This window comes from Halomonas sp. A020 (assembly GCF_027943625.1).
Taxonomy (GTDB): domain Bacteria; phylum Pseudomonadota; class Gammaproteobacteria; order Pseudomonadales; family Halomonadaceae; genus Vreelandella; species Vreelandella piezotolerans.
In genome coordinates this window covers 2696019-2752709 of record NZ_AP022850.1, presented here as the reverse complement: position 1 = coordinate 2752709, position 56691 = coordinate 2696019, and the positions used below count along the sequence as shown (strand labels likewise).

At 56.8% G+C, this 56691-nt stretch carries 57 protein-coding genes (2 of these 57 running past the window's edge); 22 read left to right on the top strand and 35 right to left on the bottom strand.

From position 1 onward, the window contains the following. The 4 genes in view from FRH_RS12840 to coxB are tightly spaced (at most 4 nt apart) and all read right to left on the bottom strand, a layout consistent with a single transcriptional unit that may run on beyond the window. A protein-coding gene (locus tag FRH_RS12840) for a cation-translocating P-type ATPase (RefSeq protein ID WP_348773451.1) crosses the window boundary here: on the bottom strand, window positions 1-1118 show its beginning. The gene continues 1189 nt to the left of window position 1, outside the view; the window shows 1118 of its 2307 coding nt (coding positions 1-1118); its start codon is at window positions 1116-1118; its stop codon lies beyond the left edge, outside the window. After that, window positions 1109-1453 carry a hypothetical protein gene (locus FRH_RS12835; protein ID WP_139528466.1) on the bottom strand — a complete coding sequence of 115 codons (345 nt, stop codon included), beginning with the start codon at window positions 1451-1453 and terminating at the stop codon, window positions 1109-1111. Before FRH_RS12835 ends, FRH_RS12840 begins: the two co-directional genes overlap by 10 nt. A 4-nt stretch (window positions 1454-1457) precedes the next feature. Beyond that, the gene (ctaD, locus tag FRH_RS12830) at window positions 1458-3983 is read right to left on the bottom strand and encodes a cytochrome c oxidase subunit I (RefSeq protein WP_139528465.1); all 2526 of its coding nucleotides are present in this window, start codon (window positions 3981-3983) and stop codon (window positions 1458-1460) included. Then, a complete protein-coding gene (gene coxB / locus FRH_RS12825) occupies window positions 3980-5044 on the bottom strand; it encodes a cytochrome c oxidase subunit II (protein ID WP_139528464.1) in 1065 nt (354 codons plus the stop codon). The genes ctaD and coxB overlap by 4 nt, the downstream gene beginning before the upstream one ends. 68 nt (window positions 5045-5112) lie before the next feature. On the opposite strand from coxB, the gene FRH_RS12820 reads away from it, so the two are divergent. Next, a complete protein-coding gene (locus FRH_RS12820; protein ID WP_139528463.1) occupies window positions 5113-5574 on the top strand; it encodes a DUF2231 domain-containing protein in 462 nt (153 codons plus the stop codon). Window positions 5575-5614: 40 nt separating this feature from the next. Here FRH_RS12820 and FRH_RS12815 read toward each other — a convergent pair whose 3' ends face one another. The 8 genes from FRH_RS12815 to FRH_RS12780 all read right to left on the bottom strand — a co-directional run bounded on the left by FRH_RS12815 (window position 5615) and on the right by FRH_RS12780 (window position 11875). Beyond that, the gene (locus tag FRH_RS12815) at window positions 5615-6040 is read right to left on the bottom strand and encodes a CopD family protein (protein ID WP_139528462.1); all 426 of its coding nucleotides are present in this window, start codon (window positions 6038-6040) and stop codon (window positions 5615-5617) included. A 92-nt stretch (window positions 6041-6132) separates the two neighbouring features. Then, window positions 6133-6933, bottom strand: a complete 801-nt coding sequence (locus FRH_RS12810) for a DUF2797 domain-containing protein (protein ID WP_139528493.1) — start codon at window positions 6931-6933, stop codon at window positions 6133-6135. A gap of 46 nt (window positions 6934-6979) precedes the next feature. After that, on the bottom strand, window positions 6980-7264 hold the full coding sequence (locus FRH_RS12805; RefSeq protein ID WP_139528461.1) for a DUF1315 family protein: 285 nt from the start codon (window positions 7262-7264) through the stop codon (window positions 6980-6982). A gap of 41 nt (window positions 7265-7305) precedes the next feature. After that, complete coding sequence (locus FRH_RS12800; RefSeq protein WP_139528460.1) at window positions 7306-8157, bottom strand: rhomboid family intramembrane serine protease; 852 nt, start codon at window positions 8155-8157, stop codon at window positions 7306-7308. A 198-nt stretch (window positions 8158-8355) separates the two neighbouring features. Beyond that, entirely contained in the window at window positions 8356-9342 is a 987-nt protein-coding gene (locus FRH_RS12795; protein ID WP_139528459.1) for a metallophosphoesterase, read from the bottom strand. 1 nt (window position 9343) lies between these two features. After that, window positions 9344-10276 carry an NAD(+) kinase gene (locus tag FRH_RS12790; protein ID WP_139528458.1) on the bottom strand — a complete coding sequence of 311 codons (933 nt, stop codon included), beginning with the start codon at window positions 10274-10276 and terminating at the stop codon, window positions 9344-9346. Window positions 10277-10386: 110 nt separating this feature from the next. Beyond that, window positions 10387-11256, bottom strand: a complete 870-nt coding sequence (locus tag FRH_RS12785) for a carboxylate/amino acid/amine transporter (protein ID WP_139528457.1) — start codon at window positions 11254-11256, stop codon at window positions 10387-10389. A gap of 85 nt (window positions 11257-11341) precedes the next feature. Beyond that, window positions 11342-11875: a YqaE/Pmp3 family membrane protein gene (locus tag FRH_RS12780; RefSeq protein WP_139528456.1), complete on the bottom strand. Its 534-nt coding sequence runs from the start codon at window positions 11873-11875 to the stop codon at window positions 11342-11344. Between the two features lie 142 nt (window positions 11876-12017). Here FRH_RS12780 and FRH_RS12775 point away from each other — a divergent pair, with 142 nt between their 5' ends. From FRH_RS12775 to FRH_RS12750, 6 genes are all read left to right on the top strand, one after another. Beyond that, on the top strand, window positions 12018-12425 hold the full coding sequence (locus FRH_RS12775; protein ID WP_139528455.1) for a CBS domain-containing protein: 408 nt from the start codon (window positions 12018-12020) through the stop codon (window positions 12423-12425). A gap of 279 nt (window positions 12426-12704) precedes the next feature. Continuing rightward, entirely contained in the window at window positions 12705-13064 is a 360-nt protein-coding gene (locus FRH_RS12770; protein ID WP_139528454.1) for a hypothetical protein, read from the top strand. Between the two features lie 27 nt (window positions 13065-13091). Then, complete coding sequence (locus tag FRH_RS12765; protein WP_139528453.1) at window positions 13092-13958, top strand: AraC family transcriptional regulator; 867 nt, start codon at window positions 13092-13094, stop codon at window positions 13956-13958. 254 nt (window positions 13959-14212) lie between these two features. Then, the gene (gene putA / locus FRH_RS12760) at window positions 14213-17404 is read left to right on the top strand and encodes a bifunctional proline dehydrogenase/L-glutamate gamma-semialdehyde dehydrogenase PutA (protein ID WP_281996968.1); all 3192 of its coding nucleotides are present in this window, start codon (window positions 14213-14215) and stop codon (window positions 17402-17404) included. 343 nt (window positions 17405-17747) lie between these two features. Then, the gene (gene putP / locus FRH_RS12755; RefSeq protein WP_139528451.1) at window positions 17748-19247 is read left to right on the top strand and encodes a sodium/proline symporter PutP; all 1500 of its coding nucleotides are present in this window, start codon (window positions 17748-17750) and stop codon (window positions 19245-19247) included. A 197-nt stretch (window positions 19248-19444) separates the two neighbouring features. Next, entirely contained in the window at window positions 19445-20071 is a 627-nt protein-coding gene (locus FRH_RS12750; RefSeq protein WP_239286066.1) for an OmpW family outer membrane protein, read from the top strand. 70 nt (window positions 20072-20141) lie between these two features. Here FRH_RS12750 and FRH_RS12745 read toward each other — a convergent pair whose 3' ends face one another. Further along, window positions 20142-20474 carry a YqcC family protein gene (locus FRH_RS12745; RefSeq protein WP_153843965.1) on the bottom strand — a complete coding sequence of 111 codons (333 nt, stop codon included), beginning with the start codon at window positions 20472-20474 and terminating at the stop codon, window positions 20142-20144. Window positions 20475-20759: 285 nt separating this feature from the next. On the opposite strand from FRH_RS12745, the gene FRH_RS12740 reads away from it, so the two are divergent. The 4 genes from FRH_RS12740 to FRH_RS12725 all read left to right on the top strand — a co-directional run bounded on the left by FRH_RS12740 (window position 20760) and on the right by FRH_RS12725 (window position 23779). Next, the gene (locus FRH_RS12740; protein ID WP_239286068.1) at window positions 20760-21803 is read left to right on the top strand and encodes a DUF3549 family protein; all 1044 of its coding nucleotides are present in this window, start codon (window positions 20760-20762) and stop codon (window positions 21801-21803) included. A 52-nt stretch (window positions 21804-21855) separates the two neighbouring features. Then, window positions 21856-22296: a RimK/LysX family protein gene (locus FRH_RS12735; RefSeq protein ID WP_153843938.1), complete on the top strand. Its 441-nt coding sequence runs from the start codon at window positions 21856-21858 to the stop codon at window positions 22294-22296. 39 nt (window positions 22297-22335) lie between these two features. After that, a complete protein-coding gene (rimK, locus tag FRH_RS12730; protein ID WP_139528447.1) occupies window positions 22336-23244 on the top strand; it encodes a 30S ribosomal protein S6--L-glutamate ligase in 909 nt (302 codons plus the stop codon). An 88-nt stretch (window positions 23245-23332) separates the two neighbouring features. Further along, the gene (locus FRH_RS12725; RefSeq protein WP_139528446.1) at window positions 23333-23779 is read left to right on the top strand and encodes a hypothetical protein; all 447 of its coding nucleotides are present in this window, start codon (window positions 23333-23335) and stop codon (window positions 23777-23779) included. Here the strand turns inward: FRH_RS12725 and FRH_RS12720 are convergent. The 10 genes from FRH_RS12720 to FRH_RS12675 form a co-directional block, all read right to left on the bottom strand. After that, a complete protein-coding gene (locus FRH_RS12720; protein ID WP_139528445.1) occupies window positions 23776-24591 on the bottom strand; it encodes an ElyC/SanA/YdcF family protein in 816 nt (271 codons plus the stop codon). The two genes, FRH_RS12725 and FRH_RS12720, sit on opposite strands and share 4 nt — an antisense overlap. A gap of 18 nt (window positions 24592-24609) precedes the next feature. Then, the gene (gene sufT / locus FRH_RS12715) at window positions 24610-25179 is read right to left on the bottom strand and encodes a putative Fe-S cluster assembly protein SufT (protein ID WP_139528444.1); all 570 of its coding nucleotides are present in this window, start codon (window positions 25177-25179) and stop codon (window positions 24610-24612) included. A gap of 8 nt (window positions 25180-25187) precedes the next feature. Next, the gene (locus FRH_RS12710; protein ID WP_139528443.1) at window positions 25188-26453 is read right to left on the bottom strand and encodes a cysteine desulfurase; all 1266 of its coding nucleotides are present in this window, start codon (window positions 26451-26453) and stop codon (window positions 25188-25190) included. Window positions 26454-26467: 14 nt separating this feature from the next. Next, window positions 26468-27808: a Fe-S cluster assembly protein SufD gene (gene sufD, locus FRH_RS12705; protein WP_139528442.1), complete on the bottom strand. Its 1341-nt coding sequence runs from the start codon at window positions 27806-27808 to the stop codon at window positions 26468-26470. Then, complete coding sequence (sufC, locus tag FRH_RS12700) at window positions 27805-28554, bottom strand: Fe-S cluster assembly ATPase SufC (protein WP_139528441.1); 750 nt, start codon at window positions 28552-28554, stop codon at window positions 27805-27807. Before sufC ends, sufD begins: the two co-directional genes overlap by 4 nt. A gap of 70 nt (window positions 28555-28624) precedes the next feature. Beyond that, window positions 28625-30067, bottom strand: a complete 1443-nt coding sequence (sufB, locus tag FRH_RS12695) for a Fe-S cluster assembly protein SufB (RefSeq protein WP_139528440.1) — start codon at window positions 30065-30067, stop codon at window positions 28625-28627. 68 nt (window positions 30068-30135) lie between these two features. Then, on the bottom strand, window positions 30136-30600 hold the full coding sequence (locus FRH_RS12690) for an SUF system Fe-S cluster assembly regulator (RefSeq protein ID WP_139528439.1): 465 nt from the start codon (window positions 30598-30600) through the stop codon (window positions 30136-30138). A 239-nt stretch (window positions 30601-30839) separates the two neighbouring features. Beyond that, on the bottom strand, window positions 30840-31187 hold the full coding sequence (locus FRH_RS12685) for a zinc ribbon domain-containing protein YjdM (protein ID WP_139528438.1): 348 nt from the start codon (window positions 31185-31187) through the stop codon (window positions 30840-30842). Between the two features lie 91 nt (window positions 31188-31278). Next, window positions 31279-31755, bottom strand: coding sequence for a YbhB/YbcL family Raf kinase inhibitor-like protein (locus tag FRH_RS12680; RefSeq protein ID WP_139528437.1), 477 nt, complete (start codon window positions 31753-31755; stop codon window positions 31279-31281). Between the two features lie 52 nt (window positions 31756-31807). Next, window positions 31808-32374 (bottom strand): hypothetical protein, encoded by a 567-nt coding sequence (locus tag FRH_RS12675; protein ID WP_218013992.1) that lies wholly within the window; start codon window positions 32372-32374, stop codon window positions 31808-31810. Window positions 32375-32533: 159 nt separating this feature from the next. On the opposite strand from FRH_RS12675, the gene FRH_RS12670 reads away from it, so the two are divergent. After that, window positions 32534-32995 carry an NAD(P)H-dependent oxidoreductase gene (locus FRH_RS12670; protein WP_281996967.1) on the top strand — a complete coding sequence of 154 codons (462 nt, stop codon included), beginning with the start codon at window positions 32534-32536 and terminating at the stop codon, window positions 32993-32995. A 62-nt stretch (window positions 32996-33057) separates the two neighbouring features. Here the strand turns inward: FRH_RS12670 and fadA are convergent, their stop codons facing one another. Further along, window positions 33058-34236 (bottom strand): acetyl-CoA C-acyltransferase FadA, encoded by a 1179-nt coding sequence (gene fadA, locus FRH_RS12665; protein WP_139528435.1) that lies wholly within the window; start codon window positions 34234-34236, stop codon window positions 33058-33060. 24 nt (window positions 34237-34260) lie between these two features. Beyond that, window positions 34261-36447: a fatty acid oxidation complex subunit alpha FadB gene (gene fadB, locus FRH_RS12660; protein WP_153843933.1), complete on the bottom strand. Its 2187-nt coding sequence runs from the start codon at window positions 36445-36447 to the stop codon at window positions 34261-34263. Window positions 36448-36704: 257 nt separating this feature from the next. On the opposite strand from fadB, the gene FRH_RS12655 reads away from it, so the two are divergent. Beyond that, complete coding sequence (locus tag FRH_RS12655; RefSeq protein ID WP_281996966.1) at window positions 36705-37862, top strand: DUF5924 family protein; 1158 nt, start codon at window positions 36705-36707, stop codon at window positions 37860-37862. A gap of 71 nt (window positions 37863-37933) precedes the next feature. After that, a complete protein-coding gene (gene slyA, locus FRH_RS12650; protein ID WP_139528432.1) occupies window positions 37934-38386 on the top strand; it encodes a transcriptional regulator SlyA in 453 nt (150 codons plus the stop codon). Window positions 38387-38389: 3 nt separating this feature from the next. Here slyA and FRH_RS12645 read toward each other — a convergent pair whose 3' ends face one another. Next, complete coding sequence (locus tag FRH_RS12645; RefSeq protein ID WP_139528431.1) at window positions 38390-38932, bottom strand: preprotein translocase subunit YajC; 543 nt, start codon at window positions 38930-38932, stop codon at window positions 38390-38392. A 145-nt stretch (window positions 38933-39077) separates the two neighbouring features. Between FRH_RS12645 and FRH_RS12640 the strand changes: the two genes are divergently transcribed. Continuing rightward, a complete protein-coding gene (locus FRH_RS12640; protein WP_139528430.1) occupies window positions 39078-39530 on the top strand; it encodes a universal stress protein in 453 nt (150 codons plus the stop codon). Between the two features lie 52 nt (window positions 39531-39582). On the opposite strand, the gene FRH_RS12635 is transcribed toward FRH_RS12640, so the two are convergent. After that, window positions 39583-41502, bottom strand: coding sequence for an ATP-binding cassette domain-containing protein (locus FRH_RS12635; protein ID WP_139528429.1), 1920 nt, complete (start codon window positions 41500-41502; stop codon window positions 39583-39585). 153 nt (window positions 41503-41655) lie between these two features. On the opposite strand from FRH_RS12635, the gene FRH_RS12630 reads away from it, so the two are divergent. Further along, entirely contained in the window at window positions 41656-42660 is a 1005-nt protein-coding gene (locus FRH_RS12630; protein WP_281996965.1) for an AraC family transcriptional regulator, read from the top strand. Between the two features lie 11 nt (window positions 42661-42671). Here FRH_RS12630 and FRH_RS12625 read toward each other — a convergent pair whose 3' ends face one another. From FRH_RS12625 to FRH_RS12605, 5 genes are read right to left on the bottom strand one after another with little or no spacing between them, the layout of a single operon-like run. Beyond that, window positions 42672-44324 carry a fatty acid--CoA ligase gene (locus FRH_RS12625; protein WP_281996964.1) on the bottom strand — a complete coding sequence of 551 codons (1653 nt, stop codon included), beginning with the start codon at window positions 44322-44324 and terminating at the stop codon, window positions 42672-42674. 38 nt (window positions 44325-44362) lie between these two features. Then, window positions 44363-45547 carry a beta-ketothiolase BktB gene (gene bktB, locus FRH_RS12620; protein WP_139528426.1) on the bottom strand — a complete coding sequence of 395 codons (1185 nt, stop codon included), beginning with the start codon at window positions 45545-45547 and terminating at the stop codon, window positions 44363-44365. Window positions 45548-45587: 40 nt separating this feature from the next. After that, window positions 45588-46733: an acyl-CoA dehydrogenase family protein gene (locus FRH_RS12615; RefSeq protein WP_139528425.1), complete on the bottom strand. Its 1146-nt coding sequence runs from the start codon at window positions 46731-46733 to the stop codon at window positions 45588-45590. Next, window positions 46733-48280: a fatty acyl-CoA synthetase gene (locus FRH_RS12610; RefSeq protein WP_139528424.1), complete on the bottom strand. Its 1548-nt coding sequence runs from the start codon at window positions 48278-48280 to the stop codon at window positions 46733-46735. The genes FRH_RS12615 and FRH_RS12610 overlap by 1 nt, the downstream gene beginning before the upstream one ends. A gap of 43 nt (window positions 48281-48323) precedes the next feature. Continuing rightward, complete coding sequence (locus FRH_RS12605; RefSeq protein ID WP_218013991.1) at window positions 48324-49553, bottom strand: ABC transporter substrate-binding protein; 1230 nt, start codon at window positions 49551-49553, stop codon at window positions 48324-48326. Between the two features lie 222 nt (window positions 49554-49775). Here FRH_RS12605 and FRH_RS12600 point away from each other — a divergent pair, with 222 nt between their 5' ends. Both FRH_RS12600 and FRH_RS12595 read left to right on the top strand, forming a co-directional pair. Beyond that, complete coding sequence (locus tag FRH_RS12600; protein WP_239286072.1) at window positions 49776-50621, top strand: TatD family hydrolase; 846 nt, start codon at window positions 49776-49778, stop codon at window positions 50619-50621. A gap of 20 nt (window positions 50622-50641) precedes the next feature. Then, window positions 50642-51121, top strand: coding sequence for a hypothetical protein (locus tag FRH_RS12595; protein WP_139528422.1), 480 nt, complete (start codon window positions 50642-50644; stop codon window positions 51119-51121). Here the strand turns inward: FRH_RS12595 and FRH_RS12590 are convergent. Beyond that, entirely contained in the window at window positions 51118-51696 is a 579-nt protein-coding gene (locus FRH_RS12590) for an elongation factor P hydroxylase (protein WP_139528421.1), read from the bottom strand. The two genes, FRH_RS12595 and FRH_RS12590, sit on opposite strands and share 4 nt — an antisense overlap. Window positions 51697-51832: 136 nt before the next feature. Here FRH_RS12590 and FRH_RS12585 point away from each other — a divergent pair, with 136 nt between their 5' ends. The 3 genes from FRH_RS12585 (at window position 51833) to FRH_RS12575 (ending at window position 55064) form a co-directional block, all read left to right on the top strand. Further along, complete coding sequence (locus FRH_RS12585; protein ID WP_139528420.1) at window positions 51833-53251, top strand: MATE family efflux transporter; 1419 nt, start codon at window positions 51833-51835, stop codon at window positions 53249-53251. Between the two features lie 3 nt (window positions 53252-53254). Further along, a complete protein-coding gene (locus tag FRH_RS12580; protein ID WP_139528419.1) occupies window positions 53255-54247 on the top strand; it encodes a DUF3080 family protein in 993 nt (330 codons plus the stop codon). Window positions 54248-54359: 112 nt separating this feature from the next. Further along, window positions 54360-55064 (top strand): hypothetical protein, encoded by a 705-nt coding sequence (locus FRH_RS12575; protein ID WP_139528418.1) that lies wholly within the window; start codon window positions 54360-54362, stop codon window positions 55062-55064. A gap of 58 nt (window positions 55065-55122) precedes the next feature. Here FRH_RS12575 and tusA read toward each other — a convergent pair whose 3' ends face one another. Beyond that, window positions 55123-55374, bottom strand: a complete 252-nt coding sequence (gene tusA / locus FRH_RS12570) for a sulfurtransferase TusA (RefSeq protein WP_139528417.1) — start codon at window positions 55372-55374, stop codon at window positions 55123-55125. 27 nt (window positions 55375-55401) lie between these two features. On the opposite strand from tusA, the gene FRH_RS12565 reads away from it, so the two are divergent. Beyond that, window positions 55402-55689, top strand: a complete 288-nt coding sequence (locus tag FRH_RS12565; RefSeq protein ID WP_139528416.1) for an antibiotic biosynthesis monooxygenase family protein — start codon at window positions 55402-55404, stop codon at window positions 55687-55689. Between the two features lie 18 nt (window positions 55690-55707). Here the strand turns inward: FRH_RS12565 and rlmM are convergent, their stop codons facing one another. Continuing rightward, window positions 55708-56691, bottom strand: the 3' portion of a protein-coding gene (gene rlmM / locus FRH_RS12560) for a 23S rRNA (cytidine(2498)-2'-O)-methyltransferase RlmM (RefSeq protein WP_139528415.1). Its footprint extends 84 nt past the window's final position; the window shows 984 of its 1068 coding nt (coding positions 85-1068); its start codon lies beyond the right edge, outside the window — the gene reads right to left on this strand; the stop codon is at window positions 55708-55710.

Below are 56691 nucleotides of genomic sequence, written 5' to 3'. Positions count from 1 at the left end.
CCAAGGCCCATCAGCAGCCCGAGCGGAAGTGTCAGCACCGCCAGCAGCAGCGCTACGGGGCTTAGCCATGAGGCAAAGCGGTCGGCCAGCTTGTGCAATTCGCCCTTTTTTGCCTGGGCGCGGCGCATTTGCTCGCACAGTTTATCCATCCGCCGCTGGCCGACGGTAGCAGTCACAATCACCTTCAAAGGCGCAGCGTTTAGCCTCGCCGCATAGCGGCAGCCCGCATAGACGCGCTGCCCGGCATGCAGATAACGGGGCACGCTTTCCCCGGTTAGCGTGGCGGTATCCAGCCAGCCGGGCGTGTCCAGCAGGCCATCCAAGGGCACCTGCTCACCAGGGGGTACTTCAATCACGGCTCCTATGGCGACTTCCCCAACGGGCTGCGTGTCGCGCTGCCCGCCTTGGCAAACTACGACATCAGCCTCCGGCAGCCTTAGTGCATCAAAGGCTTTGAGCCCCCGCTGCCTGCACAGGGTTTCGACCAGCCGGCCCACCAGAAGTAGCACGATGAGCATCACTGCGGTATCGAAATAGACCTCGGAAGAGCCGCGTAGGAGCAGCCCTACCGAGACCACCATGGCACCAAGCACCCCCAGGCTTACCAATACATCCATGCCGGGGCGCTGGGCCAATAGCGTGCGCCACCCCGCTCGATAAAACGGCAGACCGGAATAGACCACTACTGGCAGCGAGAAGGCACCGGCCACCCACGCGACGACCAGCTCTATGGCGGCATTAGGCAGCGCGCCCGCATAAATCAATAGCGACGCTAGCATGGTCCACATGCCCAATACCGCGCCCACGATAAGTCGCAACGATAAATAGCGGCTCTCTTTGGCAAGGCGCTGTTGAGCATCGTGCACAGGCTCCAACTCGCTTAGCCGATAGCCTAGCCGCGTCACCACGGGAGCTAACGCCGCCAACTGCGTTGCAGCGGGAGTGCCGTTTACCCATACCGTTGCGGTCGGATAATGAACGCTGGCCTGCACGACGCCTGGAAGGCGAGCTAATGCGCCCTCCACCGCCAGCGCACAGCTGGTGCACCACATACCGTGAAGCGTATAGAGCGGCGCCTCTTGCTTGGTAGCAACGTGTTCGGCCTCGGTTACAGGCAAGGCGGCACACCTATGATCGGCAGCCCCGCAAACGCCACCCCAAAGGCCGAGAACAGGTAGAGCCAACCGGATACCACCGCATGGAAGCGCTGTCGCCCCTGGTGCTGTTTGGCCGTGCGACAGCTCCCCCAGCCCAAGAGCACAAGCCCGGCGGCACAGATTAGGGTAAAACCGCCCAAACCTACGTTGAGGAGCGTTAGCGCTCCCGCCTCGGGCGGAGGGGGGGTGACCGCGCACGCCACGGAAAGGCCGCTATACACGGCCACGAACCAAACGCTCCAAAGCGTTAGCCCCACCGCCAAATGGATAGGATGAGTAAAGTTGAGTCGTTCCATCGCCCTACCCTCCTAACACGCGGGGCAGCACCGCTAGCGCCGCTATTAATAGACCAAAGGTGACCACGTTATAGCGCCACAACAGTGTTACGACGCCAGGCTCAAAAGGCGCATGAGCGCCTACATAGCCATAGCCCACTCGCAGCCCTTGTAGCACGGTCAAGATGACGGCTAAACCGCCGTGGAACAGCGCATAGACAAGGCCGACCAGCATCACTGCGTCATGGGAGGTTTGCGTAGGAGCAAGCTCAGCTTGCCAAAGCGCCCAGCCCGTTAGTCCCACCTGAAGTCCGCCTAACGCAGCGGCTAGATAGAAGCCTGCGCCTAGACCAGCATCACGCTGCTGGCGCAGCCCACGCACGAGTTTTTCCATCACTGCGCTGCCGACTAAAACCGCCACGCCAGCCACCCCCATCAATAAAAGTGAGAGCGGCGGCGTCTCAGGCATGCGCCACTCGGGCGAAACGGTCCAGAGATAAAACCAACCAAACAGATAAGAGAGAAAGAACGAGCCATTGGCAATCAGGAAAATCCCCATCGCCCAGAGGCCGGGGCCATCCATGGTGCGCGAGTGAAGCGGTGGGTCGCCGGGTTTGACGCCTGCATCCGGTGCCGCCTTGGGGTGGGCACCGTTCTCCCAAGACCAGCGCAGCAAAAAGATACCGGCAATGATCACGAATACACCTGCCAGTAGGTACACACGGGTGAGAAGACTAAGACATACCACCGCCAGGGCCGACGCGGCAAACAGTGGCCACCAGGAGTTGCCAGGCAGATGAATGATTTCCCGCACGCTGCCGGAAATCGGATCGGTGCCCCACATCTCCCGCCTGCCGTGTGAAGCAACCGCCAGCGAGTGCTTACCTTCGGCCATGGTATGCGGTAGGTTGGGGTCATCCCACAGCGGGTGTCGGGTTTCCACGCGGGGTAGACTGACGAAATTATAAGCGCTGGGCGGCATGGTATTCGCCCACTCCAGCGTGTCGGCATTCCAGGGATTATGCTGGGCGGGCTTACCAAACCGGAAGTGTAGCGCGATATCCAGAAGCACCATGGCAATCCCCGCTGAAAGCACGAAACTACTCACCGACGAGAGCAAATTGAAAATTTCCCACCCAGTCCCCGCTTCATAGGTGTAAATCCGTCGGGGCATACCGAGCAGCCCGGTCCAGTGCATGATCAAAAACGTGCCATTAAAGCCTAGGAAGGTCAGCCAGAAGCCCCAACGCCCCAGGTTCTCGGAAGGCATTCGCCCGGAGAAGAGCGGCAACCAGTAGTACAGCCCAGCAATCAGCGGGAAGAACATGCCGCCTACCAGCACGTAGTGCATATGGGCCACCACGAAGTGAGTGTCGTGCACCTGCCAATTGAACGGCACCAGCGCCAGCATGACACCGGTAAGCCCACCACACACGAAGATGACCAAAAAGCCCATCACCCATAGCATGGGCAGCTTCATTTTGGGTTTGCCGAGCCAGAGCGTAGCCAACCAGACAAAGACTTGAATCGCCGTGGGCACGGCCACTAGCATGCTGGCCGCCGAGAAAAACGCCTGGGCCAGTTGAGGTATGCCGATGGTGAACATGTGGTGAACCCACAGCCCAAAACTGATAAAGCCCATGATGGTAATTGCCGCCACTACCCAGCCGTACCCCACGATGGGCCGTCCGGCAAACACGGGAATCAACGTCGAAATGATCCCGGCAGCAGGCAGAAAGATGATGTACACCTCTGGGTGGCCAAACAGCCAGAAAAGATGCTGCCATAACACTGGATCGCCGCCGCCCGCAATTTGGAAGAACGGCATGCCGACCGCGCGCTCGAGTTCTAACAACACGCTGCCCAAGATCAGCGGTGGGAAGCCCACCACGATCATTAGCGCCATGGCGAGGATGTACCACGCAAACAGCGGCATCTTATGCAGTGCCATGCCCTGGGTGCGGGTGCGTAAGATAGAGACGACCAGTTCCACCCCCGCCGAGAGCGCCGAGATCTCCACGAAGGTAATGCCTAGCAGCCAGAAGTCAGACCCAAGATCCGGTGCAAACTCCTTACTGCTCAGCGGCGTGTACATGAACCAGCCGCTGGACGGTGCCATCTCGATGATCAAACTCGACGTCAGAATGATCCCGCCAAACAGATAGCAGAAGTAACCCAGCGAAGTAAGGCGTGGGCATACGAGATCCCGGGCACCGATCATTTTCGGAATCAGATAAATCGCCAGCCCCTCCAGCATGGGGATCGCAAACAGGAACATCATCACCGTGCCATGCATGGTGGTCACCTGGTTGTAGATCTCCGGTGACATGAAGTTTTGGTCAGGCATCGCCAGCTGGGTGCGCACTAGCATGGCGAGAATGCCGCCAATCAAGAAAAATACCATTCCTGTGATCATAAAACGCAGGCCAAGCGTCGTATGGTTCACGATGGTGAGCGACTTCAAACCCTTTGGGTTGCCCCAAATATCGTGCAGGTCTTCGTGTAACTGCTGCGGGTCCTGCTCTATTGCTTCTTGATTCACGCTTTTCATGGGGTCAAGGTCTCCAGCCAAGCACCCAGGGCATCCAAGGTGTCCGTGTCGATGTCGTTATGGGTAGGCATTTTGTTACCTGGCTTCAACGCTTGGTGGCGTTGCAGCCACTGGCTCACCGCGCCCTCTTCCATAGCCATTGCGCCCGCGCCGAGCGTTGTTCGGCTTCCCACATCCGAGAGGTTTGGCCCGACACCGCCTTCACTAACGCCCGCCACGCGATGGCAACTCGCGCAGTGGGTCATAAAGGCGTCTCTAGCATCGTCATGAGTTGAATCTCGCGTTGCCAATTCGCTTAGCGTGGCTTCCTGCCGAGCCGCCAGCCAGGCCTCGAAGTCGTCACGGGGTACGGCTTCAACGTATAAATGCATATGCGCATGGCCTACTCCACAGAGCTCGGCACACTGGGCACCAAACACGGCGGGCTCATCGGCTTCCAGGCGAATTTTATTCACTCTTCCCGGCAGCATGTCGATTTTGCCGCCCAGGCGCGGCACCCAAAATGCATGTATCACATCCGCGCCGCTTACATGAAAATCCACAGGCTCTCCGGCGGGCATGACGAGCTGGTTAGCAGTGACTACCTCGCCCCCTTCGGCACCGGGATAGCGCACCTCCCACCACCACTGATGGCCAATGACTTCGATCACTTCAGGCGGTTCATCGAGCGGCAGCGGCAGCATGCGCTGCCCAGCGGGCACGCCAAACGTCAGCAGCGCCGTAATGCTGGCAATGGGCAAGACGAGGCCACCCCCAATGATCCAGCGCCGCGCGATACGGCGCTCTTGCGCGGGTGTGCGCTCGACGTTATGCGGTTTGAAAGCGTATAGCCAAACCACGGTGACCCCGACCAATACAACGGTGGCAAACACCAGCATCACCCACCAAATTAACCGAACGTCTCTTGCGGCAGGCCCTGCAGGGTCTAAGATAGAGCTGTCGCCGCTGCAACCCGCAACGCCGAACAGCAAGCCAAGCCCTAGCCAACAGGCCGCTTGACGGGTTCGCGGCACGGCGCGATACGACATGCTGGTGGACGTGGCGCTATTGCGTTCCCTCATGAGCGTTTTCCCTGACATGCAGTTGATCTATCAAACTGTTTTGATTTGTCTAACCACAGGAAGTGATCATGACACAGACGCCCCAACGCTCGATCAAAAGCCGCGCATCGCTGGCGGGCCATCCGCTTCATCCAGTGATGATTCACTTCCCAGTGGCGGCGCTGATGGCGTTGGTTGCCTGCGACTTGGCCTACTGGTACACCCAGGATACGTTCTGGCTGCGCGGCGGGCTTTGGCTGGCGGGCGTTGGCGCGTTTGGCGGCTGGGTTGCCTCGGTCGCGGGCATCATCGACTTGGTCACCGTCGCTCGCATCCGCCGACTGATTACCGGTTGGAGTCATGCCATCGTGGCCGTGGTGATGCTCTCTTTGGCATCCCTGAACTGGCTGCTGCGCTTCAACGAACCCAGCGCGGTGCTGCCCTGGGGCTTGGCGATATCGCTGGTCACGGCAAGCCTGATTGCACTGGCCGGATGGCTGGGCGGCCAACTGGTGTATGAACACGCGGTAGGCGTGGAAGTAGAATCGTAGCCGCTCGAAGCCAGCTATCATCTCTGGGGTTGCCATTGAGTTAGCTCCATTCCAGCGGTTTTGAGAGCACAAACCCAAGGACGCCAAAGATACCCAACACCGCCAGCAACAGCGCGCAAAGACTGGCCATCTTGACGCCCTTGAAAATGCCCATTTCCAAACGCAAGATGAGCCAGCCAAAGCAACCATGGGCGACCACCATCACCACCACGGCGCCCAGCTTGAGAATCAACCAGCCGCCCAGCAAGCCGTGTAAAAGAAACAACAGCGTGCCAGAGGCGATGGCAGCGAGCGCAGCAGGCGTGGCAATGGAATTATAAAAAAACCGCGGCATAGGCGGCGTGCCTTGGGCAAACCCAGCATCTTTACGCAGCTGAAGCGCTTGTAATAACAGCGCTGGCAGATAGAGAAGTGAGCCGCACCAAATAACCAGCGCGGCAATGTGCAGCAGTTTTAGCCATGGCATCGGGGCTTCCTTGCGTAACGAGGGCAGTGTCTGTAGTGACTTACTAACCCTAGTCAACCGATGCCACTCTGGCTAGGCAAAATGCCTAATTTTCAGCCGACCGAAATTTCGTAACCCGTGAATTTACGTAGATTAATCACTCCCGTATCAAGCATGAGGTACTGCCCTTTGATGCCCTGGAGTATGCCTTCGACCAGGGGCCGTTTATCAAAGTTATGCGATACGACTTTGCGCGGAAACGTCGCAACGGGATACTCAAACTGCAAAGGCGCTTCATCTAAGGTACGGATGGCGTCCTCGCCGTGTACACGGCGTAGCTGGTCTAACCCATCACCCAGGGTGCCCAGCAAGCGGTCGCGTTCGGCGCGGAGATCGAGTGGTTCGACCTCACCTTTGAGCATCGCACGCCAGTTGGTGCGGTCGGCCACCTGCTCTTTGAACAGCATTTCGACAAACCCGGACTGCTGGCGGGTATTCACTTCGAGAATCGGCAGCGCCTGAATAGCGCCTTGATCCAACCAGCGGGTGGGCATTTGGGTTTTGCGGGTAATTCCCACCTTCAGTCCGGACGAGTTGGCAAGATAGACGATATGAGGCTGAAAACAGTGCGCCTCGCCCCACTCCGGCTCACGGCAGGTGCCTTGGTAATAGTGGCAGGTCTCTGGCTTCATGATGCAGGTATCGCACTGCGCCAGTCGCTTGAAACAAGGGTAGCAGAAACCTTGGGCAAAACTTTTCTTGGTTGCTCGCCCACAGTGAGTGCAGGCAATGGCACCACTCCAAGAGAGGCGCAGCGGCGTACCAATACGCTCGTTCAACGCCACCCGATGCTCACCTGCGCGCAGGTGGTAAACCACCGGTTCGTCTTGGCGGCTAGGCAGCGCCGCCGCCATTTTCTGCAGACATCCTTTAACCGGAGAAATATCTGGAATCAACAGATCAGTCACGCGTGGCATCCCGGCCCAGGCCCGCCATTTCGGGACTCACACCGGCACCCGTCGCACCTGCACCGCAGGTGCGCCGTTCCAAGTACCCTACGCGGCTCTCTTCCGGGACGTTGTTTTCGACTTCGTAACGCATGACGGCTTCCAGACACAGCTCGGTTTGCTCGGTCGTCAGGCGGCGCCCATCGGGCCATTTACGTAGCGAGACTGCCTGTTTCAGACTTTCATAAATCGCTGGCGTCATTTGGTTGATCATTTTATCGAAGGTCATATCGCTCACGGTCAGCACCTCACGTCTTGGCTGCGTTCAAATTGGTGGTATCAAGCTTTGCGTCGTTGAGAAGAATAATACCAGCCTGAGGCGAGCCCCACGAGCAGACCACCCAGGTGAGCTTCGTTGGCCACGTTGCCAAAGCCGACGGTACTGGCGATATCGGTCATGGTGAACACCATCCAACCCAGCATAAAGACCACCAGCATTTGCGGCACGAAAAAGCCACTGTTTGGGACACGGCGGGACATGAGCCACACATGGCCCAATAGCGCATAGACCACGCCGGACATACCGCCAAACAGCACCGTTCCGGTGACGTATTGCGCCAAGTTGGCACCGATACCGGCGACGAGAAGCAGGAGCAGCATCGTTTTACTGCCTTGCAGCAGCTCGATTTGCCGTCCGAAGTACCACACCCACATCAGGTTGAATATCAGGTGCATCCAACCAAAATGCAGGAATGCGGGGGAGAGCAGACGCCATACCTGCCCTCCCAGCACGGTATCCGCTAACGAACCGTACACCAACTGGCCACCGGAAATACCCACTGGCACGATGGTCAGGGCCACCACCAGTAGATCGCCCAGCACACCACTCAAGGCGAATATCAGCAGGCTAACGCCGATCATGAGTGCCGTGATGGGTACTTGGCGCAGAACAACCGCCCAATGTTGGGTACTGCGGGGTCGACGGGGACGCTCCTGCTCCCGAATGAGCGGTTCGCCGCGCTCCCATCGCTCGACCACGGCCCGCAGCTCGTCATGCTGGCGAGGGTCGGCGACCCACAATAGCTGGCCCTCCGCTTCGTCGGTGATGCGATGACCAATGCGGTAGTGCCACAACGCTTTGCGCAGTGCTTGTGTATCTGCGCCCGGGGGTAAGAGCATGACGGGATGCATGGCATCTCCCTAGTATCCAAGTGGTCGTGCAGCTTGCGGCCCGTTGCCAACGGAGAAGCAAAAAAATCCGGCGGAGGGGGCCGCCGGATAAAAGCAAGGGATCATTCAAGGGAACACTTACTCTGATATCCAGCAAGAGGGTTAGTTCAGCCGTTTTGCAAAAATTATGTAACCTTATGTAACCATTCTGCTTGATACTCAATCAAAATCGATTTCCCAAGGCTTGGGCAGCGCCCGCTCCTCTCTAGGCACTTGAATCCAAACGAAATGGTCAGCATTCAACTGTGTTTCACCGCTCCAACGATACGCCACTAACCGGCCAAACTTGACGGCGCTATAATCCAAACAAGCGATATTGGAAGCAGGCAGTGCAGGAATACCCTCACACCAGTAATGACCGATGAAGAGCGGCGGCTGATCGGGGCCGTAATAACTAAGCCGCTGCCGTTCGCTTTCGCTGAGTGGCTGCGTCTCTAAATCACCGGGAAGGTTATCAGGCTGAAACACCACATCGCCCCACTGCTGTGGATTGGCTGACCAAAAATGCGCTCGAAAAGTTTGCCGGGTAAAGCCATCGCCTGAATGGATCGCCACCCCTTTCGGTAACCGTATATGGGGACCGCGGGTGAGTCGATCAAGGATGCGATATGCCTGAGAGGACGGGTCAGTGGACTCCACCAAAAACTGGCTATCCATACGCGCTGTAGGCGCGCGCTGCTTGAGCTCATGGATCAGCGCGTCGTCCCAGCAGGCGTGCACGACACGGATTCCATCCAATTCCAAAAAGAGCGGAATGGTTTTGAACCACGCCAGCGTATCCTCCCACTCGTTGGTGTGATCACGGTACTGATTCAGCGTATCTTGAATGATGCGGTTGTGGCGTGGCGTATGCTCGCGAAGCCAACGCTTGCCGCTCCCGGCAGGCGCTGGGTGGGTATAGGCCAACGCGTTGTACTCGTGATTGCCCATCACGATGTGCGCCTCGCCCGCCTCTACCATGCGTCGTGCAATCGTGACGGCGAGCCGGATGCGCGGTCCGCGATCGATGAGATCGCCTAAAAAGATCACTTTGCGCCGAGGATGGCGGTAGACACCGCTACGCTGGTGATACCCCAACCTCTCGAGCAGCGTTGCTAGCGTTGCGCCGCAGCCATGGACATCGCCGATTAAATCATAGCCCTCCATATCAATCCCCTAGCCGATGGCTCCAGCCGAGTTTACTGCGCAGCACATCGTAAAAATTGTGCCCAATAGGGTGCACTAACTGAACGCGCTCTGGCTTACGGGTAATGACCAGCACATCGTCAGGTTTGGCCACCGCACGTGTTTGGCCATCGCAGCTAATATGCGGGTAGGTCTGGTTGGTTTCGCCGATGTGAATACGTATTTCGCTGGCCGCATCGATCACGATGGGACGACTGGAGAGGGTATGCGGAAACATGGGCACCAGCGTCACCACATCCAATTTTGGGTGCATGATAGGCCCGCCGCCTGACAGTGCATAAGCAGTTGAGCCGGTCGGCGTGGCGACAATTAGCCCATCGCTACGCTGGCTATAAACGAACTGTCCATCGATGAACAGCTCGAACTCGATCATGCGCACCGCTTTGCCAGGGTGTACGACGACCTCGTTCAAGGCGTCACCGTTGCCTACCGCTACTCCGTTGCGGTAGAGCACTGCATCCAGCAAAAAACGCTCTTCGACTTCGAATGCGCCTGCCAATACCTCGCCGACCCGGTTTTCGAGCTCATCCGGTGAGATGTCGGTGAGAAAACCCAACCGCCCACGATTGACCCCCAGGATCAGCGTCCCGCTGCGGCATAGGGTTCGTGCGGCACCGAGAAGGCTACCATCCCCACCCACGACGATCACTAGGTCACATAATTCCCCCAGCATTCGACGGCTCGCTTCAGGTACGCCGTGATGGGACAGCGCCGTAGCGGTACGGTCTTCGATGAGTACTTTATAGTCATGCTCGGTCAAGTAGCGGACCAAGCGTTGAAGGGAGTCAACGACTTTGTCGCTGCCCAGACGGCCAATCAATCCAATCGTCTTGAACGGCGTCGCTGGATGACGAGGGCTACCAGAGGGGGAGCCTTGCGATGGGGTGGTGGACATGGGCAACTCTCGCTAGCATCAGCCCACATTATGGAGAGGAAGACAGTCACGAGCAAATTACCCGGCGCGATGGCGGCTTGCACGGCGCCGGGAAAAATCAGCGATTTAGCTTAGCTCGCCGCCCACTGGCGGCGCTGCAGCCACCAGTGGTTCAACCATAGCGAAGCGCCCATGATGGCAGCCCCCAGCAGTAACTTGCCAAGATCGGCATCGCGGTTCCAGATGACGAGATTGACGACCAGACCTGCAGGCACAAGCGCGTTGTTCATGATGGCCAGCGTACCCGCATCCACCTTAGTGGCACCCTGGTTCCAAGCGAAATATCCCACCCCCGACGCGACGAGGCCCAGCCACGCCAGAACGCCCCACTGAAGTGACGTCGAGGGTAGCGCCGCACCGTTGCCGAACAGCAAAAACGCAGGCAACGCCACCAGCATGGCGCCAATGAAGAACCAGCCAAACACGTTGTGCCACGCCAATGTCGGCGGAAGATCGGCTGCAAGACGACGGTAGCCGACTTGGCCAATGGCAAAACATAGGTTCGCGCCCTGCACGACCAAAAAACCTAACCAGAAACCGCTATCAACGCCATCGTAGCGAATGACCCCAGCCCCGATCACCGCGAGCACGGCGGTGACGAGATAGATAGGTGTAAAGCGCTTGAACATCAAATCGTCTAGCAGCGCGATGTAAACCGGCGTAAAAATAGTGAACAAGAGCACTTCTGGCACGGAGAGCAGTAAAAACGAGTGATAAAAGAAGGCATACATCACACCGAGCTGAATCGCGCCCAGTGCCATCAACGCCAGCCGCTGCTTACCGCGCAGCAGGCTTGGTCGTAAAAAAGGCAGAAATACCAGCATGGCCAACGTCACGCGCACCAGCACGGCAAAGTAGCTATCTACCTGCCCAGCGAGGTAGACCCCAATCAACGAGAACGAAAACGCCCACAACGCCGTAACGCCTACTAGGTAGCCCATCAGTAAACCCCAAAGAAGAAGATAGTTGACGACAATTATACGTCATTCACCTCTCCTGCCAATGCGCCAAGAGCGCAAAGCGGATTTATCGTTTACTCAACCAGACCAACGCGTAGATGATGCCTGGTATCCAACCCGCCAACGTCAGTAGCACACTAATGATCACGCGCCGCGCACCTCCGTCGGTCAGCCCGAGGGCCAAGGGTGGTAGCAGTACGGCCAGTGCTCTATAGGCCCACTCGAGCGCTGCCGGCTCGTCAGGAGTTACTCGGCTATGGACGGCAGGGGCTGGCTGCGCGCTGGCGGTGGCCTTTTCGACCATTGGCGGAGGCGTAAAGTGCTCGACGGCAGCATTGGCCTGCTCAGAGGCCGCTTTCTCACGAGCGAGCGCCTTACGATGTGCCTCTTTGTCTATCTTTTGCTCTAGGGTGTCGGCACCTTCGGCAAGATCGTCATGGAAACGCTCCCAATCCTCCCAATCATGCGGAGTGCCTGATTTGGGGCGCTGCTGACCCGAACCTCGGGCACGCTCCCAGGCTTTCTCTTCCAGCGTATTGGGCTTGTCAGGATCTCGGTCCAAGCCCACGCCCTTGCGATTCAGGTATTCACGAGCGTCCATCACGACTCCTCACAGCATTCGAGGCTGATTTGAAAAAGCAAAGCGTTGAATAGAGACAGTATGGGGGCAGCGCAGAGTGAGTTAAATCACCTACAGTAAGAGAATCGGCCGCGGCCTGTCGATCACGATGAGGAGTGCTCTCATGAACAAAAAAATTCCGGATACCGTTAGAGACATCATGTCTCGTGACTGCTACCGCGTCTCAGGAGAGACATCCATCACGACGCTTGCCCAAGGGCTTGCGTTACATCGCCTGCCGGGGGCACCGGTCGTCGATATGTCGGACCGTTTGATCGGCTTCATCTCCGAACAAGATGTCTTGGGCCGCGTACTCGACAGCATTTACCATGACCACGAAGCCCCTCTGGTGAGAGAGCTGATGCGTCAAGACGTGCTGACCACCACCCCCAATAAAAGCGTGACCGACCTCGCGCAAGAGATGCTCGGCGCCAAACCGAAGATTTACCCCGTCGTCGAGCAGCATCGCTTGGTAGGGATCGTCACACGTCGTGACATTCTCATGGCCTTACTCACGATTCGTCGTCATTGAGTGCGACAACACCAAAGCGTTAGAGTCAGCCCAACGTACCTACAAAAAAAACCGCTGCTTGGGATAAGCAGCGGAAGCAAGGGATCGAAAACAATAGCCAGAACAACACTATTAGCGACTGCCATCGCTATGTTGCCTGTACACACTCAGACACTGCTCAGGGAAAAAGTTCGCAAAAGGTTAAAATTTTCGTCTCGGCGGGGGCAGGCGTATACTGGGCAATGACTCTGATGCGGACGCCACGAGTGACGTCCATTCTGATGCGGCCGGGAGCGTGAGATGGCACTTTATTTACTAGTGTTGGGCGTGTGTGTACTGGTCATAGGCGCCGTGCTGTTGGTGCTGATGAACGCCGGAACCCCCCGCTACCGCACTGAGCCAAAAGACCTGATTACCCTCTTTGACAAGGCGTTGGAAAGCAGCGTGAGTGAGACCGAGTGGAATGCATTGATCGGTTACCCCATTCGCCACGATGAGTATCTCGACAATATTCGTCGCCGCGCGTCCCATTTGATGGATACCCATGGCAGGCGCTGGCAGATTGCTCAAGGCAAACCGCTGCTCAACCAGGAGGGTTACGCAGAGCTGAAAGCACTGCGCGACCATTTGGCGGCACATACAGCGCTTCGTCAGCGCTAACCACGCTGTAGCGACGAGGAGAACCGTATGCCGAGCACCATCCGACAAATACCTCTGGAAACGGCGACGAAGCATCACTCCCACGACTTTCATCAGATCGTCATTACACTGTGTGGCTCGTCGGAGTTTGAGATCGAGGGCTTGGGTGGGCGTGTGAATGCGTTTTCCGGCTGCATAGTACCTGCCAACCATGAACACTACTATTCGGGCAATGGCCACAATCGCCAACTGATTTTGGACCTGCCCGAGGACGCGCCCGCCCTTACCGGCGAACATCGCGAGCTGGTGGCGCTTTTCGATGCGCCGCGTTTTTTCGCGCTGGATAGCCCACTGCGCCACTATCTAACCTTTGTAGAGAGCGAGCTGGCCCGAGGATTTGACAACTCGGCGACCTCGTTTCAACAAGACCGTCTAGCCGCCACGCTGCTGGGCTCGCTAAAAGCGCGATTGGGTGCGTCGGGCGCGACGAACCAGCGCCGGATCAACCTCGATCAAATCGATCGTTTCATTCGTCGTCATTTGGCTGACGAGCTACGCGTGGCAGATCTAGCCAAACTTGCCTGCCTGAGCGAGGCGCATTTCTCCGAGCGTTTTCGCGCCCAAACGGGTCTATCGCCTTGGCAGTATGTTCGCAGACAGCGGCTACACGCGGCGCGCCAGCTCATTATGCAGAGCCGCCTGCCGTTGACCGATATTGCCATCCAAACGGGGTTTGCCAATCAAAGCGCCCTCTCCCACGCGTTTCGGCGCAGCTATGGCGCTTCACCACGCCAGTTACGGCAAGGCTTCGCGAATCCGGCGCTCGATACCGTCCACAGCTCAACGAACCACTCAACGGTTCTTCCACCCTCCGGTCCATCGGTAAGTCCGGGCATATTCTCTTCGCGCCGATAGGCATTCGGTTATACGAACACGACGCCGTTGAACTGAGCCCTCGCCAGTGCCTGCCAACTCTACTAAAGTCGTAAACAGGTACTGCTTGCCGAGAAATTGACACGTTTTGCCATGAAAACGACATACACCTAACGGCGGCTAGCTCTAAATTCGATCGTCAGACTGGGCACCAGCCCTGCCATCACTTTTTTAACGGTAGCCAACCCAGCTATCGTTAAAGTTGCTCGTTTCAGACCTGTCTTACGGGGGCTCCAATGCTCAATGCTAAGAAAATGCGTGACTCTGCCACCTGGCAAACCGACCTCGATACACTCATGCAGCGTGTCAGCGAACACTACATCGTCGACGAAGATGCTTACGTGGGCGAGCTGATCAAGCTGCTCAACGCCGATCAGGACGATTTCGCGCGCATTGAAGCCAACACGGCAGCGCTGGTACGCGACGTTCGCAACATGGACACCGCTGTCGATACCATCGACGAGCTGTTGCAACAGTACAGCCTGGATACCCACGAAGGGCTCATGCTGATGTGTCTCGCCGAGGCGATGTTGCGTATTCCGGACAAAGCTACCGCCGATGCACTCATCGAAGATAAATTGGGGCCAGCCGATTGGCAGTCCCACGTAGGCAAGAGCGAGTCGTGGATGGTCAACGCCTCGACTTGGGGCCTGCTGATGACCGGCCGGGTATTGAAGCTGGATCATCCTAAAGAGGGCCAGCCCGCCCATTTCATCAATCGCATGGTGAACCGCATGGGCGAGCCGGTCATTCGTCGGGCAATGACCGAAGCCATGAAAATCATGGGTAAACAATTCGTATTGGGCCGCGACATTAATGAAGCGCTAAAGCGCTCTAAGCCGCTGTTCAATAAAGGTTACACCTACTCTTACGACATGCTGGGCGAAGCCGCCCGCACCCGCGCCGACGCCAAGCGCTATTTCGACGATTACGCCCGTGCCATCGAGCAAGTTGGTAAAGCGTGTAAGTCCCTGGGCGACAAGACGCCTGCCCCCTCGGTCTCCATCAAGCTTTCCGCTCTTCACCCGCGCTATGAATTCGGCCGCCGAGAGCAAGTGCTGGCCGAGTTGGTGGATACCGTCATCCAGCTGGTCACCAAAGCACGCGAGCTGGATGTGGCGGTGACCATCGACGCTGAGGAAGTCGATCGTCTGGAGCTTTCACTTGAAGTGTTCCGGGCGATTTATCAAAGCGACGCCGTCAAAGGCTGGGGTCACTTTGGCCTAGTGGTACAGGCGTACTCGAAGCGCGCGCTACCGGTGCTGCACTACATCAACCGCTTGGCCGACGAACAGGGCGATGAAATTCCGCTGCGTTTGGTCAAAGGGGCGTACTGGGACAGCGAGATCAAAGAGTCGCAGCAGTTGGGTATCGATGGTTACCCGGTTTACACCCGCAAGGCGTGTACCGACGTAGCGTATTTGGCCTGTGCGCAGTTCTTGCTCTCTGACGACACCCGTGGCCGCATCTTCCCGCAGTTCGCGACGCATAACGCCCACACCGTCACCACCATTTTGGAACTCGCGAACCACGACAAGCGCCCGTTCGAATTCCAGCGTCTGCACGGTATGGGCGAAGCGCTTTATGATGCGGCCCTGGAGCGTGCGCCCAAAGGCACCTACTGCCGTATCTACGCGCCGGTCGGGGCTCATAAAGACCTGCTGCCTTACTTGGTTCGTCGCCTGCTGGAAAACGGCGCCAACTCATCGTTCGTTCACCAGATCGTCGATCCCGACGTGCCGGTAGAGTCGCTGTGCCAGCACCCCATTGACACCCTGCGTCAACAGAAAACGTTCTATAACAAGCGTATTCCGCTGCCGAAAGACATCTATGGACCCAAACGTCGAAACTCACGCGGGGTCAATCTCAATATCCGTAGCCACTACTACCCGCTGATGGAGAAGATGGGCGGGTTCATGGACAAGCAGTACCCCACCAAGCCGCTGCTAGCCTTCGATGTGGCCGATGACAGCGCCAACACGCATCGCGTAACGTCGCCATTCGATCGTCGCCAAACCGTCGGTAGCGTGCAGTGGACCAGTAAAGAGCAAGCGGCGAAAGCCCTCGATGCCGCCTGGGAAGCCTTCCCACGCTGGGACGCGACGCCCGTCGCCGAGCGCGCGGCGATTGTGCGTCGGCTGGGCGATCTGATGGAAGAGCACATGGCGGAGCTGATGACGCTCTGCTCCCGCGAGGGCGGCAAGCTGCTCACCGATGGCGTCGATGAAATCAAGGAAGCGGTCGATTTCTGCCGCTACTATGCCATGCGTGCCGAGGCGTCGTTTGGCGAGCCGATCGAACTGCCTGGCCCGACCGGTGAGTCCAACCGGTTGACCATGGGTGGTAAAGGCGTGTTTGCAGCCATCAGCCCCTGGAACTTCCCGGTGGCGATCTTCTGCGGACAAATCGTTGCCGCCGCCATTGCAGGCAACACGGTGCTGGCAAAACCCGCCGAGCAAACCTCGATCGTTGCCCACCGCGTCATCGAGCTGTTGTACGAAGCCGGTATGCCCCGCGACGTGGTGCAGCTATTGCCGGGCGACGGCCCGACCGTGGGCAGCGTATTGACGTCTGACCCGCGCATTACCGGCGTGGTCTTCACCGGCGGCACCGACACGGCGCAAATCATCAACCGCGCATTGGCCGCCCGCGAAAATGCGCCGCTACCCACGCTGATCGCCGAAACCGGCGGTATGAACGCGATGATCGTCGACTCGACGGCCCTGCCGGAGCAGGTCGTCGTGGATGTGATTCAATCGGCGTTCCAGAGTGCCGGTCAGCGCTGCTCGGCCCTGCGAGTGCTCTACCTTCAGGAAGACGTCGCTGATCGCGTCATCGAAATTCTTAAGGGTGCGATGAGCGAACTGCGGATCGGCGACCCCCGCGACCTGGGCACCGATGTCGGCCCCGTCATCGATGAAGACGCGCGTAAAGGCTTAATGGCGCACATCGAAAAGCTCAAAGGCGAAAACCGCTTAGTCGCCGAAACGCCTATGGCCGCTGAACACACCCAGCACGGTACGTTCGTGCCGCCAGTGGCTTTTACCATCGATAGCATCGATGCCCTTACCCGCGAGCAGTTTGGCCCCATCCTACATATCGTGCGCTACAAAGCACGCGAGTTGGACAAGGTCATCAACGACATCAACGGCCGTGGATATGGCCTGACGTTTGGGGTACATAGCCGTAATGAATCCTTTGCCGCTGAAATAGCGCAGAAAATTCGAGTAGGCAATGTGTATATCAACCGTAATATCATCGGGGCTGTCGTGGGCGTTCAACCGTTCGGTGGACAGGGGCTATCCGGCACTGGCCCGAAAGCGGGCGGACCGCACTATTTGCAGCGCTTCGTGACCGAAAAAACGATTACTAACAACACCGCCGCCCTAGGTGGCAACGCGTCACTTCTGGCGCTAGGGGATGAGTAACGGCTCGTCCATACAACTAACCTGATCTCCTGAAAAGGAACCGTCTCATGGTTGACAATAATAGAGCAACTGCCTTGACGCGGGGGGCCTTCACGGGCCTCCCGCCGGGCACGGGGAACACGAGATACGCACGTACCCATCAACTCTCTCATGCTTCGACGAGCGAATGCGCGACGCTTGGCAGTAGAAGAGCGACTCAGGATTAACAACAACAAGGCTGCTGATGGCCGCCATGGCCTGGCCAACGCAGCCCCTGTCGACGCTCGCCGTGTACAAAAGGGTCAGCACCCGCAGTCGCTTTTGTACTTATCGTAGCGTCGTCCTCACAAATTGGAGAAGTTTCATGGCTACAGGTGTCTGGATTAGCTTATTTGGTTACTTTGCGCTGATGATCGCCATTGGCGTGTACGCAATGCGCAAATCCACGTCTTCTTCTGAAGACTATATGTTGGGGGGGCGAACTCTTAGCCCACAGGTCGCCGCACTTTCCGCGGGCGCTTCGGACATGAGCGGCTGGCTGCTGTTGGGGTTGCCCGGCGCCATGTTCGTATCGGGCCTCGGTTCCGCCTGGATCGGGATCGGCCTGCTGGTCGGGGCGTTCTTTAACTGGCTGCTGGTGGCGCCGCGCCTGCGTGAGCAGACCATTCACTACGGTAACGCCATCACCATCCCGGCCTTTTTGGCCAATCGCTTCCCGACCCGGGCGCTGTCACTGCGCACGGTATCGGCCATCGTCATCGTGATTTTCTTCGCCGTTTACACGGCGTCGGGCCTCGTCGCTGGCGGCAAGCTGTTCGAAAGCGCATTCACGGGGGTTTATAACTTCGGTGACATGAGCAATTACGCCATGGGCGTGGTCATCACCCTGGGCGTGGTATTGATCTATACCGTCGTGGGCGGCTTTTTGGCGGTGAGCATGACCGACTTCGTGCAGGGCTGCATCATGATGTTGGCGCTGATCATCATGCCAGCCGTAGTACTGTTCGGCGAAGGCGGCGGCGGTTTCTCCCAGGCCTCCGAAACGCTGAATAGCGTTGACCCCACCCTGCTCTCTTGGACGACCGGCTTGACCTTTATCGGCTGGCTGTCAGCGGTTACTTGGGGCCTTGGCTATTTTGGTCAGCCGCATATCATCGTGCGCTTCATGGCCATCCGCTCACAAAAGGATGTGCCCATTGCGCGCAACATTGGCATGGGATGGATGCTGGTATCGCTCATTGGAGCCGTTTCTCTGGGCTTGGCAGGTCGTGCGTTTGCCGTTCGTAATGGGCTGGACGTACAAGACCCAGAAACCATCTTCATTATTCTAGCCAACCTGCTGTTCCATCCGTTGATCACCGGCTTCCTGTATGCGGCGCTGCTGGCGGCCATCATGAGCACCATCTCTAGTCAGCTGCTCGTCTCCTCTTCCTCGCTGACCGAGGATTTCTATCGTCTCTTCCTGCACAAAAATGCCACTGAGCAGCAGTGTGTGGCAGTGGGGCGGGTCTGCGTCGTGCTGGTCGGTATTGTGGCAGCCTTTATTGCCTCTGACGAAAACTCCCAAGTGCTGGGTCTGGTCAGTAACGCCTGGGCGGGCTTTGGTGCAGCCTTTGGCCCGCTGATCATCTTGTCACTGATGTGGCCACGTACTAACGGTGCGGGCGCGGTAGCCGGTATGATCGTCGGCGCAGTAACCGTCATGGTATGGATTGCACTGGGCTGGAACGGCTCCTTCATGGGTGGTCCCGGCGTGTATGAAATCATTCCAGGCTTCATCGCCTCGTTCATCGCCATTCTGGTCGTCAGCAGCGTGACGGCAGACGCCGGTGAGTACAAGCATATCGACCGTCAAGAAGCGTAACCCAAGATAGGATGCAATAAGCTCAGCGGGGCAACCCGCTGAGCTTTTTTGTGCGCGGTACTTTGTGTCGAAAGTTTCGAGCCACAAGAGCACCGCGATTGCTCCAGGTCAAGAACGCCTTCGCCCTGACTCGATACACTGTCCGCATGATTGCTAAGCAACTCACTTCCCTAAAATGAACGGTCAGGAGCGACGCCATGCGCCTTTTATCACTTCCCACCTTACTCGCCACTGGGTTTGCCGCTGCCACCTTGGCCATCAGCAGCCAAGCCATTGCCTACGGTGCCGGCGACTTTTTCACCCGTGTAGGGGTCGCTAAAGTAGCCCCCAAGAGCGACAACGGCTCGCTGGCAGGCGGTGCCTTCGCAGTGGATGTTCAGGATAAAACCGACTTCGCGTTCACCTTGGGCTACCGCTTCCACGATAAGCTGGGCGTCGAGCTGCTGGCCGCACTCCCCTTTGAGCACGACATCCAACTCAACGGCGAGAACCTCGCCTCTACCAAGCACCTGCCGCCGACCTTAACCTTGCAGTACTATCCGTTGGGCGGAAGCGACGCTCGCGTACAACCCTACGTTGGCGCAGGCATCAATTACACACGCTTCTCCGATGAGCAGCTAGCGATTGGCGAACTCGATCTCGACGACTCCTGGGGCGCTGCCGCCCAAGTTGGTTTCGACCTGCTGATCGACGAACATTGGGCATTGAATGCTGCCGCCTGGTACTTGGACATCGATACCGATGCCACCGTCAATGGTGCCGCTGCAGGCACCGTTGCCATTGACCCCATGGTCGTCATGGCAGGATTGAGCTATCGTTTCTGAAGCGACGCAGTCTCCACAAAAAAATGCCCAGGGCGAGCGCCTTGGGCATTTTCGTTGATGAGACACGCTCTTAATTCTCGGTGACGATTTGGTCGACACGCTCCACTGCTTTGACGACGAGCACTTGGTCACTGGCCCTGAGCTTCTCCTGCATCATGTAAGCCGCCACCGCCGGGGCAACGTCGCACTTGGCAGGCATGGCGGCTTTGGCATCGATTAACGCGTTCAGTCGCGCAATGAACACATAACGCACCCATTGAGGCAACGACATGGTATCGATACAGAAAGGCTGCTGGCTGGCAAACGCCGACGCCTCGGGCGTAGGGGTGCGCCATAAATTCGCGGCCTTCATGGCGGCTTCAAGCTCGAGAAGCGCGGTTTGAAGCTGTTGATGGACGCTCATAAACACCTTGGGGTTGAACAATGTTGACATCCATTATCCCAACTCTGTGGGTAAGTTGCTACTCGTACGCCTCTCTCGAAGTCGTTATTCATAGATTCACAGAAAACCTGCAAGAGGCTGTGGATAAACTATGGAAAGGTGTCGCCACCGTTACTCTCACGCGGCTTACACAACGTTGTTCAATTTTTAACCACCTAGACAATAAAGCGCGGATTAATCAGCGCTTGCGGCTGACAGTGGCAAACCAGCAAGGTAGAGTGCAGGCTTGAAAAGCGGAAGGATGTCATGCAGCCAATTCACACCCTTGATGAGTTTTTTACGCGCAGCGGTGCGGAGGTATCGCTTTACCATATGGGGCGCCGGGTCACGTCGTGTCCACGAGACGTATTGCGCGCTTTCGAGAACGCCGAGCACGCATGGCCCGAGCCTTGGCAGGGTCAGGCACGGCTCGCCATCGTATTCCGTTTGGGAGCCATGGAAGAGCCTGCCATTTGGTTCTTGGCACTGCCACTGGACGAGCAAGGCATGCTCTCGCCTGCCCAGCGTGACGGTTTCATCAACCGTCTGTTGGAAACGCTTGGGCGCAATGCCGCCGCCACCGACCTGGGCGCCGCCGACACGGCAGACGTCGATCATCTGATGAAAGATAATCCACTGGCGTTTACGCCGGACATTACTTTTCAGGCCATGCTCAATGCCCGGGCTACCCATACCCATGGCCTATCTGCCAGCCAGCACCTAGAGGCTGTGGAAGCGTATTTGAGCGGCCAACAGACGATCGACTGGCAAGCTTTGGGGCTACAAGGCATTGCCGATTACGTCGTTCGCTTGGATAACGAGACCGCAGAGGCGCTCGCCGGCCGCATTCCCGGCCTGCCGACAAGTGTGATCCACTCCCTCTGCTACTGCTTGGAGCACCAACCCTTGCCGGATGCGCTCGTCGAAGCTCTGTGCGCGCGTGGCGAGGTGGCAGCCAGCGAGGGAGATTTAGAAACGCTGTGCGCCTGCGTGCGGTCCGTTGGCAGCTCCCGTGCAGCTCTAGCAGGCGAATGGTACAGCCACCTGCTAAACGACCCGGCAGCCTGCGGCCCAGATTTGATGGCCGCCATAGCCGGACGCGGCTGGCCATGGCTAGAAGACGCCGAACGCCTTCCCAGGTTCCTACAGCGCTTGGCGGAAGACGAGCGCAGCCACTTTGCCTCCGTGGTACGCGACATTGCGTTGATTCCTCGTCTACGCTTACCCGTTATGCTTACCCTACGTGACGCGCCTGCGGGTTCCGCTATCCAGGCGCGTTTATCGGCCATGCAGTCTTCGCATAACGGCTAACAACAAACGTCATCACTATGTCTTGTTTTTCTTATATCGTCAGGAGTGCACTGTGAAGGAATTACCCTATCAGGCCAAAGCGGTCATCGGCCGCCGCGAAATGGTGACGTTACCTGAGTTAGGGCTTCACCTCTGCTGCAAAGCCGATACCGGTGCGCGCACGTCGGCACTGCACGCTGAAGAGATCGAAACCCACGAAGATGCCGACGGGCAGCTATGGGTGAGTTTTTTGACCCATAGCGGCGGACCAGAAACCCCAGCACACCGCTACCGTTTACACCTACACGACCGTCGACGCGTCACCAGCTCAAACGGCCATAGCGAGTGGCGCTATGTGATTAGAACCCCTATGCAACTGGGCGAACTGAACTTTCCGGTTGAACTCACCCTGACCGACCGTAGCAATATGCGCCACGCGATGTTGCTGGGCAGGCGTGCCATGCGCCGCCTGCTCGTCGCCCCCGGTGCCGCTTTTTTGCACGGCGAGCCTTGAACACTTTTAAACGGCAACTTTTTTAAACCGGAGCCTTGCATGCATATTGCCCTGCTTTCGCGTAATCGCAACCTCTACTCTACCCGCCGACTGGTGGAAGCCGCCGAACAGCGCGGCCACACTGCCCGGGTTGTGGATACCCTGCGCTGCTATATGAGCATCGCCTCGCACCACCCCTCTATTCACTATAAAGGCGCGGAAATCGAGCCGTTCGATGCGGTCATCCCTCGTATTGGCGCGTCGGTGACTTTTTACGGCTGTGCGGTGCTACGTCAGTTCGAAATGATGGGCACCTACGTCCTCAACGACTCGGTCGCGATTACTCGCTCCCGTGACAAGCTGCGTTCGCTACAGCTGCTCTCCCGTAAAGGCTTGGGCCTACCCATTACTGGTTTTGCTCACTCCCCTGACGACATTCCCGACCTGATCACCATGGTGAAGGGTGCCCCCCTGGTCATCAAGCTACTGGAAGGCACTCAAGGCATTGGTGTGGTATTGGCAGAAACCAACCAAGCCGCAGAGTCCGTGATTCAAGCCTTCATGGGCATGAAAGCCAATATCATGGTGCAGGAGTACATCAAGGAAGCACGCGGCGCCGATATTCGCTGTTTCGTCATTGGTGATAAGGTCGTCGCTTCGATGAAGCGACAAGCGGCAGAGGGCGAATTCCGCTCTAACCTACACCGCGGCGGCACCGCTAGCGTGATTCGCATTACCCCAGAAGAGCGTTCCACCGCAATTCGTGCAGCCAAGGCGATGGGACTGCGCGTCGCGGGCGTGGATTTGCTTCGCTCGAACCACGGCCCGGTGATCATGGAAGTCAACTCGTCTCCCGGACTACAGGGCATCGAGAGCGCCACCGGCAAGGATATTGCCGGCATGATCATCGAGCATATCGAAAAGAATGCAGTGCCTGCTCGCAAAGCACCACCCAAGCCTAAAGGCTAACGGTCAATTGTAAAAATAATCCCCATTAGGGGTGGCAAATCAACGCTGCCACCCCCACAATCTGCGTCACCGAAGGAGGTAGACGCTCATGTTTCTCGACAATCGCCAAGTGGCGATGGACAGCGTGCTGGAAGCGCTGGCCGATAGCATTGATTATTTCCAGGACAATATCGAACGCCTGCGCCCCTCGCTGCGCGATGCACTGAAGCCGCACTATACTGAGCGACTCCAACAAATGCGCACGTTGCAGGAGCTTGCCCGTGCTCACCTGAAAATGCTGCCACGGGATGCGGATGTCGAGCGGGACGATTTTCTGTGGCTGTGGAGCCGTTTGAAGAGTTTCGTGGGCAACGATAGCCAAGTATTGATCAATGAGCTGTTGGAACAAGAGCGTGTACTCATGCAGGCCCTTTCAACGCTATTCACTCACCCTCTGCCCGATCCCATCGAGCCGGTCGTGGACGAGTGCATGCAGGGTTGCCGAAAGCTTATCCGGGAGCTGTATAGCCTGCAAAAACGCAAAGCCCGGCGCTAGTATCGGGCATTAGGGGTTAAGTACTCCTCGGCACTCGGCTCTATCCCCCTTTCATCCTCCTGCGTCTGCAATAACAGTAGAGCAGCATCGCTATTAACGGTCGTTTCGAGTGCCGGTTTGCTGCTTTCAGTCGCACTACTGCTCTGCGGCTGTAGATCGATCGGCTCAGCGGGACCAAGAAAGTAAGGCTCCCTTCCCCAGAGGTATAGGTCTCCCAACGTGGCAATGCGTGCGACCCACTCGCGCATCCTCAGCCGCCACTCGTCTGCTGCGGGTTGCTCCTCTGCGATGCAGCCCGTCACGTCCATGCCTAGCGCTCGACCAATAAAGATGGCCCGAGGCAAATGCCAGCTCTGAGTGACCAATAGCGCCTCATCCAACTGAAACACATCTCGCGCACGCACCATCGTGTCGTAGGTGCTAAAGCCAGCGAAATCCATCGTCAGCTGCTCCGCGGACACCCCTCGGCGATACAGGTCTCGCCACATGGCGCGCGGCTCGTTATACGCCTGGGTGCGATTGTCCCCGGAGATCAGCAGATGCTTCACACGCTGGTCAGCCACAAGGCGCGCTGAGGTTCGCATGCGGGCATGAAAGTGAGGGTTGCGCAGGCCACTGCGCGTCCAGTGAGAGGTGCCAAACACAATCGCTACATCGGTCGGACGACACTGCGCCCAGTGGCCGTCGATATAGCGTGTGGTGCTCGCGAGCACCCACAAATTACCGGCTATAAACAGCAATGTCGCCAGCAGCAACAAGGCTCCTAGCGACATTAGCAAACGCTTCATCCAACGTAATAACAGGCTGTGCATCCAGCTCCCCAACAGGGGTTAGAACATGCCGAGCTCTAGCTTGGCTTCGTCGCTCATCATGTCACGACTCCAGGGCGGGCTGAAGACGATCTCGGTATGCACCTTGTTGATTTGCGGCGCTCCCAGGATTTTGTTGCGCGCATCGGCGGCAATCACGTCCCCCATCCCACAACCTGGCGCGGTCAACGTCATACGGATAGTCACCATACGCTCGCCGCTGATCAAGCGCTCGATTCGGCAGCCATATACCAACCCTAGATCAACGATGTTGACCGGTATTTCGGGATCGAAACAGGTGCGTAACTGATCCCACACGAACTGCTCGATCTCTTCATCGCTAGCGCTCTCAGGGAGCGTCGGCCGTGGGAGCGGCTCTAGCCCCAGCGCGTCCAAATGACGTCCTTCGATCAAGTATAAACGCCCTTCGAACCCGACACTGACCGAGCTGCCTTTGGCTTGCATGACGCTGACGACACTATCTTCCGCCAGCGTCTCCGTTTTGCCAAACGGAATGGCGATAGCGTCGACATCTCGTTGCAGCGGTAGTTGTTGGCCTCGTTCGAGGCTGGCCACTTGCTCGATATCCATAGCAGTCCTTAACGTACCATCCCAATCACGCGGTTGAGCGCTGCCACGAAGATATCCACTTCGTCGAGCGTATTATACGCCGCAAACGAGGCACGACAGGTTGCCTCGACACCAAAATGATGAAGCAGCGGCTGAGCACAGTGGTGTCCAGTGCGAATCGCGACGCCTAACTGGTCGATAAGCAGGCCAATGTCCTGGGCATGCGCACCCTCGACCACAAAGGAGAGAACACCCGCTTTATGGGGCGCGGTTCCCAGGATACGCAGGCCGTCGATCTGGTTGACGGCCTGAGTCGCATGGTCCAGCAATACCGTTTCCCAGGCACTAATCGCGTCGACACCGACGCCTTCCATCCACTCCAAGGCGCGCCCTAGTGCCACGACCTCGGCAATGGCGGGCGTGCCCGCTTCGAATTTATGAGGAATATCGGCAAACGTAGTGCCAACATCGAAAGAGACGGTGCTAATCATCTCACCACCACCCTGCCAAGGCGGCATGGCCTCTAGTAGCGCCTGCTTGCCGTAAAGCACGCCTACGCCCGTAGGGCCGTATACTTTATGACCTGAGAAAGCGTAGAAATCGGCGTCTATCTCCTGAACATCGACCTGCTGATGCGGCGTGGCCTGGGCGCCATCGACCAGGATCAATGCGCCGTGCTGATGCGCCAATGCCGCCATCTCTTTCACCGGGTTGATCGTGCCCAGTGCATTGGAGACATGATTCACGGCCACTAGCTTGGTGCGCTCGCTCAACAGCTCACGGTACGCCTGCATATCGAGCGAACCGCGGGCATCGACCGGAATCACCTTGATGGTGACCCCTCGCTCGGCTGCCAACAGCTGCCAAGGCACGATGTTAGAGTGGTGCTCCAGCATCGAGATCAATACCTCGTCACCCGCGCCGAGTGAGCTGCGCCCCCAGCTCTGCGCGACGAGATTGATGGCCTCGGTAGTACCCCGCGTGAAAATGATTTGGCGAGCATCTTCAGCATTGAGAAACGCTTTGACACGATGACGTGTGGTTTCAAAAGCGGCTGTCGCTTCATCGGCCAGCGTGTGCAGCCCACGGTGAATGTTGGCGTTATAGCGCGAATAGTAGTCGCTAAACACCTCGATCACCTGTTGTGGCGTTTGGCTGGTCGCCGCGTTATCCAAATAGACGAGTGGTTTACCGTGCACTTCACGATTTAAAATCGGAAAGTCGCCACGCAGTGCCTCAACGTCATACGCCTCAGTGCTGCCCGCCATGGGCTTCTCAATCACGCTATGGGGCATCGATGACTCCTTGATTAATCGTTGAGCGCAGCCGCCGCTTCGACCAGTCCGGCCAGGTTGAAACGCTCCGGCAATTTACCCGCCACCGCCAACTCGACGCGCTCAGCGACGGCATCCAGTGCCACTTGCTCCAGCACTTCCCCAGCAAACGCCAGTGTCAGAAGGCCACGGGCGGTGGCTTCGTCGATACCGCGGGTACGCAGTGCGTAGATCGCGTCCTCGTCCAACTGACCGGTAGTGGTACCGTGGGAGCACTTCACGTCGTCGGCATAGATTTCAAGCTCGGGTTTTGCGTCGATTTGCGCGCGATCCGATAGCAGCAGGTTCTGGTTGCTCTGGAAACCTTCGATCTTCTGGCTGTCGCGCTTCACGTAGACCTTACCGTTGAAGACGCCGTGAGCGCGGTCATCCAGAATGCCTTTGTAGTTCTCGTTCGAGAACGTCAGCGGGGCGTTGTGGTTGACCTTGGTGTGGTTGTCCACGTGCTGACGCCCCTGGCCAAAGAACAGGCCGTAGAAGTTCGTCTCAGCGCCCTGCCCATTCAAATCGCTGATCAGGTCGTTACGCACCAGCGCGCCACCCAGATTCAGGTTGTGCGAGGTGTAGCGGCTGTCACGATTCTGCTCTACGTGGATGCTCGCCACATGCAGATCGCCGAGCGGCGCCTCCTGCAGCTTGTAGTGGTTCAAAATCGCCCCACGATCCAGCATCAACTCAGCCACCACGTTGGTGAAGTTGGCGGCATCCGCCTCGCCTACGTAGTGCTCGATCAGTGTCGCTTCGCTACGCCCAGCGGCTTCCACCAGAATACGTGGATGGCTCATCACCGGCGTGCCCGCGCGGGAAAGGAACTGCAGCAAAATGGGCTTTTCGACTACGGTGCCGGGGGCGATACGCACCACGGCGCCCTCTTCCATAAAGGCCGTGTTCAGCGCAGCAAAACTCGAGAAGTCGACACCGGTCAAACGACCCAACGGCCCTCCAACGGCTTCATGGTTATCCGTCAGCGCTTTGGAGAGCGGCATGACCTGAACGCTGTCGGGAAGCGCATCGAGGTCCGATAGCGCTGCCGAAAACACACCGTCCACGAACGTCAGCCGGTAAGCATCCAGTGGCAGCGTGAGGGCAGCCGCCTGGGCCTGAGAGAACTCGGCGTTCTCTGCCAAGGCAAAGTTGCCCTGGGCGATGGCGCGAACATCGGTATATTTCCACTCTTCATCGCGGCGGGTCGGGAAGCCCATTGCTTCGAAGCGAGCCGCGCCCGCCTGACGGCGAGCAGCGATCCAGGTAGGCTCTCCAGCGCGCTGCTGACTGCGCGCCGCTAGCGTGTCCAGAAAGGTTTGGGTATCGCTCATGCCACGGACTCCTCAATGCCTTCGTAACCGTTGGCCTCTAGCTCTTTGGCAAGCTCGGCATCGCCGGTTTTGACGATGCGGCCGTCGACCAGAACGTGGACTTTGTCCGGTACGATATAGTCCAGCAGGCGCTGATAGTGGGTGACCAATAGAATGGCACGCTCTTCGGCACGCAGGCTGTTCACGCCGTCAGCGACGACTTTCATGGCGTCGATGTCGAGGCCAGAGTCGATTTCGTCGAGCATGGCCAGCTTTGGCTGCAGCACCAGCATCTGCAGGATTTCATTGCGCTTTTTCTCACCGCCGGAAAAGCCTTCGTTCACCGCACGCTGCAGAAAGCTGGCGTCCATTTTCATGAAGCCAAGCTTCTCTTTCACCAGCTTCATGAATTCGGGGGCAGGCATTTCACCTTCACCGCGCGCAGCCCGCTGAGCGTTCAGCGCGGACTTCAGCAGGTAGATGTTCTTCACGCCCGGAATTTCGACCGGGTATTGGAAACCCAGCAGCAGACCCGCTTGGGCGCGCTCTTCGATTTCCATCTCCAGTACGTCCTGACCTTCGAACGTAATGCTGCCTTGGGTCACCTCGTAGCCATCTTTACCAGCAATAACTGCTGACAACGTGGATTTACCCGCGCCGTTAGGGCCCATGATGGCGTGAACTTCACCGGCATTGATGGTGAGCGTCAAGCCTTTCAGAATCTCTTTACCTTCGACGGTGACGTGTAAATCATTAACTTGCAACATAGTGATCGCCTTTTAAATGCTTGCGGGTCGCGAGCGCGACGCCCTTAAAATGAGTTGGGTGCCGGTGCGGTCAGCCCACCGCGCCTTCCAGAGTGACATTTAGCAGTGCTTCCGCCTCAACTGCGAATTCCATCGGCAGTTCCTGGAAAACGTCTTTACAGAAACCGTTAACGATCATGCTGACCGCGTCCTCTTCGGAGATACCACGGCTCTGGCAGTAGAAGAGCTGATCTTCACCGATCTTGGAGGTCGTTGCTTCGTGCTCGATGGTCGCCGTGCTGTTACCGATTTCTTGATACGGAAAGGTGTGTGCCCCGCACTTGTCGCCGATCAGCAGTGAATCGCACTGGGTAAAGTTACGCGCACCCTTGGCACGCGGCCCGATCTTGACGAGACCACGGTAGGACTGGTCGCTCTTACCCGCCGAAATGCCTTTGGCGACGATGTAGGAGCGAGTACCCTCACCAATGTGAATCATCTTGGTGCCGGTATCCGCCTGCTGGCGGCCATTGGTAACGGCAACGGAGTAGAACTCGCCGATGCTGTCTTTGCCACGCAGTACGCAAGAAGGATACTTCCAGGTGATCGCCGAGCCGGTTTCGACCTGTGTCCAGCTGATGCGGGAACGCTCACCACGGCAGTCTCCGCGCTTGGTCACGAAGTTATAGATGCCGCCCTTACCCTCTTCGTCACCGGGATACCAGTTCTGTACGGTGGAGTACTTGATGTAGGCATCGTCCAATGCAACCAGTTCGACCACGGCAGCGTGCAACTGGTTTTCATCGCGCATGGGTGCGGTGCAGCCTTCCAGGTAGGAGACCTCGGCACGATCCTCGCAGATGATCAGCGTGCGCTCGAACTGGCCCGTATTGGCCGCGTTGATACGGAAGTAGGTAGACAGCTCCATCGGGCACTTCACGCCTTTTGGCACGAACACGAACGAGCCATCAGTGAACACGGCGGAGTTTAGCGCAGCAAAATAGTTATCAGCCACGGGCACTACCGTACCCAGGTACTGCTTGATCAAATCCGGGTAGTCACGAATCGCTTCGGAAATGGAGCAGAAAATCACGCCCGCTTCCGCCAGCTCTTTTTTGAAGGTCGTCGCAACCGAGACGGAGTCGAAGACCGCATCGACGGCAACCCCTGCCAGGGCGGCACGCTCGTGCAGCGGAATACCCAGTTTCTCGTAGGTTTCCAGCAGTTTAGGGTCTACCTCGTCGAGGCTTTGGGGACGATCTTCTGGGCGCTTGGGCGCACTGAAATAGGAGATCTCTTGATAATCGATGGGCGGATAGTCGAGGTGCGCCCAGGATGGCTCTTCCATCTTCAACCACTGACGATACGCATCCAGACGCCACTCCAACATCCACTCGGGCTCGCCTTTCTTCTTGGAAATGAAGGCAATGGTGTTTTCATCAAGGCCAGGTGGCAGTGTGTCGCTTTCGATATCGGTTACAAAACCATCTTTGTACTCGCGACGAACCAACTGTTCCATTTCTTCGCTTGCCATGGTGATACCCTCCGGGCAGTTGGGTGGCGAGGTCAGCTCGCCGTCAATAGGGTGATAGACCTAGCGGCTTATGCGGATGCCGCCGATAGGCTAATGCTTTGGATCGGTAACTGTACGGGCAGTTTGATAGGTGTCGTGTCGGCCAAGTGCGCCAACGTCACACTTTCGAGTAACGTGCGAATGGCCAGCGATACTCGCTGCCAGTTGTCGGCCACACCGCAGGTGGCCACCAAGTCGCACTCACCTTCGGCTTGGCTGCACTCGGTCATCGCGACGGGGCCTTCAATGGCACTGATAATGTCAGCCGCCGTGATGTGCGACGCTGGCCGCGCTAGGCGATAACCACCTTGAACCCCACGCTGCGACTCCAAGAGTCCTGCTTTCACCAGCATTTTAAGGGTTTTACTCACGGTGGGATGGGGTAGCTGTACCGCGTCTGCTAAGTCAGCCGCCGCATGCGACGCCTGGGGATGACGGGCAATTTGTGCCATCACCACAGCGGCATAATCTGTCAGCCGAGAAAGCTTGAGCATAGTCACTCCGTTTGCCATCGCGTTGGGCCGAACCGTTGGCCTACCCGCTAATTGGGTACCATTTTAGTCCTGTATAAATTTGATGTGAAGCCCTTCTGCAAAATCCTTATCAAATAGCGCGACTTCTTAGCACGTTCGCGGCTGATAACATCAAAAAAGCCAATCATTATCATTTAGGAAAACTATGACATGGACATAAAAAAGCCTGCTCGCAAGCGGCAGGCTGTCAGAAGGCGGGATTAAGAGGTGACTTTCTTGACGAACATGGACTTCAATTTCATAGGACCAATACCGTCGACTTTACAGTCGATGTCGTGATCGCCGTCCACCAATCGAATGTTTTTGACTTTGGTGCCTACTTTGACGACCGAGGAGCTGCCTTTGACCTTGAGATCTTTGATCACGGTCACCGAGTCACCATCGACGAGCAGGTTGCCGTTTGCATCACGAATGCCATCATCCAAGTCCGCTTCGCTGGCGCTTGGCGCTTTCGACCACTCGTGACCACACTCGGGGCAAACATACTGAAGGCCATCATCGTAGGTAAACTCAGAGGCACAGGTAGGGCAGTTAGGCAGGTCACTCATTAAAGACTCCATCGCAGCAGACAGTCACGCAAACAGTAGCAAGCGACGGAGCCTACACGGCTTGAGCGCAATGCTCCAGCCTAATGCCGGTTTAGCCTCGCTGGTAAGTACCTACCAAGCGATTCATTCCCAGCAGATGGGGTTCCACGGCCTGGAGTAGCTCAGGCAACGTCAGCCCTTCGGGCAGTGACGTCTGCTTGTCCAGCGCCAGTACCCAGAAGTAGTAAAGGTGGCTGCCATGTCCTTCCGGCGGCATAGGCCCGCCATATCCCAATTTACCGAAATCGGTGATACCGGACGTGCCCAGCGCAGTACTTTCTTCCAGCGAAGTGGTCTCACCAGGCAGGTTGTACAGCACCCAGTGAACGAAACCATAACTGCCCTCTTTCACCAGTGGCGCATCTGGGTCATGACAAATCACCGCAAACCCCTTAGTACCTTCCGGCGCCCCCTCCCACGCAAGCGCTGGGGAAACGTCTTCAGCCTCGCCCGTGTGCTTGGCAGGAATCGCTTGGTGATTCGCAAACGCCGAGCTAGTGACGCTCATTGAGGATAGTGCAAAAGCCATCATGCTCTCCTATTCTACGGATGTAATAGCAAGCCATAATGTAGCGAATGATTTAGCGAAACTCTAATCGCGACGAATGGCGTTCCCACCACTGCTGCGCAATTCGCCGATTTGCCGCATTTGCGTTAGGGTCTAATACGGAGGGCAATTGAATGTAGTCACCGTCCGTTTGAAACGTCACAAGCGGATCCTGTGTGGCGAGCTGAAGCGCGTATAGCACCAGCATCAACTCATAAGCGTCATCGGTGTGTAATCTTGAGAACAACAGCGGCACTGCCGGCAGGCCGATGTCGCCTAGTCGCTCGGCGGCGATGTACCAAGGCCTTGAGTTATCGGGGCCTCCATACTGGCTGACGAACCGGCGATCCGCCAAGCGGCTGACGTAATAAGCGGCCTCTTCTTCTGGACTCACCTGCAGTGGCGGCGCCCAATCATCGGCGCGCACCACGGAAGATGGCTGCGCTATCTGCGCGCTAGGCACTGTCGCTACTTGATTGACGGCAGGAGCCGCCGAGCGCTCGTTATCGGCAGGCGGGCGTGATGGGCCGGCACACCCTGCCAATAAGAGTGCCAATGTGCAAAAAGTGGTGATCCCTATCGCTTTGGTCTGCTGGCGCATGACGCAATTCCCTGGTTGATCGTTCAACGCTTGATACCCTATCCAAGATGCCGTGTGAGAGCGTTTGATTGGTTTACCCAAAGGCGACTAGGCTGTGCCATGGAGTGCTTACAGTGTGGCACCTCTTGAACTTACCGCCAATTGCCTGAAGAACGCCGAATGAAACGTCTATTAATCGTGGCCCACTCCCCCTCCATCAATACCCGCGCCTTGAGCGAGGCCGTACAGCGAGGTGCAGAACATGAGGATATCGAGTCAGTGACGTGCATCGTCAAAACGCCTTTCGACGCAGGACCGACGGACATCCTCGATTGTGACGGTATCGTATTGGGCACTACCGAAAACCTAGGCACCATGAGCGGCGCGCTAAAGGACTTTTTCGACCGCAGCTACTACGGCGTACTGGAAGAGAAGCAGGGCCTGCCCTGCGCGCTCTACATCCGCGCGGGCCATGATGGAACGGGTACTCGTCGGGCAGTGGAAAGTATCGTTACGGGACTACGCTGGCGTTGGGTGCAGGACCCTCTGATTTTTCGCGGCGAGTGGCAAGAGGCGTTTATCAGCCAAGCCGAAGAGCTGGGCATGACCCTTGCTGCTGGGTTGGATAGCGGATTGTTTTAACATCTTGAAACGAAAAACGGCACCGCTCAGGGTGCCGTTTTCATTACGGGGAAGAGCGCATATTACTTCAAACGCTCGAACACCGTGGCAACCCCTTGTCCCATGCCAATACACATGGTGGCTAGGCCCAGGGTGGTATCGCGCTGCTGCATGACGTTCAGCAGTGTCGTGCAAATGCGCGACCCGGAGCAGCCTAACGGGTGACCCAAGGCGATGGCACCGCCGTGCAGGTTCACTTTTTCGTCCATGACATCCAGGAAGCCTAGGTCTTTCAACACCGGCAGCCCCTGGGCGGCAAATGCCTCGTTCAGCTCGACGGTTTGAATATCCGCTGCAGACAAGCCAGCCGCTTTCAAGGCTTTTTTAGATGCAGGTACCGGACCATACCCCATAATAGATGCATCGCAGCCTGCGACACCGGTTGAGAGTACTTTGGCAATCGGCTCCAGCCCCAGCGCCTGGGCACGCTCGTAGCTCATCACGGCCATGGCGGAAGCGCCCACTGAAAGCGCTGACGAAGTGCCCGCCGTCACGGTACCGTTACGCGGATCGAAGACCGGCTTCAGGTTCGCCATGGATTCCAGGCTGGCATCGGCGCGAATCACCTCATCGTTTTTCACAAGCACTTTGAAGCCACGCTGGTCGTGACCTTCGACGCCGATGATCTCATTGTCGAAGTAGCCCTTCTCCATCGCCGCTTGTGCACGTTGATGCGAACGGACACCGAACTTGTCCTGATCTTCGCGGGAAATACCGTGCATTTTACCCAGCAGTTCCGCCGTGAGCCCCATCATCATGGCGGCTTTGGCCGCGTATTTACTCGCCGCCGGATTCACGTCGACGCCGTGAGCCATTGGTACGTGCTCCATGTGCTCAACACCGCCGATCACGTAAAAATCACCCATGCCCGCCTTAATGTTTGCAGCAGCAATATGCAGTGCGGTCATCGAAGAGCCGCAGAGGCGGTTCACCGTTTGGGCAGGCACCGTACGAGGAATACCGGTCATGATCGCCGCGTTGCGAGCGATGTTCATGGACTGCTCTAGTGTCTGATTGACGCAGCCCCAGATCACGTCGTCTACTTCCGACGGATCCAGATTAGGGTTTCGGGTAAACAGCGCCTGCATCACGGCAGCGGAGAGGTTTTCGGCACGCACGTTGCGGAAGGCGCCGTTTTTCGCTTTCGCCATGGCGGTACGAACACCGTCCACCACCACGATATCTCTCGGATTCAAACTCATCTTATTTCTCCTGTGGGTGGTGACTTAGGCCTGAGCGCTTGCCGTGGCGCCCGCATAGAACTGCTCGTTGCTCTTGGCCATGGCGCGGAGCTTCTCGGTAGGCGCGTACAGCGGCCCTAGTTCTTCTGCCAAACGATCCGCCATCGCGACGAACTCAGCCACGCCCAGCGCGTCGATGTAGCGCAGCGCACCGCCACGGAAGGGAGGGAAGCCAATGCCGTAAATCAGCGCCATGTCGGCTTCTGCGGGCGTATCGACGATGCCATCTTCCAAGCAACGCACGGTCTCAAGGCACAGCGGCACCATCATGCGAGCAATGATGTCCTCATCCGAAAACTCTTTTTGCTCTTTCACCACTTCTTTTACTAGTGCGTAAGCCTGCTCGTCGCTCACTTTCTTCGGCTTACCCTTCTTATCTTCTTCGTAGGCGTAGAAGCCTTTGTCGTTCTTCTGGCCCAAGCGCTTGTTATCGTACATGACCTGAATAGCCGTTTTACCCTCACGTGCCATACGATCTGGGAAGCCCTCAGCCATCACATCATTGGCGTGCACGGCGGTATCCATGCCGACGACGTCCAGCAGGTACGCCGGGCCCATTGGCCAGCCAAACTTCTCCATGACTTTATCGACGCGCTGGAAGTCGGCACCTTGCTCGACCAGGAAGCTAAAGCCACCGAAGTAAGGGAAAAGCACACGGTTGACCAGGAACCCAGGGCAGTCATTCACCACGATGGGGGTTTTACCCATGGCCCGAGCATAAGCCACGGTTGCGGCAACGGCGGCGTCCGAGGTTTTCTCACCACGAATGACTTCCACCAGCGGCATGCGGTGCACGGGGTTGAAGAAGTGCATGCCACAGAAGTTTTCCGGGCGCTTCAGGTTCTTAGCCAGACGGTTAATCGAAATGGTCGACGTGTTGGAAGTCAGAATCGTGTTCTCACTTACCTTGTCTTCTACTTCGGTCAACACGGCGTCTTTGACGTTGGGGTTCTCGACCACCGCTTCTACGACCAAATCGACATTACCGAAATCGCCGTAAGAGAGGGTTGGACGGATATTGGAGAGTTTTTCGGCCATCTGCTCGGTGGTGAGCTTCTTACGCTCTACCTGTTTAGCGAACAGTTTGCGGGCTTCTTTGAGGCCAAGCTCGATGGCATCGTCCTTGATGTCTTTCATCAGGATCGGTGTGCCCTTGCTGGCACTCTGGTAGGCGATCCCCCCGCCCATGATGCCAGCACCCAACACGGCGGTTTGCTTGACCGGCTGCGCCTGCTTCTCGTACTTGCTGCCTTTCTTCTTGACCACTTGGTCGTTCAGGAACAGGCCCACCAAGTTGAAGGCAACGCTGCTTAGCGCCAATTTGGCGAACGACTTGGCTTCGATGGCTTGAGCGCGGGCGCGGGTCTCACCGGCGCCTTTTTGGATCACTTTGATCGCTTCAACCGGGGCGGGATAGTGCGGGCCCGCTTTGCCAGCGACGTATCCTTTAGCGGTTTCGAACGCCATCATTTGTTCGATGGCGTTGAGTTTGAGCGGTGATTTTTTCTCTTCGCGACGAGCGTGATAATCCAATTCGCCTGCATTGGCGCGGTCGAGGATATCCAGTGCCGCCTCTTCCAACTGCTCGTGGGCAACAGCGGCATCCACGGCGCCTACTTTCAAGGCAGCATCGGCACGGTTTTCGGTACCACCAGCAATCCACTCGACGGCATTATCGGCACCGATCAGGCGCGGCAGACGCACGCAACCGCCCCACCCCGGCAGAATACCCAGCTTGGTTTCCGGCAAGCCAATTTTGGCTTTCTCACTCATCACGCGGAAGTCGGTGGTTAGCAGGACTTCGCAGCCGCCGCCCAGCGCCAACCCGTTGATTGCCGTCACCGTAGGGAAAGGCAGGTCTTCAATGGCGTTGAAGATGTCGTGAACCTTGAGGTTCATCTCCACCAAGTACTCTTCGCCCTTGTGGAACAGGCTGTGGAATTCTGTGATGTCGGCGCCGACGATAAAGGCGTCTTTGGCGCTGCGAATCATCAACCCTTCCAAACCACTTTCGGCCTGAATCGCTTTGACAGCGTCGCCTAGCTCGGCCACGACGGCGCTAGATAGCTTGTTGACGGACTCATCTTTCAAATCGAAAGTGAGCATTGCGATGTCATTGCCACCCTGGGTGTCACGACGCTCCACCGTGATGGCATTGCCTTGATAGATCATTCGCGCTCTCTCCACAAGTTCGGGCTGGCACGTCGGTAACGTGCCCGCCACGCATTTCATACGGTCGTTTGATTGCTTTAGCTTGGTTGAGTTACATCAGTACGTCAAGCCCTGACTTTTGGCTAATTCGCTTGCCCCCCAGTTCACATGGCCATGAGCACATTTCTTGCGCTTTTTTCTTCCACAATTTGTCGTCACATCGACTTTAATCACGATCCCAACGATCATATACGTTTCATTGATGAGTTTTTGACGCTATGGGGACACTCCTCACACCCGCGCGACTAGAAGCACTGCAAGGATGCATCGAACGAATCGTCGAGCGCTTGAAGCCCTGGAGCTGGCTTTGGCCACCGATGGCGTTTGCGGCCGGGCTCGGCAGCTTTTTTTTGGTGGATCGGCAGCAGTGGCTAGGCGCAGCCTTGGCACTCGGCCTGCTGTTCGCTTGGCTACTACTGCTATCTGAAAGTGTGATTGGCCGCTGGCTCTCCCATCGTGGTCACCCGACGCTGCCGAGAGGCGTAACGGCCTTTATTGCGCAAATGATCCATCAAGAGACGCTGTTTTTCACCCTGCCCTTTATTCTAGTCACTACGGTGTGGAACAGTGGACAAGCACTCTTCGCGCTCTTGGTCATAGGCATGGCCGTGTGGTCGATCATTGACCCGCTCTACTACAAACTCGCGGGCCGCTGGCGCAGCCTCTATTTCATGTTTCATGCTCAGTGCGTCTTTCTTGTTCTGCTGGTGATACTCCCCATCATGGTTCACCTGACCACCGGCCAGAGCATGCTACTTGCCTTAGTCTTGACGGTACTCGTGGCGCTGCCCAGCTTTTGGCATCTACTCAAAAAACGCTCTCTCGCGCGCTGGTTGGGATTTTTTACGCTTACCGTGCTACTGGCCTACGGGGCATGGCTTGGCCGCGTATGGGTACCGCCCGCCAGCCTGTGGATGACCAGCACGGCGCTCTCCCCCGCTTTCGATACGCAGCAGCGCGCCCCGCAAGGGTCGCTGACCCTGACGCCCGAGGCCATTCGCAGCAACGGCCTGTACGTCTATACGGCCATTCGCGCCCCGCGAGGGCTGAGCGAAACGATTTACCATGCGTGGCATCATAATGGAAAAGCGCTGGATACCGTTGCACTGGCGATCAACGGCGGCCGCGAACAGGGATACCGCGCCTGGAGCCATAAACAGAATTTCCCTCAAGACCCCTCTGGCGAGTGGCGTGTCGATATCATGACCGACGGTGGCCAGCGGCTTGGATTGATTCGGTTTACTGTCTCGGAAGATGTTAACGCCGCTACCGTGGCCGATGGCACGGTCCGTGCGAGCGGTTTGAGCGCTCTGAATTTACGTCGTTTCATTCCGGGTAATGGCGCCACCCAAAATGACGCTAATCAGACCGAGTGACAGAACGCCTTGCATTCAGCGGCGCAGCTTATGACAATTCGTTCACTTACACTTTTGGCAGTTAGTTACCTATGGCATCAACAATTGGTTTTCGTATTGCTCGTTTGCCCCATCTGTGGCGCTCGATCCTCGATCGCAGGCTGGCACCATTAGGGCTGACCCAAACCCGGTGGGTGACGCTGTACCATCTTTGGAAACTGGGGGAAGGCAATCCTCAGTGTGATTTGGCGCGCGCGATCGGTGTCGAGGCGCCGTCGTTGGTGCGTACTTTAGGACAGTTGGAGGCGCAAGGTCTGGTCGAGCGTCGCGCCTGCGATAACGATCGACGCAGCAAACGGCTCTATCTTACCCCAGCCGCCATGCCGCTCCTGGAGCAGATCGATAGTGTGGTACTGGCTGCGCGTCAGGAGATGCTAGCGGGCTTGAGCGAACAGGACCTGGACCAGTTGGATAAGTGGCTTGCGCTGATCGAATCCAACGGTCTGGCGATTCAGGCAAGGGATCAAGATAGCCCCACAGCCTAATCATTAGACGTTTCCTTGTTCCACGCCATCTGGCGCTAGCGGTTTGGCGGGTGGGTGGTCTGAAAGGCCGCTCAACGCCTTCTTGAGAGGTTCGATATCCGCCAAATAGCGCGTAAACCGCTCGGCGGTTTGTGATTCCCACCACCATAGCGTCAGCGAATGGGCGTTAGATTCCAATACCAACGCATCCTGAGGCAGACGCTCTAACAGAGTTCGTAAGTGTGTGCTGGCCACATCGGGCAAGGGACGCAGCGGCGCAATGCGCCAGCGCCAGCCTGCATGAAAGGGCTCTAATGCCTCACTGGCATTGGAGTTTCTCACCAATAAAAAATCTGGCCCAGGCGCGGACTGCGCGTAGTGCCAGCGATAAGCCGGCATGGTGCCTCTAAAGTGATGGAGCGGCGGTTTGGCCATTTTGACCATCACCCCCTGACGCGCTGCGCAGGAGCGCAGCGCCATCTGGCGCTTTTGGCGCGGGCTTGGTTTTAACCACATGACTGGCGCAATCACAAACATCAGAATAAAAACGATGATCAACCATTCCATTGCAACGCTTACCCTCTTTTCGTCAAACTCAACTCGCAATATTTAAAAACCATGACCTAGGTCGTTGTTAAGATTCATTTTCAGACCTAAAGTAAAGGTATCGAACAGAGCCTTTCTGTGTGGCACATCACCAAGGAGATACGCCATGAGCTATCGCCATATCCTGGTCGCCGTCGACTTAACCAAAGACTCTCACAAAATCCTTGAGCGTGCGGTGGCGATTGCCGAGCGCAACAACGGCGCGAAAATTTCGATCATGCACACTCTGGAACCCTTGGGATTCGCCTACGGCGGCGACATACCCATGGACCTCACCAGCATACAAGACCAGCTCGATGATCATGCCAAAAAACGCTTGGCTGACATTGCTGCTCCCCACGTCGACGCCGCCGATCAACACGTAGTCGTGGGTATGCCTGACACCGAGATCCACCGTTTCGCCGATGAGCATAACGTCGACTTGATCGTGGTCGGCTCCCATGGTCGCCACGGTTTCGCGCTGTTACTGGGCTCTACGTCGACCGGTGTTCTTCACGGCGCACAGTGCGATGTGCTCGCCGTGCGTGTGGGTAAAAAAGGTGAAAAAAGCGACGAGTGACTTGTCAATCTCAAAGGCCCCTCACGGGGCCTTTGGCATTTCACTACGCGTTCTATTCTCCGTTCGCCATGGCTTCTAACTCCATCCAGCGCTCCATGGCACTATCCAACGCTTGCTGGGCCTTCTCGAGTGACTGTAGCTTGGCAGTGACCGCCGTGGCTTCCTGCTGATAAAAAGCGGGGTCGCCAATCTCTTTCTCAAGTGCTTCCACGTCACTCTCTAGCCGTTCGATATCAGCAGGCAGCGCATCCAATTCACGTTGAAGCTTGTAAGAGAGCTTGACGGTTTTTTTCGCAGGCTCCGCCGCCATTGCCGGTGGCGTTTTTTCTTCCGCTGCGCGAGTAGGCTCCGTTTGTTGACGCGCTGCCCCCTCCCAGGGAGCGGGCGGCAGCTGCCCTCCTTGACGAATCCAGTCGGTGTAGCCCCCCACGTATTCGCGCACACGCCCTTCACCTTCGAAGGCCAGCATGCTGGTCACCACGTTATCCATGAAGGTTCGGTCGTGGGAAACCAGAAGCAGCGTGCCATCAAAATCGAGCAGTAGCTCTTCGAGTAGCTCCAGGGTTTCCATGTCCAGGTCGTTGGTGGGCTCATCCAGCACCAACACGTTAGCAGGCTGCGTGAACAACTTGGCTAAGAGCAGGCGATTGGACTCACCACCGGAAAGCGCTTTCACTGGCTGACGAACGCGGTCTGGGGTGAACAGAAAATCTTGCAGGTAGCTCATGACATGGCGGTCTTTACCGCCCACGCTAACGCGATCACTCCCCTGGGCTACGTTGTCATACACCGTTTTTTCCAACTCGAGGCCGGCCCGTAGCTGATCAAAATAGGCCACTTTGAGATTAGTGCCCAACTGTACGCTGCCTTCGGTAGGGGCCAGCTCGCCAAGCAATATTTTCAACAGCGTGGTTTTACCGGCACCGTTACGCCCCAAGAAGCCGATGCGGTCGCCACGCATCACTTCCAGGTTCACGTTGCGCAGGATCACCTCATCACCAAAGCGCTGAGTAACGCCTTTGAGCTCGACCACCCGCTTACCGGTGCGTTCGCCACTATCCACCGTGAGATTGGCGGTGCCTTGACGCTCGCGGCGTTGGCTGCGCTCATTGCGCATGGCTTCTAGCGCGCGGACGCGCCCTTCGTTACGGGTACGGCGCGCTTTGATCCCCTGGCGAATCCAGGCCTCTTCCTGAGCGAGCTTTTTATCGAACAATGCATTTTCGCGCGATTCGACCTCCAGCTCGTGCTGTTTGCGCTCTTGATACTCGCTGTAGACACCGGGATAACGCCCGAGCTTCCCGCGATCCAGTTCTAAAATATTCGTGGCGAGTTTCGACAGAAACGCACGGTCGTGGGTGATCAGCAGCACAGCGCCGTTGAAAGCGAGCAGCTGCTCTTCCAGCCACGCGATGGTATCGAGGTCCAAATGGTTGGTCGGCTCATCCAGCAGCAGTAGGTCCGGCTCGGAAACCAGCGCACGGGCCAGCGCCACCCGACGACGCCAGCCGCCGGAAAGTGCGCTCATCTCCGCTTCGGGTGGCAAACCCAGTCGTGTGAGCACGACATCGATACGCTGATGAAACGACCAGCCGTCAATGGCCTCGAGCCGCGTCTGAAGCGTCGCCATGCGATTCATGTCCGGGTCAGGATCGTTGATCAGGTGTTGATATTCCGACAGCAGCTCACCTGCTTCGGGCAGGCCTTGGGCCACCATATCGAAGATGGTCATCCCCGAGGATTCGGGAAGCTCCTGAGCCAGCACGCCGATTTTCAAACCGGGGGCGCGCCAAATGGTGCCATCATCCGGCTGAATATCGCCCGCTACGAGCTTGAGTAGCGTGGATTTACCGGTGCCGTTGCGTCCGACCAGCGCCAGCCGCTCGCCTCTTTCAACCGTCAGGTCGGCGCGATCGAGCAGTACTTGGGTGCCGTAAGCGAGTTGCAGCTGTTCGAGTCGTAACAGGGTCACGCAGTGTCCTCCTTCATCGTGAGGCGCACAGTGTAACGCATGCTTCCGAATTACGATGCACCCTTGTAGAGCCAAGCGAGACAACGTGCTAACGTCACGGAAGGATCACGACTATAAAGCGGTGTTTAAAGATGCGGGCAAGGTGAAATCACCGTGACAGTTACGGTCTCCATGCATTTCGTCAACGAACTCTTTCGTGGCCTTACATTTGCGGGGCAGCCCCCCACGCATTATCTAGTACAGGCGGGCATTTCCCCCTTTTTACTCAGCGCCCCTCACGGGCGTGTTACCGTCGAGCAGTTCGCGGAGTTATATCGTCGGCTGGCCGTCGAGTTAGACGATGAAACGCCGCGCTTTTTCTCCCGCCCGTTACGCTGCGGAACGCTCAAGCTGCTTTGCTTGAGTATGTTGGACGCGCCAACGCTCCAGGTAGCCCTCCATCGCTACACCCAGTTTTTTCGCATCATGCTGGATGACTTTGGCTACACCTTTACCATCGACAACGACCTAGCGAGGATGGCGCTCGAGGAGCATGCGCCGCTGCCGGGCAGCCGTATTTTCGTGCACGAATTAATGCTCAAGCTTTTTCATGGCATCGCTTCATGGTTGATCGCTCGCAAGATACCGCCCGTGTTGATGGAGTGCAGCTATCCGCAACCCACACACAGTGCCGACTACCTCTACTTCTACCCTGGCAAAGTAAAATTCGATCAGCCACAAACGGCCGTTTACTTCGATAAGTCGCTATTGGAGCAGCCTATCCGGCAAACGAAGCGGCACCTAGGGGCTTTTTTACAGCGCGCCCCCGCGGATTGGTTCTATGTCTCGTTTGAAGATCGTTTAGCGACTCACCGGGTGAGAGAGCATCTCAGCCGTCACCTGCCGGATGCATGTACCGTGCAAGAGGTCGCCGAGGCGCTGCATGTCTCCGTTCGAACACTATCGAGGCATTTACGACTGGAGGGGACGCACTTCCAAGCCGTGAAAGATGAGTACCGCCGTGACTATGCGATTCAAGCGCTCACCCGAAGCCAGCGGACGCTCGCTTCCATCGCAGAAACGCTGGGCTTCGAGGACTTGGCCTGCTTTAGCCGCGCCTTCAAGCAGCGGACGGGAAACTCCCCTGCCGCCTACCGTAAGGCACAGGCGACAGGGTGAGGTGGTAGCGTCTATACCTCCGTGCGGATGCGCTTTTTATCTAGCTTGCCGACACTGGTTTTGGGAATTTCATCGACGATACGGATCAGCGAGGGAACGCCCCAACGGTTCAGCTTTCCTTGCGCAACAAACTGCTCCATAAAGCCCTGAATCGCTTCAACGGTAGGCGGTTGCTCGATATCACTGGGCACCACCAGCGCAGCCGGTCGCTCCCCCCATTTATCATCTGCCACGCCAATCACTGCTACTTCAGCAACCCCGGGGCACTGGCTGATATAGCTTTCCAACTCCAACGATGACAGCCATTCGCCGCCCGTTTTGATGACGTCTTTAATGCGGTCGCTAATCGATAGGAAGCCGTGCTCGTCCAGCGATCCCACATCCCCGGTATGCAGCCAGCCATCCTGCCACAGCTCTTCACTGCGCTGCTCTTCTTTATAGTAAGCCTGGGTGAGCCAAGGCGCTTGAACACGCACTTCGCCCACGCTTTTACCATCGTGGGGGAGCGGTTGGCCGTCGAGATCGACCACCTGCAGACTGACAAACGGCACCGGAAGCCCCGCTTTGCAGCGCCACGGAAGCTGATGCTCGAAGTCAGCCTCAGTGACTTCTTTCGGTAATATATCGGCCGTGAGCAGCGGGCAGGTTTCCGACATCCCGTAGGCGCTACGGGTATCGATCCCCAACGCCCAGGCACGACTTGCCAATGCCTGAGTCAGTGCGCTGCCGCCTACCAGAACCTTCCAGCCAGTTAGATCGACCTTCTTCGACGCAATCGCCTCGGCACTGACCACCATGTTGAGCAGCGTCGGTACACAGTGCGAAAAATCGACCTTTTCACTGACCAGCAGCTTCACCAGCATCTCGGGCTCGTATTTGCCCGGATACACCTGTGTCGCCCCTAACAGCGTGGCGGTGTAAGGGACGCCCCAGGCATGCACGTGAAACATCGGCGTAATCGGCATATACACCTTATCTCGGTTCAGCAGCTCGAAGCCGGGCGCTTGGAACGTGCTGGCTTCACCTAGCGTGTGCAACACAAGCTGACGGTGGGTGAAAAACACCCCTTTCGGATTGCCCGTGGTACCGGTGGTGTAGAACAGGGTGGCCACGCCATTTTCATCGAACGTGGGAAACTCATAGTGGCTGGGTTGCTCAGCCAGCAGCGTTTCAAACTCTCCCACCAGGGGGAGCGGAGTGGTCACTTCCTGGGTGGTTTCCTGGCAGAGTAGATAACCGCGAATATTGGGCAACTGATGGGCCAGCGGTTCCAACAGGGGCACAAAGTCTTCATGCACCAGCACAAAGACATCTTCCGCGTGTTCCATGGTGTATAGGATCTGCTCAGGCGCTAAGCGGACATTCACTGTGTGTAGCACCGCACCGATCATGGGAATGGCGAAAAAACACTCTAGATAGCGGTGGCTGTCCCAATCGAGCACGGCCACCACGTCACCGGCCTGAACGCCTTGTGAGGTTAAAAGGTGGGCCAACTGTTGAACACGCTCTTGAAACCGACGGTAGTCGTGACGGGTTTGATCACGATACACAATCTGATTGTTGCCCGCCATGCGCACACCGGACTCCAGCAGATCCTTGATCAGCATGGGAGGGTTGGTGGCAGAGGACGTCGAAGGAAGCAGTTTTGGCGTTATCGTCGACATAAGACCTACCTTTGATTGTTATTGGATACCGGGGCGGCTTAGCGCTCGATCAACAGCGCGATGCCTTGCCCACCGCCAATGCAGAGCGTAATCAATCCAAAGCGCCCCTGAATACGCTCCAGCTCATGCAGCGCCTTCAAGATTAAGATGGCGCCCGTCGCCCCCACGGGGTGGCCAAGCGCCACCGCTCCACCATTGGGATTGAGCTTTTCGAGCGGAAAGCCGAGCGTCGCGGCCACTGCCATCGCTTGGGCCGCGAACGCTTCATTGGATTCAATCACATCGATATCGTTGATCGTTAGCCCTGCCTGCGTTAGGCAGCGCTTGACCGCAGGAATCGGCCCTAACCCCATCAGCGATGGCTCCACACCCGCGGTGGTGGCGACTCGAAGCCGCGCACGCACAGTGAGCCCCCGAGTCTGCGCCTCTTCGGCATGAGCCAAGACCAGCGTTGCCGCGCCATCATTAATACCCGAGGCGTTGCCAGCCGTGACCACGCCGCCGCGTTTGAACGCAGGTTTTAGACGTGCTAAATCACTGAGCTCAACACCCTCGCGGACATGCTCATCACGGGCAAAGGCCAGCGTTTGCTTACCTTTCGTCACCTCAACTGGCACGATTTGAGTATCAAAACGCCCTTCTGATATCGCCCGCGCTGCTTTTTGATGGCTATCGAGGGCGAACTGATCCAACTGCTCACGACTCAATCCATACTGCTGAGCGATATTTTCAGCGGTGAGCCCCATGTGACCACTGCCAAATGGGTCGCTGAGCACTCCCAGGGTCAAGTCTTGAAGGGAAGTGTCACCCATCCGGATGCCATGACGCGCCTGGGGAGCCAATACGTAGGCACCACGGGACATGGTTTCGGCACCGCCTGCTAAGGCAAGACGGCTATCACCCATGGCAATTTGCTGCGCCGCTGACACCACCGCTTGGACTCCGGAGCCGCACAGCCGATTAACATTAAAGGCGCCGGCTTCTTTAGGGACGCCTGCATCGAGCGCAACATGGCGAGCCAAGTAGGCATCTTGTGGGCCGGTGGTAATAATATGACCGTACACTGAGTGATCAATATCGGCGCCGTCTACCCCAGCTCGGCGTAGCGCCTCTATGGCCGTGATGGTACCTAACTCGTGCGGGGCAAACGATGACAGCGCCCCGCCAAACCCACCGATGGCCGTACGTGCACCGCCCACGATGACTACGCTATCCAGCTGCATATCTTCTCCTTGTTGAAAATGACACGCTCACGCTTGCCGCCTATTCAGAAGCTTTGCCCAGCAGCGAGCGCGCGATCACTTCTTTCATGATTTCAGAACTACCGGCATAAATCGTTTGTACCCGTGCATCCAGATAAAAGCGTGAAATGGGGTACTCCTGGGTGTAGCCGTAGCCACCAAATAGCTGCAAGCAGCGATCGATCGCCTGGCACTGCAGCTCGCTCAGCTGTAACTTGAGAATAGCGGCATCGGTACTGCTCATGGTGCCTTGTCGATACCGTTCGACACACTGCTCAAAATAGGCCCTTGCCATCTCCAGTTGGGCTTTAATCTGCGCCAGCGTAAAACGAGTATTTTGAAAATCGCCGATTCGCTGGCCGAAGGCTTTCCGCTGGGTGACGTACTCAAGCGTTAGCGCCAGCGCCCCTTCTATCGCCCCCAACGCTTGAGCGCTTACCCCCAAGCGCTCCCGGGGCAGCTCTTGCATGAGGTAGCGAAATCCTTCGCCCTCTTCACCTAGTAGCGCGTTGGCAGGCAGCTGTAATTGATCGAAGGCTAGCTCCGCCGTATCACTGGCATGCTGACCTATTTTTTTGATCGGCTTACCCCGGGAAAAACCAGGCAACGTGGTGTCCACCAAAAATAGCGAGACCCCTTTTGCGCCAGCAGTAGGATCCGTTTTTGCGCAGACAATCACCAGGTCAGCTAATTGACCGTTGGTGATAAACAGTTTGCTGCCATCGAGCTGCCAACCCTGATCTGTTGGGGTGGCACGCGTTCTCATTGCGGCCAAGTCACTGCCTGCATGAGGTTCGCTCATGGCAATCGCTCCTAAGCACTCACCTTGAGCCATTCGCGGCAGCCATGTCTCTTTTTGTTCAGGCGACCCCAGATTCAGTACATAGGGCATCACGATATTGGCGTGAATGTTGTAGGCACTGGCAAGGCCACCAAAGCCATGGCGAGACATCTCTTCAAGCGCCAACTGTGTGAGGGCAATATCCGCTCCAGAGCCGCCGTACGTCTCCTCTAGATCTATCCCAAGCAATCCAGCGGCTCCTAGTGCCTGCCATAACGAACGTGGAATCTCGCCAGCCTCTTCCCACTGTGGGTAATACGGCGCGACTTCCTGTGCTAAGCAGCGGGTTATCATGGTGTGAAAAAGCGCGTGCGTCTGCTCGTCCATCATGACTCCTTGAGATCATGACGCAGATGGCGCTTTAAAATTTTTCCCGCCGTGCTTTTGGGGAGTGCGTCGGTGAAGACGATCCGTTTAGGGACTTTGTAAGGCGCCATGATGCCTTTGACGTGGTGAATCAGCGTTTTTTCACTGACTGCCTGGCCCTCTTTTAATACCACCACTGCCGTAATCGCTTCGATCCACTTTTCATCCGGCAGACCTATCACCGCCACCTCAGAAATCGCCTCGTGCTTGAACAGCGCCTCTTCCACTTCGCGGCTGGCCACCAACACACCGCCGGTGTTAATCACGTCTTTAATGCGATCAACAATGTATAGATATCCCGCCTCGTCGACATAACCGACATCCCCTGAGTGAAACCAACCGCCTTGAAACGCTTCAGCGGTCATCTCGGGCTTATCCCAGTAACCCACCATGAGCTGCGGCGAGCGATGCACGATTTCACCGTGCTCCCCTGGGGCGACATCGTTTCCCTCTAAATCGACGATACGCGTTTCTACCGTGAGAATCGGACGACCCGCCGATGCCGGGCGCTCGGCATGCTCTTCGGGTCGTAAAACAGTCGCCAAGGGCGCTATTTCGCTTTGGCCGTAACAGTTGTATAACCCCACACCGCTAAAGCGCTGCTGCATCTCTTCGAGTACGGGCACCGGCATAATGGAGGCACCGTAGTAGGCTTTTTTCAGGCAAGAGAGGTCGTGCTGGCCGAACTGCGGATGGCGTAAGAGGCTTATCCACACCGTAGGCGGCGCAAAAAAAGAGCTAATCTGGTGTTGAGCCATGGCCGCTAAGCAGCTTTCGGGCAGCGGCGCCTCCAAAAGAGTGACCGGGGCACCGAGCAGTAATGCAGGCATTAAAAACACGTGCATTTGCGCTGAGTGGTAAAGCGGCAATGCGGCCAACATCGCCTCATTGCCTTTGATATCCAGCTCCACCATACACGCCATGTATTCAGCCATTAGCGCCTGATGGCTCATCATCGCGGCCTTGGGCGCGGCGGTCGTGCCCGAGGTGTAGAGCAGCTGGGCAAGGCTACTCCCTTCTAGCGCGACGTCAGGTTCTTTACTTGAGTGGGACGAACCGACGCTGGCTAATACATCGAAGCCGCTAGGCTCTACAGCATGCAAGGTGCCATTCACCGTCAGCGTGATGGATTGAGTGGCCTCACACACTTTGTCAGCCAGCGACGCATCACTCAGCACTCCCTTAGCGCCTGACTGCTGCAAAATGTAGCCAAGCTCCTCACTACTCAGGGCAAAATTGACCGGAACATGCACCAGCCCAGCCTTAACCGCTGCCAGCCAAGCAATCACGTAGGCGTCGGAGTTTTTGCCATAAACGGCTAGGCGGTCTCCTGGCACCAGCCCTGCCTCCAAAAGGGCGTTAGCCACTTGGTTAGCGGCAGCATTGAGGGTGTGATAGCTCCAAGAGCGCTCAGCGAAGCGAAGAGCCAGCTGCTGAGGATATTTACCTGCGCTGCGGTTAAGCGCAGCGCCAATGGTATTACGATGGATTGAGTCGGCAAGCGTCATGCTAAGTCCTTGTTGTTATGGTCTAAAAGGCTTCAGCGATGGATTAACTCGTTACCAATGGGCAGACGCTTTCAGACAGCGGCCTGAACGCTTCCTCTGCGGGGATAGTCCGCACGATGCGGAACAAGTCATCTTCATTGGCCGACTCTTCCGGTGTTTTCACTTCGACAAGATACATATCGTGCACCATGCGACCGTCTTCTCGGATATAGCCATTCGTGGCAAAGATATCGTTAATCGGCGTATCGGCCATCTGCTGGCGAACCGTTTGTGTATCATCGGTGCCTACCGCGGCAATGGCTTCTAGGTAGTGGCGCGTACTGGAATAAATTCCGGCGTGCACCATGGTCGGCATGCTGCCCGTGCGCTCACGAAAACGTTCCGCCCAGTCACGCGTCTCTTCATTGAGGTCGTAATACCACGCCTTGGTAAACTGCAGACCCTGCGCATTCTCAAGTCCAATACTGCGAATATCAGTACTAAACAGCACCATCCCTGCCAACACCTGGCCTGCTTGGGTAACCCCAAACTCCCCTGCTGTTTGCACTGCGTTGATAGTGTCCCCACCGGCATTGTTCAGGGCGATGACATCCGCCCCAGACGCTTGCGCCTGCAGCATAAACGATGAGAAATCGTTGTTGGGGAAGGGGTGGCGGGCGCGCCCTACGATGGTCCCGCCATTTTCAGTGACGACACGCTCGACGTCCGCTTCAAGTGCGTGACCAAACGAGTAGTCAGCGCTCAATAAGTACCAGTTTTTGTAGCCCTCTTGCGTAATCGCTTTAGCAGTACCATTAGACATTGCCCAGGTGTCATAAACCCAATGAATATGATTGGGAGAACAGTGCTCATTGGTCACTCCAGATGAAACCGCGCCGTTCACTAACCCCAGCTTATCGGCCTCTTGCAACAAGCTCACCGCCGCCAATGTGACCGATGACGCCACCAAGCCTGTGACCATATCCACGTTACGCTCGTCGATCCATTCACGCACGACGCTGGAGCCCACGTCGGGACTATTTCGGTCGTCGGCACTAAACACAACGATATTGGCACCCTGCACGCTACCCCCCACATCTTCTATGGCCATATGAATGGCATCCTCACCAAGGGGGCCGATGGGGTCACGGTAAACCCCCGACATATCAGCTAGATAACCAATACGAATTTCGTTATCCGAGATCCCTTCATTGGCCATTACCTGGGGCGCACAGGCGGCCGTAAGCACCGCAGCGGATAGCGCTGTCATTGCGAAGTGACGTGATAATTGCATGATTTATACCTGTCTATTGTTGTTATTGAAGGAGTATTTACTGTGCATTTATTCGATGGACCCCTTGCATAGTAAAAGTAAACACCCGGCTACTGTTTACCTAACAAGCCAGTTTTTTTGCAATTCGTGCCATTCGTACCGCGTGCAGATTGTAGGCGCATTAGTGGTTGTGAGCCGCCAGCGTTACAATAGCGTTAATGACCCATGGCGGAGGAATACAGTTTGGCAAGCATTGAGGCCGATACGTTTTTACCCGAAGCACTGCAATTTCGCCCCGAGACACCCTTGGTGGACATTGGCGCGAACTTGACCCACGAAAGCTTCCAGCACGACCTGGATGACGTGCTAGCGCGGGCCAAGGCGGCCAATGTTACGACGCTGATCGTGACCGGCACCGATATCGCCCACGCTAAGCAGGCTGTGCACATGGCGCAGCAGTACCCGGGGGTTCACGCAACGGCGGGCGTTCACCCTCATGATGCCAGTGGATGGACCGACACGGTCGCCCAAGAGATGCGACAGCTCTATGGCATGCCGGAAGTGGTGGCGGTTGGAGAGTGCGGGTTGGATTTTAATCGCAATTTTTCCACCCCAGCGCAGCAGGAGCATGCCTTCGAGGCCCAACTGGCACTGGCGGCAGAAAGCGGCCTGCCACTGTTTCTACATGAGCGGGATGCAGGAGCGCGCATGCGGGATATCCTCCGCCACTGGCGAGATGACATTAGTGAGGCAGTGATACACTGCTTTACGGCGGATCGAGCGACCCTGCATGGCTATCTGGACCTAGACCTACACATCGGCCTCACCGGCTGGATTTGCGACGAGCGCCGAGGGCATCATCTACGCGAAGTGGTGCGCGACATTCCGTTGGACCGACTGATGGTGGAAACCGACTGCCCTTACCTACTGCCCCGGAATTTGCCTGCTAAATTGAAGGGACGCCGACACGAACCGGCTTTGCTGCCATGGATCGTGCAAGAGATCGCCCGTTGGCATGAGGTAAGCGACACCGAGCTGGGGGCTGCTTCGACGCAGACCGCCCGACGTTTTTTCCGTATTGAATGCTGATGCTTAAAAGGAGCAACTGCGTGGCTGACTATCCTGGCTTCATTGCCATCGAAACAGGCGAAGACCATGGCCTGCCGCTCTCCATTGCCTGGTCGCTGCCCGATGGACGTATCAAACAAACGCTGATTCAGCCTGACGATAGCTGGATCGACGAAGACAGCAACGTCATGGGCGCGTACAGTATCGAAGAGTTGGAGAGTTTAGGGGTCAGCCCGCTGGACGTGATTCGCGAGCTGGAGAACGACCACTTCTCAGCGACTCTCTATACCAGCGATAACGGCGAAGACGAAGCCGCGCTCGCCAGGCTTTTCGATACTTATGGTCTGGATCCTTTCGTTGAACTTGCACCGGCCAAGGTGCTCTACGACCGGTTGGATGCCGGAGAGTGGCATCGCCTACGTAGCGAAGCCTTCAACGATCTTGGCCTGGAACCGATGCGCCCTGAGCACGAAATAGAAGTGATGCTGACCCTCCACCGCCAGTTAAACATACAGGATTAAACCGCGGCACATGCCGCTAGCTGCGCTCTTCCCTTGTCAATGGCGTCATCGAGAGAGGCGTGTTTCTGGTAATAGTGCTCCAACGCTGTATGAAAAGCGTTGGCGCGCAGCGGTAACCCCTCATATAAATAGGTCTGCGCTCTTGCAGCAACCTTTGCGGCGAAGGCGTCTCGGTCTACCTCGACCTCCCCCCCTAAGTTGTCAACGCTGACGTGGAACGTGCGCCCACAGGCATGAGCGAACAGTCGTTCGAGGGCCTGTGGCGCAATTTCTGCTCGCTCGAAGGCCTGCTGCTGTTCGGCATTCCGACCATCCGGTAGATACCAGTAGCCATAGTCTTCGAGCTGCCGCCGCTTTTCCCCTGCGATACACCAATGGCTAATTTCATGAAGCGCGCTGGCAAAATAACCACGAGCAAAAATAACTTGATGATACGGAAATTCGGCACTTGCGGGACGATAAAGCGGCTCATCGCCCCCTTTGACGAGACGCGTTTGAAACTGCTCTAAAAACACACCATCGAACAGCGCCCTGATATCGTCGAGCGTCCAACGCTCTTTTTCGTGTGTGACCATGTTGATACTTTCGTGATGCATTTCGCGCAGTATACCCCTGCCCCTCCACAAGGCTAAAGAGGAGACGGCAAAGCACAGCGACTCCTGCTACTCTATCGACTTTTCTTAGGTCTCTTTGCTAAACAGGAGCCATACTTTGGGCGGCTTTACTAGCGATATCAAATCCATCTACTGGCCAGAAACATGCACGCTGGTCACATTGGCACTGCCGATTTGTGGTGCACAGCTGGCTCAAGCGGGCATGAGCGTAGTGGATGTCATGATGACGGGCAGGCACAACGCCACCGACTTGGCGGCGGTCTCTGTCGGGTCGAGCTTATGGATGCCGCTGATGCTCTTCATGACCGGCACCCTCATGGGCTTGACGCCCATCGTGGCACACTTGCTGGGTGGCCAGCGCCACGACGCCATTCGCCCAGCCGTGCATCAAGCTTTGTGGGTAGCGTTGGCATTGGGCCTACTCTCCGCAATCTTGCTATGGGTCGCCGTGGCGCCTATTTTCGAACGCATGGACGTGCCGTCGAGCGTTGCAAAGGAGTCCGCTGCCTACCTTAGCGCTGTGGCGTTTGGCATGCCGGGCATTGCTCTCTTCCAAGCACTACGCGCCTTTTCGGATGGCATGAACCACACCCGCCCCGCCCTGTGGATCAGCTTGATCGGTTTGGCCGTCAATGTCCCCTGTAACTATTTACTCATCTACGGCGGCGAGGGTTTGTCGATTCTGTTTGGCGATCTCGCACCCGTCAGTTGGCAGCAGCTCCCGGCACTGGGTGCTTTTGGCTGTGGCATTGCCACCGCCATATCCATGTGGACCATGGCCATCGCTATGGCGCTTTACACTCGCCGCGGCAACACCTATCGCAGCGTGTCATTATGGCAGCAGCTGACGCCACCTCGTTTAGCGGGCATTCGCGAGCTCGTCGTCGTAGGGGTGCCGATCGGGGTGGCTATTTTCGTCGAAGTCACGCTGTTCACGCTGATCGCGTTATTCATTGCCAGCTTCGGTGAAGTGACCGTTGGCGCGCACCAAATCGCGCTCAGCTATACGACCATTCTGTTCATGTTACCGATGTCGTTGAGCATGGCACTGACCGTTCGCGTAGGTAACACGCTTGGCCAACAGCGCTTGACTATGGCGCGCCAAGTGGCTTGGAATGGTATCGTCATCAGCGTCATTGTTGCTGCCATCAATAGCACGCTATTGTGGTTCACTGCGCCCTGGGTGATATCGCTTTATACCTCGAATGCAGATATTCAAGCGTTAGCGCTTACCATCATTTCACTGGCGGTGATTTTTCAGCTTTCTGACTCCTTACAAGTCAACTTGGCTGGCGCACTCAGAGGCTACAAAGATACGCGGATCGTGATGGTAATTACCGTGCTCTCTTACTGGATCGTTGGTTTGGGAGGCGGGCACTGGCTAGGAACCTACGGCCTGGGGAGTGTGTCTGACCCGTTGGGTGTACACGGCTACTGGATTGGGTTGATTGCGGGCCTCAGCACAGCTGCCTGTTTATTGGCTTGGCGTTTAAAAAGGATCAGTCGACAGGAGTGATGTATGCCCAAACCATTCCGCACCCTCTGGAGGCCGGTCGCTACGGTTTTTTTACTTGTTGGGTGTAGTGACGACAGCGCTGAGCACGCCTGGGAGCAATACCACCAGCAGTTGGCAGCGGCGCTCGATACACCACTGCCAACGCGATCAGAGCCGCGTAACATAGGTGCTTTCCCTGAGCGTCAGCAGCGCTTGATCGACGTGCCAGAAACCCGCGACGGCATGCTCAACATCTACGCGCTGCGTGAGTGCCAAATTACGTCCTTGATTGCTGCCCGCAATAATCAGTTGGGCCGTGTCGCCCCTCCCAGCCAGCACTGGCTTTATGAACGCTCTCTATGGCAACGCTTGGACGCTTGCTGGAATAGCGATATCCCCAACACTCTAGGCGATGACGACAAAGCACGCTTGGCGCAGCTAACCGATCTAAAAACCGAGCAGCTACCCGCTGTGAGCTGGAACGCCATCTTCGATTCCGACGAGTGGGAAAAAAGCTTTTCCAGGGCTAGCAGCCCACTACCCCCAGGGGGGACGGACGACATTAGCGAGCAGCTAGCTGCCCTCACTTATCTTCGTCAAATGGTCAATGAGCAGTTCAGCCATCGATGGGAGCAAGACTCTTCACGACTTGAGAATCACCTTAAGACATTACAGGAACGACCGCTTACGGCAGAGGTTCTGCGCGCGCTCCTCCTCGCGGAACAGCGACTCCGTGAAGCTAATCAACTGCTCACGCAGACCTCTGACGAAGAAGCCTGTCTCACCGTGGACACACCCGTTTGGATCGAGACGATGGCCACTCACTCACAGCAATGGCTCGTTAGCGTCAATCAATTGATCGATGCCCACCCAATCACACCTCCCGATGCTGTTGCTACTTACCAACGCGACTGGCTCTCACTGGATAATCCAGAGGCACCGTGGTCGCAATTTCAATCGACCTGGAAAGAACATACCGCGTTAAAGAGCGCACACACTACTTGTACACCTGATTAAAAATCATGTTTACGCTTAACCTGACGGTCAAGCTGTGCTATTGGTGAAGGTAGCGGCAGGCGGTGATCGCTGCTTGCCAACGTCGTGGCCACGCAGTACAAGGAGGGACACCATGGGCGCACCCCTGTCAACTCGCTCTGCCCAGGTCATCGACCTGGAAACCGTGCGTCAGCGTCATCAGGCGCGAAAGTATTTAGTGCGTTTAGCCCCAGAGCTAGATGGATTAGAGATGGTCTACCAGCTCGCTGCGAGTCCCGACACCTACTACGGCCTGCCGATTCTTGCTTGGGGGCTGAGAGAAGATGGTAGTGTCGTTGGCCTCGTTCCTTGGATGGAGTCACTCGTTGCTTGTCATGAGCTAGATAGTCATGAGAGTGGTGTTTTCGTTGGTTATCGTGACCCAGAGACAGACGAAATCTTCGACACTCCGCCTGACCACAAATACGATGAGCTGATCGCGGCAGCCGGTTACTTCGAGTATGAATCATCTGGCGACGTCACACTGATTCAGCAGCTTCCCGACACGTTAGGCACTCATGCGCTCTGCATGAATCACCCTAGCGCTCCTTGGCACATGAAGCCGGTGTATGGATGGCGCCTTTATAGCAATGGCAGCGTCGAGGCGGTCTTGGCAGATGAGCAAAAGGCCACTATGACACCGATCTTACTGGGGGATGAATGCCTTTACGATGCCCACTCCCAGCATCAAACCGTCTACTTCTTCCAGCGCCACATTGCCAACCGCATTTTGGACGAGGACCCAGCCACACTAGAGGCACTTGCCATGATGGTCGTACCCAGTAGTGACCATCCATAATCCTCTATGCAAGGCGTTTACTCTTTAGTCGGTAAACGCCTTGTCTCTCTCCACAGGGTCATGCTAAGCGGATAAAGTAGACGTATTGATCGCCCTCACTCTCCTTATGTAACAGTTCGTGGCCAAGAAATTGGCAGAACTTTGGCACATCACGAGTGGTGGCAGGATCGGTCGCCACGACTTTCAAGATTTGGCCCGACGCCATATCTCGCACTTTGTTATGCATCAACATAATGGGCTCTGGGCAATAAAGCCCTGTGGTATCTAATGCCGTATCGAACGCGGTGGAATCATCCGTAGTATCAGTCATCGACTCTCTCGGTTAGGAAACGGACCTATGATAAAAATCATCATTGAACGACGCATTATGCCCGGTTTAGAAGACGAATATGAACAGGCCGCACGCGAGGCCATGCGTGTCTCTCTGGGTGTCCGGGGCTTCGTTGGTGGTGAAACCTTGGTAGAGCTTGGCCACACCGACCGCCGTTTGATGATCACCAAATGGCGCGACCTGCGCGCCTGGAAAGAGTGGCACGGGAGCGAAGAGCGCGCCATGGCCATGCAGCGTATTTTACCGTTGCTCACGGAAGATGAAACCATCCGCATCTACGAGCCGGGCTACTAGGACACAGCAGTTGCCATACTAATGCGCTAATCTGACGTGTACCGTCACTTCTTCGCGATCGTGATAGAGGTGGCGGCATCGAATCGTGGCGTGGACCCCAGACGCCGCCAATGTTTCTTCCAGTGCCGCCAGACAGCGTGTCACTTCATCCCAACGCTTTTTCATCGGCAGTTTGAGGTTGAAAATCGCCTCCCTACACCATTTGCGCGTTAACCAGCGCTCAACCATGGCCAATACGCGTACTGGCTTATCGACAATGTCACACACCAGCCAATCCAATCGCTGGGGCGGCTCCCACGCAAAACCATCCTCACGTAGATGATCGATTTGCCCAGTGTCCATGAGCTGCTTATTCATGGGGCCATTATCGATGGCATAGACATACATACCACGCTGCACTAACTGCCATGTCCAGCCGCCCGGCGCTGCCCCAAGATCTGCCGCTTGCATGTGCGCGGCCAAACGCTCATCCCACTCGTCTCTGGGTATGAATTCGTGCCAAGCTTCCTCCAACTTCAACGTCGAGCGGCTGGGCGCGCGTGAAGGAAAACGCAACCGACGAATTCCGTTGATGAGCTCGCTGCGATTATCAGGAAAACTCATCCCTAGCTGGACACGGTCACCATCGGTCCAAAATATGTGTAAACGTCGGCCACCCGCTTTTTTGCGAAGCGCTCCTCGCTTTTTCAGCATGCTTTGCAATGGCTTGGTCAACGCCTTGATCAAACCCGCTAACGCTTTTCCCTCATTCGTATCCGGCGTTTCATGCCAAATGTCTTCAAAACTCCAACGGCTTGCTTTGATTTGCTCCAAGATAGCCGTTAGCCTATCATCACGCGACAATGCTAACGCAGGTAGCGCCGCTAAGCTCTGTCTGGCGAAGATGAGTCGATGGAAGGCGGCCCGACGATGTAAATCGTTAATGGCCTCTCCGTCTTGGCGCGTGACACTTACCCAACCTTCACCTCGCACCGACTCACAGGGCACGTCAAGTTGCTGTGC

Excerpts from the sequence above, each read along its gene's own strand:
- FRH_RS12740 (WP_239286068.1), top strand. The coding sequence starts at position 20,760 with ATGCAGCCAATTCACACCCTTGATGAGTTTTTTACGCGCAGCGGTGCG.
- ctaD (WP_139528465.1), bottom strand. The coding sequence starts at position 3,983 with ATGAAAAGCGTGAATCAAGAAGCAATAGAGCAGGACCCGCAGCAGTTA.
- sufC (WP_139528441.1), bottom strand. The coding sequence starts at position 28,554 with ATGTTGCAAGTTAATGATTTACACGTCACCGTCGAAGGTAAAGAGATT.
- FRH_RS12575 (WP_139528418.1), top strand. The coding sequence starts at position 54,360 with ATGGGCGCACCCCTGTCAACTCGCTCTGCCCAGGTCATCGACCTGGAA.
- FRH_RS12590 (WP_139528421.1), bottom strand. The coding sequence starts at position 51,696 with ATGGTCACACACGAAAAAGAGCGTTGGACGCTCGACGATATCAGGGCG.
- fadB (WP_153843933.1), bottom strand. The coding sequence starts at position 36,447 with ATGATCTATCAAGGCAATGCCATCACGGTGGAGCGTCGTGACACCCAG.
- FRH_RS12670 (WP_281996967.1), top strand. The coding sequence starts at position 32,534 with ATGAAACGTCTATTAATCGTGGCCCACTCCCCCTCCATCAATACCCGC.
- FRH_RS12645 (WP_139528431.1), bottom strand. The coding sequence starts at position 38,932 with ATGGAATGGTTGATCATCGTTTTTATTCTGATGTTTGTGATTGCGCCA.
- FRH_RS12625 (WP_281996964.1), bottom strand. The coding sequence starts at position 44,324 with ATGTCGACGATAACGCCAAAACTGCTTCCTTCGACGTCCTCTGCCACC.
- FRH_RS12605 (WP_218013991.1), bottom strand. The coding sequence starts at position 49,553 with ATGCAATTATCACGTCACTTCGCAATGACAGCGCTATCCGCTGCGGTG.
- FRH_RS12835 (WP_139528466.1), bottom strand. The coding sequence starts at position 1,453 with ATGGAACGACTCAACTTTACTCATCCTATCCATTTGGCGGTGGGGCTA.
- FRH_RS12615 (WP_139528425.1), bottom strand. The coding sequence starts at position 46,733 with ATGGACGAGCAGACGCACGCGCTTTTTCACACCATGATAACCCGCTGC.
- FRH_RS12610 (WP_139528424.1), bottom strand. The coding sequence starts at position 48,280 with ATGACGCTTGCCGACTCAATCCATCGTAATACCATTGGCGCTGCGCTT.
- FRH_RS12580 (WP_139528419.1), top strand. The coding sequence starts at position 53,255 with ATGCCCAAACCATTCCGCACCCTCTGGAGGCCGGTCGCTACGGTTTTT.
- bktB (WP_139528426.1), bottom strand. The coding sequence starts at position 45,547 with ATGCAGCTGGATAGCGTAGTCATCGTGGGCGGTGCACGTACGGCCATC.
- FRH_RS12565 (WP_139528416.1), top strand. The coding sequence starts at position 55,402 with ATGATAAAAATCATCATTGAACGACGCATTATGCCCGGTTTAGAAGAC.
- sufT (WP_139528444.1), bottom strand. The coding sequence starts at position 25,179 with ATGGATATCGAGCAAGTGGCCAGCCTCGAACGAGGCCAACAACTACCG.
- FRH_RS12765 (WP_139528453.1), top strand. The coding sequence starts at position 13,092 with ATGCCGAGCACCATCCGACAAATACCTCTGGAAACGGCGACGAAGCAT.
- tusA (WP_139528417.1), bottom strand. The coding sequence starts at position 55,374 with ATGACTGATACTACGGATGATTCCACCGCGTTCGATACGGCATTAGAT.
- putA (WP_281996968.1), top strand. The coding sequence starts at position 14,213 with ATGCTCAATGCTAAGAAAATGCGTGACTCTGCCACCTGGCAAACCGAC.
- putP (WP_139528451.1), top strand. The coding sequence starts at position 17,748 with ATGGCTACAGGTGTCTGGATTAGCTTATTTGGTTACTTTGCGCTGATG.
- slyA (WP_139528432.1), top strand. The coding sequence starts at position 37,934 with ATGGCATCAACAATTGGTTTTCGTATTGCTCGTTTGCCCCATCTGTGG.
- FRH_RS12815 (WP_139528462.1), bottom strand. The coding sequence starts at position 6,040 with ATGCCATGGCTAAAACTGCTGCACATTGCCGCGCTGGTTATTTGGTGC.
- FRH_RS12720 (WP_139528445.1), bottom strand. The coding sequence starts at position 24,591 with ATGCACAGCCTGTTATTACGTTGGATGAAGCGTTTGCTAATGTCGCTA.
- FRH_RS12775 (WP_139528455.1), top strand. The coding sequence starts at position 12,018 with ATGAACAAAAAAATTCCGGATACCGTTAGAGACATCATGTCTCGTGAC.
- FRH_RS12655 (WP_281996966.1), top strand. The coding sequence starts at position 36,705 with ATGGGGACACTCCTCACACCCGCGCGACTAGAAGCACTGCAAGGATGC.
- FRH_RS12790 (WP_139528458.1), bottom strand. The coding sequence starts at position 10,276 with ATGTCCACCACCCCATCGCAAGGCTCCCCCTCTGGTAGCCCTCGTCAT.
- sufB (WP_139528440.1), bottom strand. The coding sequence starts at position 30,067 with ATGGCAAGCGAAGAAATGGAACAGTTGGTTCGTCGCGAGTACAAAGAT.
- FRH_RS12820 (WP_139528463.1), top strand. The coding sequence starts at position 5,113 with ATGACACAGACGCCCCAACGCTCGATCAAAAGCCGCGCATCGCTGGCG.
- FRH_RS12780 (WP_139528456.1), bottom strand. The coding sequence starts at position 11,875 with ATGGACGCTCGTGAATACCTGAATCGCAAGGGCGTGGGCTTGGACCGA.
- FRH_RS12800 (WP_139528460.1), bottom strand. The coding sequence starts at position 8,157 with ATGCATCCCGTCATGCTCTTACCCCCGGGCGCAGATACACAAGCACTG.
- FRH_RS12810 (WP_139528493.1), bottom strand. The coding sequence starts at position 6,933 with ATGGCGGCGGCGCTGCCTAGCCGCCAAGACGAACCGGTGGTTTACCAC.
- coxB (WP_139528464.1), bottom strand. The coding sequence starts at position 5,044 with ATGAGGGAACGCAATAGCGCCACGTCCACCAGCATGTCGTATCGCGCC.
- FRH_RS12725 (WP_139528446.1), top strand. The coding sequence starts at position 23,333 with ATGTTTCTCGACAATCGCCAAGTGGCGATGGACAGCGTGCTGGAAGCG.
- FRH_RS12690 (WP_139528439.1), bottom strand. The coding sequence starts at position 30,600 with ATGCTCAAGCTTTCTCGGCTGACAGATTATGCCGCTGTGGTGATGGCA.
- FRH_RS12675 (WP_218013992.1), bottom strand. The coding sequence starts at position 32,374 with ATGCGCCAGCAGACCAAAGCGATAGGGATCACCACTTTTTGCACATTG.
- sufD (WP_139528442.1), bottom strand. The coding sequence starts at position 27,808 with ATGAGCGATACCCAAACCTTTCTGGACACGCTAGCGGCGCGCAGTCAG.
- FRH_RS12750 (WP_239286066.1), top strand. The coding sequence starts at position 19,445 with ATGCGCCTTTTATCACTTCCCACCTTACTCGCCACTGGGTTTGCCGCT.
- fadA (WP_139528435.1), bottom strand. The coding sequence starts at position 34,236 with ATGAGTTTGAATCCGAGAGATATCGTGGTGGTGGACGGTGTTCGTACC.
- FRH_RS12640 (WP_139528430.1), top strand. The coding sequence starts at position 39,078 with ATGAGCTATCGCCATATCCTGGTCGCCGTCGACTTAACCAAAGACTCT.
- FRH_RS12745 (WP_153843965.1), bottom strand. The coding sequence starts at position 20,474 with ATGAGCGTCCATCAACAGCTTCAAACCGCGCTTCTCGAGCTTGAAGCC.
- FRH_RS12680 (WP_139528437.1), bottom strand. The coding sequence starts at position 31,755 with ATGGCTTTTGCACTATCCTCAATGAGCGTCACTAGCTCGGCGTTTGCG.
- FRH_RS12710 (WP_139528443.1), bottom strand. The coding sequence starts at position 26,453 with ATGCCCCATAGCGTGATTGAGAAGCCCATGGCGGGCAGCACTGAGGCG.
- rimK (WP_139528447.1), top strand. The coding sequence starts at position 22,336 with ATGCATATTGCCCTGCTTTCGCGTAATCGCAACCTCTACTCTACCCGC.
- FRH_RS12770 (WP_139528454.1), top strand. The coding sequence starts at position 12,705 with ATGGCACTTTATTTACTAGTGTTGGGCGTGTGTGTACTGGTCATAGGC.
- FRH_RS12795 (WP_139528459.1), bottom strand. The coding sequence starts at position 9,342 with ATGGAGGGCTATGATTTAATCGGCGATGTCCATGGCTGCGGCGCAACG.
- FRH_RS12785 (WP_139528457.1), bottom strand. The coding sequence starts at position 11,256 with ATGGGCTACCTAGTAGGCGTTACGGCGTTGTGGGCGTTTTCGTTCTCG.
- FRH_RS12685 (WP_139528438.1), bottom strand. The coding sequence starts at position 31,187 with ATGAGTGACCTGCCTAACTGCCCTACCTGTGCCTCTGAGTTTACCTAC.